Annotated in this window: 52 protein-coding genes (2 of these 52 only partly in view); 45 read left to right on the top strand and 7 right to left on the bottom strand. The window is 38.3% G+C overall.

What is annotated here, in order from left to right; genetic code table 11:
* A protein-coding gene (locus tag IGJ90_RS12535; protein WP_438768217.1) for a restriction endonuclease subunit S crosses the window boundary here: on the bottom strand, window positions 1–85 show its start. Its footprint begins 974 nt before the window's first position; 85 of the gene's 1,059 nt are visible here — the first part of the coding sequence; it begins with the start codon at window positions 83–85; the stop codon falls past the left edge of the window.
* A 156-nt stretch (window positions 86–241) separates the two neighbouring features.
* Here IGJ90_RS12535 and IGJ90_RS12530 point away from each other — a divergent pair, with 156 nt between their 5' ends.
* The 4 genes from IGJ90_RS12530 to IGJ90_RS12515 all read left to right on the top strand — a co-directional run bounded on the left by IGJ90_RS12530 (window position 242) and on the right by IGJ90_RS12515 (window position 8,104).
* Window positions 242–3,385: a type I restriction endonuclease subunit R gene (locus tag IGJ90_RS12530; RefSeq protein WP_002367369.1), complete on the top strand. Its 3,144-nt coding sequence runs from the start codon at window positions 242–244 to the stop codon at window positions 3,383–3,385.
* A complete protein-coding gene (locus tag IGJ90_RS12525; RefSeq protein WP_438768214.1) occupies window positions 3,382–6,138 on the top strand; it encodes an AbiH family protein in 2,757 nt (918 codons plus the stop codon). The genes IGJ90_RS12530 and IGJ90_RS12525 overlap by 4 nt, the downstream gene beginning before the upstream one ends.
* A gap of 76 nt (window positions 6,139–6,214) precedes the next feature.
* Window positions 6,215–7,423 carry a hypothetical protein gene (locus IGJ90_RS12520; protein ID WP_002367366.1) on the top strand — a complete coding sequence of 403 codons (1,209 nt, stop codon included), beginning with the start codon at window positions 6,215–6,217 and terminating at the stop codon, window positions 7,421–7,423.
* Window positions 7,424–7,447: 24 nt separating this feature from the next.
* Entirely contained in the window at window positions 7,448–8,104 is a 657-nt protein-coding gene (locus IGJ90_RS12515) for a glucose-6-phosphate 1-dehydrogenase family protein (protein ID WP_002367365.1), read from the top strand.
* Window positions 8,105–8,155: 51 nt separating this feature from the next.
* On the opposite strand, the gene IGJ90_RS12510 is transcribed toward IGJ90_RS12515, so the two are convergent.
* The gene (locus tag IGJ90_RS12510) at window positions 8,156–9,223 is read right to left on the bottom strand and encodes a choloylglycine hydrolase family protein (RefSeq protein WP_002367364.1); all 1,068 of its coding nucleotides are present in this window, start codon (window positions 9,221–9,223) and stop codon (window positions 8,156–8,158) included.
* Between the two features lie 176 nt (window positions 9,224–9,399).
* Here IGJ90_RS12510 and IGJ90_RS12505 point away from each other — a divergent pair, with 176 nt between their 5' ends.
* On the top strand, window positions 9,400–11,061 hold the full coding sequence (locus IGJ90_RS12505) for a SulP family inorganic anion transporter (RefSeq protein ID WP_002396652.1): 1,662 nt from the start codon (window positions 9,400–9,402) through the stop codon (window positions 11,059–11,061).
* A 163-nt stretch (window positions 11,062–11,224) separates the two neighbouring features.
* Here IGJ90_RS12505 and IGJ90_RS12500 read toward each other — a convergent pair whose 3' ends face one another.
* Window positions 11,225–11,917: a hypothetical protein gene (locus IGJ90_RS12500; RefSeq protein ID WP_002367363.1), complete on the bottom strand. Its 693-nt coding sequence runs from the start codon at window positions 11,915–11,917 to the stop codon at window positions 11,225–11,227.
* A gap of 192 nt (window positions 11,918–12,109) precedes the next feature.
* On the opposite strand from IGJ90_RS12500, the gene sylA reads away from it, so the two are divergent.
* From sylA to allE, 6 genes are all read left to right on the top strand, one after another.
* A complete protein-coding gene (gene sylA / locus IGJ90_RS12495) occupies window positions 12,110–12,562 on the top strand; it encodes a transcriptional regulator SylA (protein WP_002367362.1) in 453 nt (150 codons plus the stop codon).
* A gap of 18 nt (window positions 12,563–12,580) precedes the next feature.
* Complete coding sequence (locus tag IGJ90_RS12490; RefSeq protein ID WP_025186694.1) at window positions 12,581–13,093, top strand: GNAT family N-acetyltransferase; 513 nt, start codon at window positions 12,581–12,583, stop codon at window positions 13,091–13,093.
* Between the two features lie 593 nt (window positions 13,094–13,686).
* Complete coding sequence (allW, locus tag IGJ90_RS12485; protein WP_438768211.1) at window positions 13,687–15,183, top strand: allantoin permease; 1,497 nt, start codon at window positions 13,687–13,689, stop codon at window positions 15,181–15,183.
* Window positions 15,184–16,548, top strand: a complete 1,365-nt coding sequence (allB, locus tag IGJ90_RS12480; RefSeq protein ID WP_002367359.1) for an allantoinase AllB — start codon at window positions 15,184–15,186, stop codon at window positions 16,546–16,548. It abuts the gene before it with no gap.
* 181 nt (window positions 16,549–16,729) lie between these two features.
* Window positions 16,730–17,953, top strand: a complete 1,224-nt coding sequence (gene allC / locus IGJ90_RS12475) for an allantoate deiminase (protein ID WP_002383320.1) — start codon at window positions 16,730–16,732, stop codon at window positions 17,951–17,953.
* A gap of 21 nt (window positions 17,954–17,974) precedes the next feature.
* Entirely contained in the window at window positions 17,975–18,760 is a 786-nt protein-coding gene (allE, locus tag IGJ90_RS12470) for a (S)-ureidoglycine aminohydrolase (protein WP_002398881.1), read from the top strand.
* Between the two features lie 117 nt (window positions 18,761–18,877).
* On the opposite strand, the gene IGJ90_RS12465 is transcribed toward allE, so the two are convergent.
* Window positions 18,878–20,503: a PucR family transcriptional regulator gene (locus IGJ90_RS12465; RefSeq protein WP_002365289.1), complete on the bottom strand. Its 1,626-nt coding sequence runs from the start codon at window positions 20,501–20,503 to the stop codon at window positions 18,878–18,880.
* A 171-nt stretch (window positions 20,504–20,674) separates the two neighbouring features.
* Between IGJ90_RS12465 and IGJ90_RS12460 the strand changes: the two genes are divergently transcribed.
* Together IGJ90_RS12460 and IGJ90_RS12455 are read left to right on the top strand one after the other, a co-directional pair.
* Complete coding sequence (locus IGJ90_RS12460) at window positions 20,675–21,883, top strand: pyridoxal-phosphate-dependent aminotransferase family protein (RefSeq protein WP_002355061.1); 1,209 nt, start codon at window positions 20,675–20,677, stop codon at window positions 21,881–21,883.
* A gap of 97 nt (window positions 21,884–21,980) precedes the next feature.
* The gene (locus IGJ90_RS12455) at window positions 21,981–23,240 is read left to right on the top strand and encodes an MFS transporter (protein ID WP_002367356.1); all 1,260 of its coding nucleotides are present in this window, start codon (window positions 21,981–21,983) and stop codon (window positions 23,238–23,240) included.
* A 48-nt stretch (window positions 23,241–23,288) separates the two neighbouring features.
* Here IGJ90_RS12455 and IGJ90_RS12450 read toward each other — a convergent pair whose 3' ends face one another.
* Window positions 23,289–23,549 carry a metal-sensitive transcriptional regulator gene (locus IGJ90_RS12450; protein WP_002355063.1) on the bottom strand — a complete coding sequence of 87 codons (261 nt, stop codon included), beginning with the start codon at window positions 23,547–23,549 and terminating at the stop codon, window positions 23,289–23,291.
* Between the two features lie 168 nt (window positions 23,550–23,717).
* Here IGJ90_RS12450 and IGJ90_RS12445 point away from each other — a divergent pair, with 168 nt between their 5' ends.
* The 26 genes from IGJ90_RS12445 (at window position 23,718) to IGJ90_RS12320 (ending at window position 51,497) form a co-directional block, all read left to right on the top strand.
* Window positions 23,718–24,032, top strand: coding sequence for a rhodanese-like domain-containing protein (locus IGJ90_RS12445; RefSeq protein ID WP_002367354.1), 315 nt, complete (start codon window positions 23,718–23,720; stop codon window positions 24,030–24,032).
* Entirely contained in the window at window positions 24,033–25,682 is a 1,650-nt protein-coding gene (locus tag IGJ90_RS12440; protein ID WP_002367353.1) for an FAD-dependent oxidoreductase, read from the top strand. It abuts the gene before it with no gap.
* The gene (locus IGJ90_RS12435; RefSeq protein ID WP_002355066.1) at window positions 25,675–25,974 is read left to right on the top strand and encodes a rhodanese-like domain-containing protein; all 300 of its coding nucleotides are present in this window, start codon (window positions 25,675–25,677) and stop codon (window positions 25,972–25,974) included. The genes IGJ90_RS12440 and IGJ90_RS12435 overlap by 8 nt, the downstream gene beginning before the upstream one ends.
* Before the next feature lie 171 nt (window positions 25,975–26,145).
* A complete protein-coding gene (locus tag IGJ90_RS12430) occupies window positions 26,146–27,312 on the top strand; it encodes an efflux RND transporter periplasmic adaptor subunit (RefSeq protein WP_002361088.1) in 1,167 nt (388 codons plus the stop codon).
* Entirely contained in the window at window positions 27,305–27,979 is a 675-nt protein-coding gene (locus tag IGJ90_RS12425; RefSeq protein WP_438768208.1) for an ABC transporter ATP-binding protein, read from the top strand. The genes IGJ90_RS12430 and IGJ90_RS12425 overlap by 8 nt, the downstream gene beginning before the upstream one ends.
* Entirely contained in the window at window positions 27,976–29,184 is a 1,209-nt protein-coding gene (locus IGJ90_RS12420; RefSeq protein WP_002367350.1) for an ABC transporter permease, read from the top strand. Before IGJ90_RS12425 ends, IGJ90_RS12420 begins: the two co-directional genes overlap by 4 nt.
* A gap of 380 nt (window positions 29,185–29,564) precedes the next feature.
* Entirely contained in the window at window positions 29,565–30,230 is a 666-nt protein-coding gene (locus tag IGJ90_RS12415; protein WP_002367349.1) for a helix-turn-helix domain-containing protein, read from the top strand.
* Between the two features lie 96 nt (window positions 30,231–30,326).
* On the top strand, window positions 30,327–31,775 hold the full coding sequence (locus IGJ90_RS12410; RefSeq protein ID WP_002367348.1) for an amidase: 1,449 nt from the start codon (window positions 30,327–30,329) through the stop codon (window positions 31,773–31,775).
* 65 nt (window positions 31,776–31,840) lie between these two features.
* Complete coding sequence (locus IGJ90_RS12405) at window positions 31,841–32,368, top strand: histidine phosphatase family protein (protein ID WP_002367347.1); 528 nt, start codon at window positions 31,841–31,843, stop codon at window positions 32,366–32,368.
* A gap of 121 nt (window positions 32,369–32,489) precedes the next feature.
* Window positions 32,490–35,303 carry a sigma 54-interacting transcriptional regulator gene (locus IGJ90_RS12400; protein WP_104659688.1) on the top strand — a complete coding sequence of 938 codons (2,814 nt, stop codon included), beginning with the start codon at window positions 32,490–32,492 and terminating at the stop codon, window positions 35,301–35,303.
* Window positions 35,304–35,374: 71 nt separating this feature from the next.
* Complete coding sequence (locus IGJ90_RS12395; RefSeq protein ID WP_002367343.1) at window positions 35,375–35,776, top strand: PTS sugar transporter subunit IIA; 402 nt, start codon at window positions 35,375–35,377, stop codon at window positions 35,774–35,776.
* Between the two features lie 19 nt (window positions 35,777–35,795).
* Window positions 35,796–36,290 carry a PTS system mannose/fructose/N-acetylgalactosamine-transporter subunit IIB gene (locus IGJ90_RS12390; RefSeq protein WP_002355078.1) on the top strand — a complete coding sequence of 165 codons (495 nt, stop codon included), beginning with the start codon at window positions 35,796–35,798 and terminating at the stop codon, window positions 36,288–36,290.
* A gap of 23 nt (window positions 36,291–36,313) precedes the next feature.
* Window positions 36,314–37,063, top strand: a complete 750-nt coding sequence (locus tag IGJ90_RS12385; protein ID WP_002355079.1) for a PTS mannose/fructose/sorbose/N-acetylgalactosamine transporter subunit IIC — start codon at window positions 36,314–36,316, stop codon at window positions 37,061–37,063.
* Window positions 37,063–37,914, top strand: coding sequence for a PTS system mannose/fructose/sorbose family transporter subunit IID (locus IGJ90_RS12380; RefSeq protein ID WP_002359140.1), 852 nt, complete (start codon window positions 37,063–37,065; stop codon window positions 37,912–37,914). Before IGJ90_RS12385 ends, IGJ90_RS12380 begins: the two co-directional genes overlap by 1 nt.
* Before the next feature lie 11 nt (window positions 37,915–37,925).
* Entirely contained in the window at window positions 37,926–39,029 is a 1,104-nt protein-coding gene (locus tag IGJ90_RS12375) for a DgaE family pyridoxal phosphate-dependent ammonia lyase (protein ID WP_002367342.1), read from the top strand.
* 3 nt (window positions 39,030–39,032) lie between these two features.
* The gene (gene dagF, locus IGJ90_RS12370) at window positions 39,033–39,776 is read left to right on the top strand and encodes a 2-dehydro-3-deoxy-phosphogluconate aldolase (RefSeq protein WP_002361094.1); all 744 of its coding nucleotides are present in this window, start codon (window positions 39,033–39,035) and stop codon (window positions 39,774–39,776) included.
* Between the two features lie 346 nt (window positions 39,777–40,122).
* Window positions 40,123–42,036: an endonuclease MutS2 gene (locus IGJ90_RS12365; RefSeq protein WP_002367341.1), complete on the top strand. Its 1,914-nt coding sequence runs from the start codon at window positions 40,123–40,125 to the stop codon at window positions 42,034–42,036.
* Window positions 42,037–42,123: 87 nt separating this feature from the next.
* Entirely contained in the window at window positions 42,124–43,569 is a 1,446-nt protein-coding gene (locus IGJ90_RS12360; RefSeq protein ID WP_174121281.1) for an alkaline phosphatase, read from the top strand.
* A gap of 111 nt (window positions 43,570–43,680) precedes the next feature.
* Window positions 43,681–44,652, top strand: coding sequence for a dimethylarginine dimethylaminohydrolase family protein (locus IGJ90_RS12355; protein WP_174121280.1), 972 nt, complete (start codon window positions 43,681–43,683; stop codon window positions 44,650–44,652).
* A 426-nt stretch (window positions 44,653–45,078) separates the two neighbouring features.
* The gene (locus IGJ90_RS12350; RefSeq protein ID WP_002367339.1) at window positions 45,079–45,765 is read left to right on the top strand and encodes a WxL domain-containing protein; all 687 of its coding nucleotides are present in this window, start codon (window positions 45,079–45,081) and stop codon (window positions 45,763–45,765) included.
* 87 nt (window positions 45,766–45,852) lie between these two features.
* Window positions 45,853–46,986, top strand: a complete 1,134-nt coding sequence (locus tag IGJ90_RS12345) for a DUF916 and DUF3324 domain-containing protein (RefSeq protein ID WP_025186691.1) — start codon at window positions 45,853–45,855, stop codon at window positions 46,984–46,986.
* The gene (locus tag IGJ90_RS12340) at window positions 46,967–47,368 is read left to right on the top strand and encodes an LPXTG cell wall anchor domain-containing protein (protein WP_002367336.1); all 402 of its coding nucleotides are present in this window, start codon (window positions 46,967–46,969) and stop codon (window positions 47,366–47,368) included. Before IGJ90_RS12345 ends, IGJ90_RS12340 begins: the two co-directional genes overlap by 20 nt.
* A gap of 46 nt (window positions 47,369–47,414) precedes the next feature.
* Complete coding sequence (locus IGJ90_RS12335) at window positions 47,415–47,639, top strand: hypothetical protein (protein WP_002367334.1); 225 nt, start codon at window positions 47,415–47,417, stop codon at window positions 47,637–47,639.
* A gap of 165 nt (window positions 47,640–47,804) precedes the next feature.
* Window positions 47,805–49,814, top strand: a complete 2,010-nt coding sequence (locus IGJ90_RS12330) for a BglG family transcription antiterminator (protein WP_252654254.1) — start codon at window positions 47,805–47,807, stop codon at window positions 49,812–49,814.
* A 1-nt stretch (window position 49,815) separates the two neighbouring features.
* The gene (locus tag IGJ90_RS12325) at window positions 49,816–50,115 is read left to right on the top strand and encodes a PTS sugar transporter subunit IIB (protein WP_002367331.1); all 300 of its coding nucleotides are present in this window, start codon (window positions 49,816–49,818) and stop codon (window positions 50,113–50,115) included.
* A gap of 14 nt (window positions 50,116–50,129) precedes the next feature.
* Window positions 50,130–51,497 carry a PTS ascorbate transporter subunit IIC gene (locus tag IGJ90_RS12320; RefSeq protein ID WP_002381155.1) on the top strand — a complete coding sequence of 456 codons (1,368 nt, stop codon included), beginning with the start codon at window positions 50,130–50,132 and terminating at the stop codon, window positions 51,495–51,497.
* A 62-nt stretch (window positions 51,498–51,559) separates the two neighbouring features.
* Here IGJ90_RS12320 and IGJ90_RS12315 read toward each other — a convergent pair whose 3' ends face one another.
* On the bottom strand, window positions 51,560–52,534 hold the full coding sequence (locus tag IGJ90_RS12315) for an alpha/beta hydrolase (RefSeq protein WP_438768202.1): 975 nt from the start codon (window positions 52,532–52,534) through the stop codon (window positions 51,560–51,562).
* A 211-nt stretch (window positions 52,535–52,745) separates the two neighbouring features.
* On the opposite strand from IGJ90_RS12315, the gene rbsR reads away from it, so the two are divergent.
* The 4 genes from rbsR to rbsU all read left to right on the top strand — a co-directional run bounded on the left by rbsR (window position 52,746) and on the right by rbsU (window position 56,069).
* The gene (gene rbsR / locus IGJ90_RS12310; RefSeq protein WP_002359151.1) at window positions 52,746–53,741 is read left to right on the top strand and encodes a ribose utilization transcriptional repressor RbsR; all 996 of its coding nucleotides are present in this window, start codon (window positions 52,746–52,748) and stop codon (window positions 53,739–53,741) included.
* Window positions 53,742–53,832: 91 nt separating this feature from the next.
* Window positions 53,833–54,750, top strand: coding sequence for a ribokinase (rbsK, locus tag IGJ90_RS12305; protein ID WP_025186911.1), 918 nt, complete (start codon window positions 53,833–53,835; stop codon window positions 54,748–54,750).
* 15 nt (window positions 54,751–54,765) lie between these two features.
* Window positions 54,766–55,161, top strand: a complete 396-nt coding sequence (gene rbsD / locus IGJ90_RS12300) for a D-ribose pyranase (RefSeq protein WP_002372966.1) — start codon at window positions 54,766–54,768, stop codon at window positions 55,159–55,161.
* Window positions 55,162–55,181: 20 nt separating this feature from the next.
* A complete protein-coding gene (rbsU, locus tag IGJ90_RS12295) occupies window positions 55,182–56,069 on the top strand; it encodes a ribose/proton symporter RbsU (RefSeq protein ID WP_002355103.1) in 888 nt (295 codons plus the stop codon).
* 19 nt (window positions 56,070–56,088) lie between these two features.
* On the opposite strand, the gene IGJ90_RS12290 is transcribed toward rbsU, so the two are convergent.
* Window positions 56,089–56,973 carry a LysR family transcriptional regulator gene (locus IGJ90_RS12290; protein ID WP_002365269.1) on the bottom strand — a complete coding sequence of 295 codons (885 nt, stop codon included), beginning with the start codon at window positions 56,971–56,973 and terminating at the stop codon, window positions 56,089–56,091.
* 107 nt (window positions 56,974–57,080) lie between these two features.
* On the opposite strand from IGJ90_RS12290, the gene IGJ90_RS12285 reads away from it, so the two are divergent.
* Window positions 57,081–57,662 carry a DapH/DapD/GlmU-related protein gene (locus tag IGJ90_RS12285; RefSeq protein ID WP_002355105.1) on the top strand — a complete coding sequence of 194 codons (582 nt, stop codon included), beginning with the start codon at window positions 57,081–57,083 and terminating at the stop codon, window positions 57,660–57,662.
* Window positions 57,662–57,671: the 5' end (the start) of an SDR family oxidoreductase gene (locus IGJ90_RS12280; protein WP_002359155.1), read on the top strand. The gene runs 728 nt beyond the window's last position; 10 of the gene's 738 nt are visible here — the first part of the coding sequence; its start codon is at window positions 57,662–57,664; its stop codon lies beyond the right edge, outside the window. The genes IGJ90_RS12285 and IGJ90_RS12280 overlap by 1 nt, the downstream gene beginning before the upstream one ends.

Raw genomic sequence — 57,671 nt, 5'->3', positions numbered from 1 at the left:
TTTTTATTATATTGGGTATATTAGAATTTTCACTAACTTTATCTGCCTTTTTTGTATGAATATCTCCATAATGAATATACTTCATACCTGTAAATTCATTGGTCTCAACCTCTCTAGATAATGAATAGGATTTTAATTTTTCAACTATCCTTTCAAACTTACACAGTTCCCAATTGTAATTGAACAAATTCTCCATATAGTGATATAATTTAATTAAATAAAACAATGTGAGGGTCAGGTTATGAAGCTAAGTGTCAACGATGAAGCAACAGTGGAAAACAAGTTAATTGCGATTCTTGGGGAAGATCGTAATCAGTGGACGTATCGAGCAGATTTAAAATCGGAACAAGATTTATGGCGTAACTTACGTGAAAAAATCATTCAAAATAATTTAGCCGCAATTGGGGAACACCCTTTAACAGACCAAGAATTTGAACGCATCAAAACAGGATTATTAGAACGAACACGCACGCCTTTTGAAGCAGCGAAATGGCTAAAAGGGGAAAATGGTATTGCGAAAATTACCATCGAACGAGAAGATGCTTCTCTAGGAACAATGAGCTTGATTTTATATTCGAATCGTGATATTGGTGGGGGGATTTCTAGTTATGAAGTCGTGAATCAAATTGCAAAAAAGAATACTAATTCTGCAAAGCATGATAGTCGGTTTGATGTGACATTATTAATTAATGGATTGCCTATTGTCCAAATCGAATTGAAACAAGTGACAGCGAAAGATGGTGTATTTCAAGCATTTAATCAAATTAAAAAGTATGCCGAGGAAGGTATGTTTCGTAATAATATTTTTTCAACTTTGCAATTATTTGTTGTTTCCAATGAACAAACCACTCGCTATTTTGCGAATGCGCTACCACAATTTATGCATAAAAAATTCTTGTTTAGTTGGCGAACAAAAGACAATAAAAAAGTTGAAAATCTTTATGAGTTCTGTCGCCAAGTGCTAAATATACCAGATGCCCATCGCTTAATTGCCGATTATACGATTGTTAGTGAAGAACAAGACAACAAAGTATTAATGGTTTTACATCCTTATCAAATTCATGCGATTGAAGCCTTATATGTTGCCGCTAGTAAGCACACCTCCGGCTATATTTGGCATGCTACAGGTTCTGGAAAAACATTAACCAGTTTCGTTTCTACTAAATTATTAGCACGTAAACCAGGGATTGATCGGACGATTATGCTTTTGGACCGAAAAGATTTAGATAATCAGACAACTAGTGAGTTTACTAAATTTGCTTCGGAGTTTAACACAGGGATTTCATCAGGTGATGGTAAAGCTAATAGTCTGATTGTCGGGACAGGCAGTGCCAAAGAATTGAGTAAAACATTATTGGCCGATGCGAACTCTAACGTAGTCATTGTGACAACGCGTCAAAAGCTGGATGCTGCTTTGAAATATGCACGAAAACAAGAAGAACAGAAGGGCACGAATCGTTTTCAAAAATTAATGGGGCAACATATTGTTTTTATTGTTGATGAATGCCACCGAGCAGTTAGTGCGGAAAATATGATGGATGTTAAAAAAGTATTTCCTAGATCCACTTGGTTTGGCTTTACAGGAACACCAATTTTTGAAGAAAATAAAAAGCAAGCGCAAGGACAACTAGCCAGAACGACACACGACCAATATGGAGAAGTTCTACATACGTATACAATCAAAAATGCGTTAGAAGATAAAGCTGTTTTGGGCTTTCAAGTGGAACATGAAGATACGATTGATAGCGAGTCGTTGTATAAAAAAATCTATGATGGTTTGTCTAACGAAACCAAATATGCAGAATACACGCCAGAAGAGTTAGCGAATGAAGTAGAAGCAATGGACAACATTCAAAAAGAAAAAATGTTGGATCGTTCTATTTATGAAAATGATAAGCATATTCAAGAAGTCATTCATAAAATGTTCCGCCCCAATAATGCTTATACTAAATTTGATTTTGGGAATGGTCGCCCTCGAAAATCAGCAATTTTAACAACAAGTTCAATTGATATGGCGAAACGTTATTATCATGCCATTAAAAAAATGACAGCGAAAGAAAATTGGTTAGAAAAAGAATTTCCTAAGCATCAGATTCGTCAAGGAAGAACGATGGAAGATCCTGATTTTCCTCGAATTGCCATTACTTATTCATTAGAAGAAAACGCTGAGAATAGTAGCGCACAGCAAGACGAGTTAGCAAAAATTATGGCCGAATATAATGCGTACTATGGTACTTCATGGACCTTACAAGACATTGAGCGCTATAACGGAGACATCAACAATCGCTTAGCTCGTAAAAAAGCAGAGTTTAAAGAATTTGGCCGTCATGTTGATTTGGTTATTGTGGTTGATCGGCTGTTAACAGGTTTTGATGCACCTACGATTCAAACGTTATTTGTCGATCGTAATTTAGAATACGCCAATTTGATTCAAGCATTTTCAAGAACTAATCGCACCTATCCTGATAAAACAAAAGGCTTAGTGGTTACTTTCCGAAAACCTCACACAATGGAACAAAATGTCGCAAATGCGACTCGTCTTTATTCAGAAGCAAAAGAAGAATCTGGACTAATCTATCCAACCTATAAAGAATCAAAACAACGATTTAAAAAAGCCTTTCGTAAAATGCAAGAATTTAATCCAGAAGAGATAGATGAGAACCAACCGATTGATGTGCGAATTGATTATGTTCAATCATTTCAAGCGTTAAGTAATAGCTATGAAGCATTAGTGACCTATGATGAATACAATGATGAAATGGAAAAATCACCAGCTTTAGCTGAGCAAGTCCATTTGATTGAAGAACAGATAGGAACATACGAAACAATCAAAGGCTCTTTAGTAAAAGTAGAACCTGGGCCGGATAAAGATTTTTCAGAGATTGAATTTTACAGCGATAATCATGCCAAAATGTACGACATTGACTCTTCTTATATTGATCAATTATTAGGAAATTATTCTGCAAATAGCCAAGGCGTTCGTGAAGAAATTGAAAAGGCTTTGCAAAAATTGAATAAAACGGAATGTGTTAAAGAAGTGTATCGGGAAATTTTAAATGCAATGGATAATGAAAAAGTAGATCAAAAAGAAGATGTATTTGTTTTGAAAAGACGCTACTTCACAGGAACTAGAAATCAAGTGATTGCACAATTTGCGCAAGAATGGTTTGTTTCAGAAGATCAACTTCATTCATCCGCTATTCAATATATGATTGGCATGAACCCAATCCCAAACATGGGGGACATTATCAGCAGCAAAGACTTCGAGTCATATAAAGCGACGCACCCAGAAGCAAAACCATTTAAATACCCGCAACAAATGAAGCGTGCTTGGCGTCAAACGTTAGATGAATATTTAGTACCGTTGGAGGATGAATTACGATGATGGAGGAAAAGGTAAAAAAAGAAGTGAAGAAGCCTTCAAGAATAGTTATAATTGGTAATGGATTCGATGTGAGCGTAGGATTAAAAAGTCGTTACGATCATTTCGTTGAGTATATCCGAAATAAACATGATTTTTTAGATGATGTATCATTATATGAATATAATCAACTATTTTTAAAAAAGTATGAAGATTTTAATCTGAATTGGTCAGACTTTGAAAGTTTATATGAAGAGACAGTTAGAAAAGTAAATAGTCGAACCAAATATGAAGATTTACAAGATTCATTTGAAATTACAGGGATTAATAAAGCAATTCGTCAATTAGAACATGATTTTTCGGAATATATCATTGAAGAATACGATCGATGGATACAAAAAAATACACTCAAACAGGCAAATGAGGAAGTAAAAAAGTTCTCTAAAAAAATTAATCCATTTTTTCAAAGGCTTTTGAGAGATGAAGAAACCAGTTTTATTAATTTTAACTATACAAATACCTTAGAAGATATAAGTACAAGCATTTTCTATGATGATCAAGATGCAGATACATTGAAAAAATCTTCTTTAGAAATTCGAAAAGTCAAAAATAGAATCTTTCATATTCATGGAAATATAGAAGATAATAATATTCTGTTTGGCGGTGGATTCACAGATAGAGAAGATATTAAGAATATCCACTATTCTAAGTCGTTGTTAAATGACAAATTATTTAGAATAAAAGAAGATGAACAATTAAGTAAAATTAGAGAAACTATTTTACAAGAGATTGATGAAAAAAAAGAGCAAGGGTTTGATTTATATATTTTAGGTCATTCTTTGCAGGGAAGTGATTTTCCTTTCTTAAAAAAGATTTTGAAAAAAGCAAATCGTATATTTATCTTTTACTATCAAACGGACTATACTTCCAAAATGGAGGAATTGTTGCGAGGAGTTGGCTCATCGGTTGTAGAAAAAATAACTTTGGTTCCTTTTCCAGAAATCTTTTTTGAAGAGCCTTTGCTTATTGAAAATTATAATGAATATAAGTCTATCGAAACATTTTTAAATAATAAATTTCCAAAAGAAGAAATTTTAGCAGATTTATCATTAACCCCACAACATTTTATTTTTAGAAATATATGCGAACTGACAATAACGAATGAAAATGTTGATATTGTATTTCGCTTATTAGAAAATTTAATTGATAATAAAGTGAAATTGGAAATTAAATGTTTGTTTTTTGATAACACATTATCTAAAGTTAATGATGTAGATATTGAGGAAGATGGAGAAACATTAGCAGATAAGATATTATCAAAAAAAAGTATTTTGACAGAAGTACTATCTAAAGTAGAAAAAATTGCCTTAATTAATATGAGTATTGACAGTAAGGGCTTAAAAAATATTTTAAGTAATGGACAAAATATTGAATTTTTCAGTTTAAATCATTGTTCATTAGTAGATGATGGGAATAATGAAGTAAATATGTCATTATGTGAGAACTTACAAAGACTTGAAATCAAAGATTGTACATTTGAATCAAGATGGGATAATCAATCAGAATCGACATTTGTTTTTACTTGTTCTCGTTATGGTAAGAAATTAGAAAAGCTATTTCTTTATCAAAACACCCAGATTGTTGTAGATAATAATTTACTAGAATATTCAAAGGGTTTAACTCAACTTTACCTTGTTTTGTCTGATACAGATACTCATACCATTCAAGCTCATTTAGATAATTTGAAAATTTTACAATTAGATTGTTCAAAAACGAGTTTTCCTAGCATAAGTGTAGGGAATAAAATTGAAGAAATTACTATCACTGGCTACCCAAACGAAGCATTGGCTTTTTCCTCAATTATGAAAAGTAGCGATAAGGAAATTGGCTTTAAAAAATTAAGACTATTTCAATTAATCTCACCAGATATTATTAATCGATGTGAAGAATTGGCGATAGATGTATTGGTAGACTATTTCTCTGAAGAATTACTTTTAATTGTTGATGAAGAACGTATGTCTATTGATAAATATTATAAAAATAGAAAGTATAATATAAATGAATTCTTAGGTAAAACAAAAGATGTGAGTGAAAAAATAGTGTTGAGTTTTGGGACGAATCGTATAAGTAGAAATAACAGCCTTTTAAAGGATTTTGAAGATTGGTATCAGGATTTACACAAGTTACTTGGAGCTGAAAAAGATACAGAAGAGTTAATTATTAGTACTCTAAAAGAAAAATTAAGAGTTTCTGATGATAATAATATTATTGAAAAAGTAACAACAAAAAAAGAAACATCGGAACATAGAAATGTTTTATTTGAAGAATCAAAAGAGATAAATTTTCTTTTTGACTATTCAAATAATCAAAAAAGTGAAAATGAAGTAAATGTGTTTATTAAACAGAAAGAGAATAAGCCGATTATAAGAAAACTGTACTCTGCATTGTTAGACGACATAAATGGTAAATCTCTTTCAAAAGAGGATATTTATAAGTTATACCAAGACTATTTATTAAAACAAAAAAAGCTAATAGTAAAAGAGTTTGCTAGAGAATGGTGTGTTTCAGAAGAAGAATTGCTTAATTCATCCTTAGAATATAAAGAAGGCATGAACCCAATCCCAAACATGGGGGACATTATCAGCAGCAAAGACTTCGAGTCATATAAAGCGACGCACCCAGAAGCAAAACCATTTAAATACCCGCAACAAATGAAGCGTGCTTGGCGTCAAACGTTAGATGAATATTTAGTACCGTTGGAGGATGAATTACGATAATCCTTCCCAAAATCTTCAAACACAAACCACTAACTATCTGCTACTATAAAAGAAACAACTACCATTTGGAGGAAGTATGCGTAACAGAAAAATGTGGACAATTATCGTCAGTGGGTTATTTTTAAGTAGTATCATCGCGGGAATTTCAGGAGCGTTTTTAATCATTGAAGGAGAGCTAACGACTCTGCTCTGGGAGGTGTTGCCAGCGCAAATGAAGTGGCCAATCCTCTATTATTTTGTCTTGTGTGTGCTAGGAGCGTTGGTATTGAGTTATCTGAAGAAACGCTTCGGGCAAGTACCACAAACGGCGCACGAGGCGCTGACAGAATTGAAGGCGAAACAATCGGTCGATTATTCAGGTGTGTTTAGAAATTTATTGGCCGCCTTGGTAATTTTAATTTTCGGGGCTGGTGTCGGACCTGAAGCCGCATTGTTGGGAGCGATTATTTCGTTGTCAGTCTGGCAATCTGATAAGTTACGGTACCTTTATTTTCATTATGACGAGCAAGAACAGCAAGCATTTTGGATAAAAATTCAGCGCTTGCTGCATCCGCAACAGTTTGTTCAGCGCTACGATACGAGGCTCGCTTCTGTGGATAAAAAGAAACTGAAACAAGTGATGAACAGGTTATTTATTGTGAACGGGTTGGTGGTGTTTACCTTTTTAATGAAATTGGTGGGACACCCATCGTTTATTACGAAATTAGGAACTGGAAAAATTGAAATGGCTTCGTTATGGCTGATTTTACCCGCTTTATTAACTGCTTTTGTGATTGGTAACGCCTATCAATGGTTGCAAGCTGCTCTGGCTAAAATATGCCAACCTTTTGAAGAAAAGCAAAGCATACTGGTAAGCTTTGGTGCAGCCTGTATTTTTCTCTTTGTTATTTTAATGCCAAGATTACTATTTTCAGGACAATCTTTTATGCATTTAGTTCCTAGTTTTGGTAGTCAACAAGCTTGGTATATCTTGGTGATCGCTGCGATAATGAAACTAGTATTTCTACAAGTTTGTTTACAGACAGGTTGGATAGGTGGCGATATTTTTCCCGTCGTTTTTTCAGCTATTTTAATCGGGTTTGCGGTCGCGCAATTTTTTCCAACAATTGACTCACTTTTTGTTGTCGCAATTTTTGCTACGAGTTTAACAACCCAGATCTTAGGGACGATTCTTGTACCGGGTATTTTTGTGGGGCTCTTTTTCCCCATCACGCTTTGGCCAGTTGTAGTCCTTGTGTTATTTTTACAATGGCTATTGAAAAATAAAATCATTAAGAGTAACTAGAAGATACTAAAAAGAGGGAATAAAATGAACCTAACCCATCAAGACTTCAATCTATTCAACCGAGAAATTTTCACATTTAAACAACTCAAAGAGCAACAAACATCAGCAGAAATCGATGCCTTAAAGCAAACTTACAAGCAACATTGGGAAAAGTGGAAAGCCTTAAACCTCGCAATCACCCAAGGTTTACCAGCTGAACTCGGCATCACTAAGCCGAAAATCGAAAGCTGGACCAACGGCTGGAATTTACGCAGTCATTTCTGGGCTGCATATCGCAGTGAGCAACGCCAAGCGGAAAATGCTTGTCTGGCGTTGTTATTAAATAAAAAGCAATTTCAAGTGTATTTGATGTTTCAACATTACAAAAGTGAGGAGCGGGCAGGCTCAGTTGTCGCTTACAATCAATTGCTTAATCGTTTAGAAGCTTGGAGTCAAACCATCGACTGCGAAGGCTATTATATTTGGCCACAGGAGGAGCATGAACTAGTGGACCATTTGCCTTTAAAAGATTATTTAGCAGATGAAAAACAACGGAAAATTCTAGAAGAGCGGATAGGCAATCGTTCATTTCAGATCGGTAAGTTGTGGTTTGCGACGGAAAAGCTTGAAACGATTGAAGAAAAAAGTTGTCAGGCGCTTCAAGAATTAGCGCCGTTGTATAACGCATTATCTGAAAAATGAACGAAACAACGTCTCTGACCAAGTACCTAGTCAGAGACGTTGTTTGTGTTTTTATTGATTTAAATCTGTTAGTAGTAGCTCGTTAGAAACAGCAAAAGTAGTAACTTCTGTTAAAGCTGGATCCAAAGTGTATTTTGTAAATGAGGTAGTACTTTCTGGTTGGACATACATGGTTAGATTAGTCACATCATATCCTGACCAATAATGTGTGAAATCAGACAGAGAATTACTTTGACCTAAATGGCCAATCCCCCGAGGAATCATCACTGTTTGGAAGGCGCGATAGAGTTGCATAATCCCTTCAGAGCTATCAAATTCTTGGAGATTGTCAGAATAGTATAACGCACGAATGAAGCGTGACGGCGAAGTGAAGTCTCCTGGGATTCCTAGTAGTCCGTAAGAAGTCCCACCTTCAATTGGGTCAAGTGTTGCGCCTGATTTTAAAGTGTAAGGTTCCTTAATAGCATAGTTGCGCATCCCGATATAGTTTCGTGCATTGGTTAAATGATAATTGTATTCTGGGCTGTTTGTGACTACGCCAATCGAATCATAAATGACGAACGCTCCGTTATCTGTTGGTTGCAAAACGATACTATTATTATTTTTATCATTAATGGTCCAGTGTAAGGTAAAATGAACTTCCCCCAATGAATCAAGTTGGAATTTTTGATCTAACAGGCCGATTTTTTCAAAAGCTACTTTTACTTCGTCAACGCTTTCAAAATTACTCAAAATATAAGCGAGAACTTCTTCTGCAATATGAGGTGTTAAACCACGATCTGCTAAACTTTCAGCAGGTGCTGTTGAAGATTCCATTAAATATTGAATATCACCAGATAAGCCGGCTTCGTTGATACCATCTGTGATAGCAAGGCTGACGGTTTTACCATCGTTCGCTGGTTGATCTGTGCCTGACATTGCTAGTCCCATAAAGGCATATTTTGCCGTCCAAGGATTTAGTTGGCTATTTAGAACTGTACCTTTTGGAAATTGAGCAATTAGAGTAGGGATTTTTGGTGCAATTGGATCTTCGTTGCCAAAAAAGTCAAACGTAAAATCCATCGTACGTCCATAAAAAATATCATTTGTTTTGGAAATAATCTTGATGCCTGTACACATAATAGTTTCCCCCAATTAATGTAAGTTTGTGAAGCCTGTTTACTAGTTAAGCATATCATACTCTAGGAAACAGCGGTGGCTAAATTCCTAAAATATTAGACAATTTTGTCTAAATGAGGTGAAAAAAATTTTTTAGCGATTTCCTTCACAAAACACCTTATTATCTTTCCGAAAATATGATATCTTTAGAATGGAAATTTCATGAAAAGAGGATGCGAATGTTTAAAAAGTACACACAAATGATAAGGGATGAATTTAAAGGGTATAATCAAAAAAAATTGAAAAAAGATTTCTTGGCAGGTTTGACTGTCGCAGCCGTCGCGTTGCCGTTAGCGTTAGCGTTTGGGGTCTCTAGCGGCGCCACTGCAGCAGCTGGCATGATCACGGCGATTATCGCTGGAATTGTGATTGGAAGCCTTTCAGGTGGGTTTTATCAAATTTCAGGACCAACAGGTGCGATGGCAGCTATTTTAATGTCAATTGCGGCAGTGCATGGCATGCAAGGAATTTTGTTGGCCACCTTTTTGGCGGGAATTTTCTTGCTTTTGGCAGGGATTTTGCGTTTAGGGAGCTTGACTTCTTTTATTCCGTCACCGGTCATTACCGGGTTTACTTCAGGAATTGCTATTATTATTGCGTTGGGGCAGCTTGATAATTTCTTTGGGGTTCGTTCAGAAGGCCACAATTTAATTGAGAAAATCAGCAGTTATCGTTCATTGGGCTTTGATTTAAGTATACCAACGACGGTTATGTCGATTTTAGTGGTGCTTGGATTAGTATTCTTTCCGAAAAAGTGGAATGCGATGATACCAGCTTCATTGGTGATGATTATTTTAGCTACGTTAGCAACAGTGGTTTTTCAACTGCCAGTGGCCACTGTAGGGAAAATTCCGACAAGTATTTTTAGTGATACACGTTTGGAACTTGGTTCGCTTCAATTAAGTGCGTTTCAGGATATTTTGGTGCCTTCGATTAGCATTGCTATGTTAGGTATGATTGAAAGTTTGCTTTGTGGCGCTTCGGCTGGTCGCATGACAGGGAAACCATTAGACAGTAATCAGGAACTAGTGGCACAAGGAATTGGCAACTTAATTTTGCCATTTTTCGGTGGCGTGCCTGCGACGGCAGCGATTGCCCGGACGAGCGTAGTGATTAAATCTGGTGCGCAAACACGTTTAGCGGGTATTTTTCATGCGGTCTTTTTATTGTTATCGATGTTGCTTTTATCGCCAGTCATGTCTAAAATTCCCATGCCTGCGTTAGCTGGTGTTTTAGTGGTGACAGCGTGGCGAATGAATGAATGGTCGGTGATTAAAGAATTCTTCCAGAAACGTTTCCACACAGCCTTATGTTTATTCTTTTTAACGATGGTAGCGACCGTTATTTTTGACTTGAGTTTAGCGATTGTTTTAGGGGTCTTAGCGGGTTGCCTGTTTTTCATTGCGAAAAGTGCCGTGATTACGATTAATGTCGAGGAAGTTGATTGGTCAAGAATGGGGCTAGTACCGACCGATTGTACGGAAAATTGGGTGGTGGTTTATTTGAGTGGCCCGTTATTTTTCATGTCTTCTGAACGATTGAAACAAACGTTACTGCAATTGGAAACAAAAAGTGGTGTAGTATTTTCAATGCGAGGAGTTCCTAGCATTGATAGTACGGCGCTAGATATTTTAGAAGAATTTTGTCTCGCAGCAGAAGGTCGTGGACAACAAGTTCAATTTGCCGCTCTGCAACCAGAAGTTGAAAAAATGATTCGAACCATTCAAGGAAATCAAGAGAAAGAATACCATTTCTCAGTCGCAGAATTTTTACAAACGGTGCATGTTGCAGAACAATAATTCATTTTCAAATGAAATGTTCTATTTTCTATCGCGGGCTTAATGGGTGAAGAAATAAGAAAAATAAGTGGGGACTAAAACGAGTTTCTAGAGGAGTTCCTAAAAAATAATAAAGAGAAAACTTCTAAGTATGAAGTTTTCTCTTTATTATTTTTTTGGTTATTTATTGAATTACTTCTAACATAACGTCTTTTTGATCATCCGTAACATTGCCTGCGTAGTTAGGAGTGATTAAAGATATCGAACCATTTTTATTGTTGAATAAGTATAAAGTGCCCGATCTATTTTGTTCATCGTTTGAAGAAATATTAGTTCCTAAAATTAACTCTGTATTTACTTTAACGGTGCGAATACTGTTATCGGCCGCTGAAAATATTCTAATCTCTTTTGTAGGAATTGTATTTATAGATAGCTCATATTTATTAATGGCTTCTTTCACTTGACCATTTTCAGCCCCAAACAATTTAGTTCGGAAGGTAGCAGTTGGTGTTGAATTTAAGTTCTCTAACGTAATTGAAGTTGGCACATTCATTCCTTTAAAATTAAATACGAGTGGATTGTTTAAACTACTAAGATCGACAGCATAAGGTGTTGCTTCTAAAGAATTTGCTTCTTCAACATTTGTGGATACTTCATTTTTAGACTTTGCCGAAGCCTGAGTGGTGCTGGCACTTTCTGAAGTTTCTTTTAGTTTATTATTAGAGCTTGTTTCTGTGCTAGAACTGTAATGATTAGCACTGCTTTTCATTGATGTTGTATGATTGGTAGAATTTTCTTGTTTTTTAGGGTCATTCGCTTTTTGAGAACTACAACCTGTTAAAAAAATAACTAAAATAACACAAACTAATTTTTTCATACTATTCCTCCTATAGACGCTATAACTAATTTTATCTTACTTGTTAATATAACAAAAGGAATAATTATTTTATTTTCACGAATGCTCAAATTGTTTAAATCTGTAGTTTTTATACTTATTTTTGTTGCATTTACAACAAAAATAAGTTAAAGTAATGACAATCATAAAATATTAGCGAAAGGAAGTGTCCTAGTGACAGATATTTTAAGAGAAATTGGCATGATTGCGCGGGCCTTAGATTCAATCAGTAATATTGAATTTAAGGAATTATCTTTAACACGAGGACAATATCTTTATTTGGTCAGGGTCTGTGAAAATCCTGGGATTATCCAAGAAAAGATCGCCGAACTGATTAAAGTTGATCGAACCACAGCGGCGCGGGCGATTAAGCGTTTGGAAGAACAAGGCTTTATTTATCGTCAAGAAGATGCAAGCAACAAAAAAATTAAGCGGATTTATGCCACAGAAAAAGGGGAAAACGTTTATCCAATCATTGTGCGCGAAAATCAACACTCGAATCAAGTGGCTTTGCAAGGCTTGTCAGAAGTGGAAATTTCACAATTGGCAGAGTACTTAGTCCGGATGCGTAAAAATGTCAGCGAAGATTGGGAATTTGTCAAAAAAGGGAACACTCGAAATTATTAAGGAAAGGACGACTGATTGATGGGAGAAATAAAACAATTAACAATAGAAGATGCACCAGCGTTACAAGAAATCAGCATTGAAACTTATACAGATACTTTCGGACCATATAATACCCCAGAAAATATGCAAGCCTATTTAGTAGAAGCCTACAATTTAGAAAAATTACAAAAGGAATTGGCTAATCCCCACTCTGACTTTTATTTTATCTTTGTCGATAATCAATTAGCTGGCTACATGAAATTAAATCGTGAGACGGCACAAACGGAACCGATGGGGTCAGAAAAGCTCGAGGTTGAGCGATTGTATATTTTACCTGCATTTAAAGGAAAGAAGCTGGGGACACAATTGTTAGAACTGGCGGAAGAGAAAGCTCGTGAATTTGGTAAAAAAGCACTGTGGCTAGGTGTCTGGGAACACAATGATGCGGCGCGGGCATTTTATAAAACGATTGGCTACCGCTATTACAGTCAACATTCATTTTTTATGGGAGACGATGAACAGACGGATTTTATTTTGTTAAAGGAATTATAGCAAAAAAATTTATAAACAAAGATTTCTGATTTTATCAGAAATCTTTGTTTATTTTTTTGATTAAAATTAAGCATTTTTTTATTTTCAAAATGTTATTTTTAAAAACGTAAAAATTGAAAAAGAAGATTTTGAATCTGTGAAAAGTTGTCGATCTTGTGAGAAAACTCTTTTGTCAGTGTCTTTTTTCAGGATGGGTCTCTTCCTGAAAATCCACTTCAGTTTATCTGTTTTGTGTGTGTTTGATTAAAAAATGTTGTGTTGGGTTTCATTTAACTGTATAATTTATTTATGTCATTTTTAATAATAAGCGTATTTTAGCATTTGAAAAGAGAAGTTGTACATAATATGTGAATAAAAAGATTTGTTTCTTATTTTCTAGAGTGATAGGGCGATATAAAAAAGGTTGCTATTTTTTCGTTCAAAGTGAACAAAGAATCGTTTGTTATTTAGTTGGGGTAACTAATGATTCTTGTTATAAAAAGCGCTTACAATTCGTGTGATGAGAGTAGTACGCATGTTTGTGCAAAAGTGACAAAAAAGAGAAGGTAGGGTGTTTTAATAGAAAAAAATTTTAATAAAAAGGAGAGTTTGTCGTGGAGAAAAATGTGTCTCAAGTAACAGCTCAAGAAGAAACAGCGCTGAAAGCACGTGGCTACAATGAGGATTTGTTGCCAAGTAGCCCGAAACAACGGACAATGGGCGCGCGCAATTTTTTTACATTATGGATGGGTTCGATTCATAATATCCCGAATTATGCAGCAGTGGGCGGCTTTATTTTCTTAGGTTTATCGCCGCTGCAAGTTATGTTGGCAGTTGTGTTAAGCTCATTCATTGTAGCAACTTTCATGAATTTGAATGGCGTGCCTGGCTCTAAATATGGCATTCCTTTTGCGATGCACTTACAGTCTACTTACGGCAGTCTCGGGGCAAAACTGCCAGGGTTCTTAAGAGGATGTGTGGCCGCAATTGCTTGGTTTGGTCTGCAAACATTTACAGGATCGCTGGCTTTATTAATTATTCTCGGGAAATTTTGGCCGAACTTTTTAGAAATTGGTGGGTCATTCCAGTTTTTTGGTCTCAGGTTACCTGAATTAATGGCGTTTACTCTTTTCTGGCTCTTAAATGTGGCAATAGGTTTCGGTGGTAGCAAAATTTTGAACCGGTTTACCGCCATTTTAAGTCCGTTGATTTATGTCGTTATTATTGGATTAACGATTTGGGCCATTCGAGCTGGGGGCGGTTTAACACCAATTTTGTCCTATCAAGTTTCTGGTGCGATTCGTTCAGTCAATCCACTGGTGGCGTATCTGATTATTTTTAACTCGGTTGTGGCCGTTTGGTCAGCGCCTGGTGCGAGTGTGGCGGATTTTACTAAGAATGCGCGCTCGACACGTGCTCAGGTTGTGGGGCAAACAGCAGGTTTAGTTGTTGGTTATGGGATTTTCGCTTTTTCCAGTGTGGTTATTCTGTTAGGTGGTTCGCTGTATTTTGGGATTCAAGAATGGAATATTTTAAACATTATTGATCGTTTAGATAATGTGGCAGTGGTGGTCTTAGCCATGTCGGTTTTCTTATTAACGACTATTTCAACGAATGCAACGGGGAACATCATTCCGGCAGGTTATCAATTGGCGGCGCTATTTCCTAAAAAAATGACGTATAAAAAAGGCGTCATGATTGCCAGTGTTATCAGCTTTCTCATTATGCCTTGGAAACTGATGGAAAACGCCGATAGTATTTTTATTTTTCTGAACGCAATTGGGTCTGTTTTAGGACCAGTCGCTGGTGTGATGATTGCGAATTATTATTTTGTTCAAAAGCAACAAATTAATTTAAATGCTTTATACGTAGATAAACACAAAAAAGAGGAAGCCAATCCTTTTTACGGATTAAACAAGCCGGCGTATGTCGCTACTATTCTGGCGTTGGTTCTTTCCTTAAGTGGTCAATTTATTCCACAGGTTAAAATCATTGCTGATATTTCGTGGTTTGTGGGCTTTGCCACAGGTTTTGTGCTGTACTTAGTGTTAAAAAAATGGACTTGGGATTCAAAAAAAGTGAAAGAAACAGCTTATCAGGAGGGAAAATAAATGCAAGCAGAGTTAGTGATTAAAAACGGGTTAGTTATTTTAGAAACTGGAGAAGTCATTACGGATGTCGCCGTTCAAGGAGGAAAAATCGTAGCGATTGGGCAAGACTTGTCAGGAGAACGTGTGATTGATGCGACGGGTTTAGTCGTTAGTCCTGGGATGGTGGATGCTCATGTTCATATTACCGATCCTGGTGGTGGTTACCGCGATGAATGGGAAGGGTATGTCACAGGAACGGCCGCTTGTGCCAAAGGGGGCGTGACGACCTTTATGGAAATGCCTTTAAATCAGATTCCAGCAACTGTGGATAAGACCTCTCTTGAGATCAAATACAAGGCAGGAGAAAATAAACTAAAAGTAGATGTAGGGTCATTTGGCGGCGTGGTCCCGACCAACTTGGCTGGTGGGATTCAGGAACTTGATGAAGGAGGCGTTTCCGGCTATAAATGCTTTTTAGGAACGTGCGGCGATCGTTCGATTGAAGGAGATTTTCAAAATGTCGACGATTATTCGCTATATGAAGGAATGAAACAAGTCGCCAAGACTGGCAAAGTGCTAGCAATCCATGCAGAAAATGCACCAATTACGGATAAATTAGGCGCGTTAGCTTATCAAAATGGCGAAACGACTTTAGCGGCATATGTAGCTACACGTCCTGTGTTTACCGAAGTTGAAGCGATTCAAAAAGCCATTTTATTTGCCAAAGAAACAGGTTGTCGGATTCATATTTGTCATGTGGCTTGTCAAGAAGGTGTGGAAGAAGTTTTAAAAGCCCAAGCAGAAGGGGTAGATGTGACTTGTGAAACATGTACGCATTATTTATATTTTACCACGGATGAACTTGATGCCATTGGTCCAGTTGTCAAATGTTCACCGCCGATTCGTGACGCGGACCAACAAGCTGCCTTATGGAACCACGTGCAAACAGGCGGCATCGCGTTTGTAACCTCTGACCATTCTCCTTGTACGCCAGACTTAAAAGATACAACCAATGCTTTTGAAGCTTGGGGCGGCATTTCTGGTGTTCAAAATAACGTCGATGTGTTATTCGATGAAGCCGTCCAAAAACGTGGTTTATCCTTGAAACAATTCGCGGATATGATTGCAGCAAACCCAGCTGACCGTTATCACTTAGCACAAAAGGGCCGCATCAGCATTGGTAAGGATGCCGATTTTGTACTAATTAAACCTAATGCACCGTATATCTTAAAAGCAGAAGATTTAGAATATCGAAATAAAATTAGTCCTTACATTGGTCGTGAAATTGGGGCCCAAGTGATTCAAACAATTTTAAGAGGCGAAACAATTTACGCACAAGAAACTGGAGTAACCGAGGCGTTTAACGGCGTATTTATCAAAAATTAAACACCTATTTTAGAAATGAAAAGGGACAGAAGCGTGATTGAATTAGCGCCTCTGTCCACGAGTTAGAGGATGTTCATTGGTTGTTTTGCACAAAAAAAGGCTTAATTTTGTTTGATAAGTACAATGAAGATAACTAGGGAAACGTTTACAATCAGAGTGTGATCAGTCAGGAGGTTTTGTGATGGACTTGGAAAAAGTTTTAAAACAAAGAATCGAAGAATTGTCAGCAATTGGGAGTGATCCTGCAGGAGGGATGACACGCTTACTTTATACAGATTCGTGGTTGGCAGCACAAAAGTATGTGCAAAGCCAAACTGAGGCGTTTGGACTGGAAACACAATTTGACGAAGTCGGGAATCTGTTTTGTCGAGTGGCAGGAACGGAATTTCCTCAGGAAACGATTTTAACTGGGTCACATATCGACACAGTAGTAAATGGTGGGACCTTAGATGGTCAATATGGTGTTATTGCTTCCATGACGGCTGTTCAATATTTATTAGACAAATATGGGAAACCACGGCGTTCTTTAGAAGTGCTTTCCATGGCTGAAGAAGAAGGGAGTCGTTTTCCAACGGTTTTCTGGGGAAGCAAAAATGTCGTTGGTGAAGCCAAACGTGAAGAAGTAGTCGATATCTCTGACAACGAAGGTAAAAAGTTTGTTGATGAGATGCATCGCCAAGGCTTTGATTTTCGGCAGGAGCAAACTAGACGTGAGGACATTGAAGCATTTGTCGAAATTCATATTGAACAAGGCAATATTTTAGAGAACGAAAAGCTCCAAGTCGGTGTTGTTCATAGTATTGTAGGGCAACGTCGCTACACGGTTAACTTAAAAGGGCAAGCCAATCATGCAGGCACTACGCCAATGAGTTACCGTCATGATGCGGTATATGGCTTTGCTAAAATTTGTGCAGAAGCCATTGATCGTGCGAACGAAATTGGGGATCCGTTAGTTTTAACATTCGGCAAAGTCATTCCGAAACCCAATACAGTCAACGTGGTGCCTGGAGAAGTGGAATTTACAATTGACTGCCGTCATACCGACGCTGCTTTTTTACGACATTTTACAGGTGAATTAGAAGAACGGATGAAGACAATTGCTCAAGAATTAGGCTTAACGATTGCGATTGACCGTTGGATGGATGAAGCCCCTGTACCGATGAATCAAGCAATTGTAGAAGTTATTGAACAAAAAGCTAAAGAAGGCAAGTATCAGTATCGTATGATGCATAGTGGTGCTGGGCATGATTCGCAAATTATTGCGCCCCATTACCCGACAGCGATGATATTTGTGCCAAGTATTGGTGGGATTAGTCATAATCCAGCAGAAGCAACGGCATTTCCAGATTTGGTTGAAGGCGTCAAGCTTTTAGCAGATACCTTATATGAATTAGCGTATAAATAAGATAGAAAAGGAAGAATTGTGATGGGTTATAAAAATAATCGAGTTGGTTACCAAAAAGAATTGTTAACATCAAGAGCTGTGATAAAAAAAGACAATTACGCCATTATTCCCCATGATGGTTTGGTGCAAAATGCAGTACCTGGTTTTGAAAATGTCGATATTTCCATTTTAGGATCGCCTAAATTAGGTGCGACATTTGTGGATTACATTGCTACGTTTCGTAAAAATGGTCAACAAACAACCGGTTTTGGTGGCGACGGGATCCAAACGTTGGTTTATGTCATTGACGGTCGTTTGCGCGTTTCAGATGGTCAAGAAACCCATGAGCTTGAAGCCGGGGGCTATGCCTACTTTACGCCTGAAATGAAAATGTATTTAGCGAATGCACAGGAAGCAGACACAGAAGTTTTCTTATATAAAAAACGCTATCAGCCGTTGGCGGGCCATCAACCTTATAAAGTGGTTGGGTCAATTCATGACCAACAACCAGAAGAATATGAAGGAATGACAGACGTTTTACTTTGGAGTTTATTGCCGAAAGAGTTTGACTTTGATATGAATATGCATATCTTATCTTTTGAACCAGGTGCTAGTCATGCCTATATTGAAACGCATGTCCAAGAGCATGGTGCGTATTTAATTAGTGGCCAAGGGATGTACAATTTGGACAATGAATGGTATCCAGTGGAAAAAGGGGACTATATTTTCATGAGTGCCTATGTGCCACAAGCAGCCTATGCGGTTGGCCGTGAAGAACCGCTAATGTATGTTTATTCCAAAGATGCCAATCGTGAACCAGAATTATAAAGAAAAGCCGAATGTAAAGTAATGACCTCGGAACAATAGGATTTGAACACGCAGTGGTGAACGGTAGAGTCCTTTTTCTTGGTAGACGTTACTTTTATTCGGCTATTTTCCTGTTAATTATTTTTCTGAAAGTTCCAGCGCTACCCGTAAGAGTAAACTCGTCTCAGGCTCTTGAATAGAGGTACCTAATAATTTTTCACATTGATTCATGCGATATTTAATGGTGTTTCTGTGAAGGTAAAGAGCGTTGGCCGTTTTAGTAATTTCGCAATTGAAATCTAAAAAAACTTTCAAGGTTTTTCGTAATTCTTGTAACGTCGGTTCCGTCGGATAGGCCAACTCTTTCAATTGTTGCTGGCAAAAGTATTCAACATCTTCAGTGCCAATCTTTTCAAAAAGTCCAGCTAGGCCTTTGGGATGGAACAATTGCACAGTTGCTGGTTTTTGAGCGTGTAAAGAAGCCTCTAATGTCGAAGAAGCTTCAATATAAGAATTAGGCAAATCTTCTAGGTTTTCATAAGCATTGCCTAAAGCAAAGCGAATGGTAATAGGCAAAGCCTGTTGCAAACGTTCAGCGAGGTTTTGCAAAATCATCAAATGGTCATTTTTTTTAGATTGAAAAATCAAGATACTTTTATTTTGATTTTTTAATTTAAACAAGGCGACATCTGGCAGGATTTCCGGCAATTGTTCTTTGAGCCATTGGAAAATTAGTTGCCCTTCCGCTTGCTGATAACGAATATGGGTTTCATTTTCTGGTTTAGTCACGCCGTAGACAATCGCTAATTGATAATAATCACTGTTGATTAAACGATAATTTTTCCAAAGTTCCAACCAATTTTGATGTTTACTCAGCGCTTCTTGATGTGTATCAAGCAAGCGGTCCAAAAAGTCTGTTTTGAGATGCTCAAAAGATTCAGCAATTTTCTGGTTTTTAAATAACATAAAAGTCAAAACTAAAATGGCCTGATCAATGGCAAATTCAGAAATAGGATAAGGAATCTGTTCAGGAGATAAGACCAATAGATAATAGGGAAAATAATCGTTCACACGAATTGGAAAGCCCGCTACTTGAATGTTTTCTTGTCGCTCATCCTGTAAACGAAAGATTTTCTTTTCTTGTGCCAATTGTTGAAAGTGGTCTTTTGATAATTGTTCGATGAAAAACTCCGCCGATTTTTGATTGCCATAAAAATAATTCGAGTGGGCAATCACCTGTTGCCAAGGACTTAATAAAATAATTGGCGCATTTAAAATTTTCGCAAATTCAGCGATGAAACGCGTAGCATCAACATCTTGCATTAATAATGTTGAAAAACGCTTTTGGATGTCAAATGCCACAGACATCTGTTCGGTTTTGCTATCACGAAGATAGCCAACAATTTCATGCAACAACCCGCCTAGTGGCTGTGTGCTAGGAATTTTAATCAGGGGCAAATCAACGGCACTGGCATAGGCAACAATTTCTGGTGAAATTTCGTCAAGGAACCGCCCAACTTTGATTCCTAAAGCCGTACACTCTGCTTGTTTTAGCGAGTCAATAAAAGGTTTCAATTTTTCTTGATCATCTTTATAAATCATTGCCGTTGTTAAAATCATGACATTTTTAGGGATAAAATCAGCCACATCAGGTGTTTCCGTGATTTCTACACTTTCCAAGGGCTGTGTTAAGTTTGAGTGAGACGATAATAATTGTAAGTCAGAAAATCTTGGTAAAGCCAAGACCTCAGCTAATATTTTCATCACAACAACCTCCTTTTTTTATAGTATAGCGAAGAATAAAAAGGAGTACAAAAGATAGTTATTGAATATGTCTAAAAAACAAAGTCAAAATAGTGCAAATTGAACAATGAATTTCTGGGTTTTTCCAAAGATAATAAAAGAGAAGAATTAAAAATGAAGTGAGGGATTACTATGTATCAACAACCAAATTTTGTACGGCGAACAATCATGACGCCGGGACCAGTCGAAGCCCATCCATCGGTACTTCGTCAAATGGGTCAACCAATTTTAGGGCAATTTGATCCAGAATTTCTACAGATTATGGACGAAGTTCGGGAAATGATTAAAGTACCTTTTGCCACAAAGAATCAACAAGCCTTTGCCATTGATGGCACGTCACGTTCAGGCTTAGAAGCGGGGTTATTTGCATTGATTGAGCCAGGTGACAAAGTGCTTGTGCCTGCGTATGGCCGGTTTGCTTATTTATTAGGTGAAATTTGCGAACGCGCCCGGGCCGAAGTCATTTATTTAGAAAAGGACTGGCTCGCACCGTTTGAACAAACAACGGTGATTGAAGCGATTAAAGAACATCAACCAAAAATTGTTGCGATGGTCCACGGCGAAACGGCGAATGCACAAATGCAACCACTGGATCAAATTGGCGCCTTTTGTCGGGAAAATGAAATTTTCTTTGTAGTAGATATGGTGGCGACTTACGGCGGTGTTGAAACAAAGGTCGATGATTGGAAGATTGATATTGCGGTAGCAGGCACTCAAAAATGTGTCAGCGTACCTTCAGGCCTTTCTTTAATTACCTACAACCAACGTGTAGCCGATTATCTGGCGGGCCGTTACCAAAAAGAGTTAGGGCTTGGCGCGGATGCGCGGAATGAACGGTTCATTCAAAGTAACTACTTGGATTTATCGCAATTAGAAAAATATTGGGGACCAGAGCGCTTAAATCACCATACAGAAGCGACTACAATGATTTATGGGCTACATGAAGGGTTGCGCTTGTTACTTCAAGAAGGCATGGAAAATGTCTACGCACGCCATCGGAAAAACGATCGTATTTTAGTTGAAAGTCTGCAAAAAATGGGCTTAGAAATTTTCGGGAAGTTAGACACAAAAACACCAACAGTCATTCCTGTGGTCATTCCAGAAGGAATTGATGGTGAAAAAGTGCGGAGCTTATTACTGGATCATTTTAAAGTTGAAATTGCCTCTTCCTTCGGTGATTTAAAAGGAAAAATTTGGCGGGTCGGTAATATGGGTTACAGCAGTCGGGAAGACAATGTGTTGCATTTCTTAAGTGCCTTTGAGACTGTATTGAAACACCAAGGTTATCAATTTGAAGGCGGTAGCGGTAGTACTCATGCATTGGCTGAGTATTTAAACTAAAAAAGAAGGTAGGACAAAGGTCACTACGTAAAAAAGCGTAGTGCTTTTGTTCCTTGTGAAACGTTAACCAAAAAAATGATTGGTGGAGGAAAAGAAAATGACAGACAAGACAAAAAGTTCGTTGGCTTATTGGAAAAAAATCGTTATTTTACTATGTATGGGCTGGGTAACAATCTGGATTTATCGTTCCGCGCTTTCTCCCGTTTATCCACAAATTCGCGCGTCTCTAAATGGTAACGCTTCCGATACGGCCCTAGGGTCCATTTCTAGCTTTTATTTTCTCGGTTACGTAGTCATGCAGATTCCTGCAGGCTTCTTGGTAGACAAAATTGGGAAAAAACGTGTATTAATTCCAGGCTTTATCTTGTTTGCGCTGGCAGCATTACTGATTGCCCAAGCCCAAACGATTGGAACAATTTACTTAGGTAGCTTATTGGCAGGCTTAGGATGTGGTTCTTTCTATGGCTCGGCTTACTCGTTGACGTCGCAAAACATTCCTCAAGCCAAAAAAAGTTTTGCAACAGCTATTGTCAACAGTGGTTCAGCAGTTGGTTCAGGTTTAGGGATGATTTTATCTAGTTATTTAGTTGCCCAAAAAGGATTACCTTGGCAAGTGATGATGTACATTTCCGCCTTTATGATTATTTGTATGTTAGTGGCTTTTCAAGTGATTATTCGCAATCATAAAGAAGACATGGCCTTGATTCAGCCAACCGTTGTTGATGAAAAAGATAACGAAGTGGTAAAAGAAAAAGTGCCCTTTAAAAAACTGTTTGCGCCACATATGCTATTTGCGTATATTTTATATTTTGGCACTTGTTATGCATATTATATGATTGTGACTTGGTTACCTAATTTTTTAAGTACCGAACGTGGTTTCCAAGGAGCAGCAATAGGGTTGTCCTCTTCGCTGGTCGCATTTGCCTCTATTCCAGGAGCGTTATTTTTTAGTCGGTTGGCGGATAAGTACATGCATAAAAAAGTTCAATTCATCGTTGTTTTAGAATTTTTAGCAACAGCCATGCTCTTGTTAACTGTACAAGTAAGTAATGCGACGTTGTTATTAATTGCTTTAATTATGTATGGGTTCTTAGGAAAATTAGCTGTAGAACCGATTATTATTTCTTGGCTAGGTGAAAATGCACCAAAAATTGGAATTGGCACTACTTTGGGCGTGTTTAACTTTTTCGGCATGATGTCATCTGTGATCGCCCCAGCTTTGACTGGGAAAATTTCTGACACAACTGGTTCGAAAGTCATGGGCTTTTATATCGCCGTCGTGATTTTACTAATTGGCACGATTCTTTTTATGCTTGTCAATTTAAAAAAACGCGGGGCAGATTTCTCTAATAAATAAAAATAAAACAACGCAAACTTATCTTTCGCTGAATAAGTTTGCGTTGTTTTACTTTTTGACAATCATATTAATCGCTTGTGCTAATCGCTCTTCTTGTTCTTTAGGATCTTTTTCAGGATTTTCAAAGCAATGCTTTAAATTCTCCGCAACTATCATCCCCATTACGCGATCAATACTAGAACGGACCGCACTCAACTGAGTGATAACATCGATACATTCTTTTTCTTCATCAATCATTTTTTGAATCCCGCGAATTTGACCTTCTGTGCGGCGTAAACGATTCAGCACTTTCTTTTTTTCTTCAGTCATTTTGCCCCTCCTTAAGAGTAGTGATTGGTTTAAAATATACCTACACGAGGTATTTTTGTCAACTATCTTTTCTTTGAATCTAAAAATGGCAGAAATCTCTTCAGTTGACAAGTCTAACTTTTTCATGTTAAATATACCCCATAAGGTATATAAGAGAAGGAGAAAAAGATGTTATTTCAATTGTTTAAAAAAACGCCAAGTATTTCAACAAAGGAATTGCAGTCACGTTTATCTAAAGAGATAACGTTATTAGATGTCCGAACACCTAGCGAATACCGCACAGGGCATATTCCACAAGCGACTAATGTCCCACTTAACAAAATTCCCGCCTACAACAAATCCGCTAACGAAGTCTATGTGATTTGCCAGTCCGGCATGCGCAGCAAAAATGCGGCCAAAATTTTAGCGAGAAAAAACTATCACGTGATTAACGTTCGTGGCGGGATGTCCCAATGGTCTGGTCAAATTAAAGGAGGAAAATAAATGAAAATTGTAATTATCGGAGGCGTGGCTGGTGGTATGTCCGCAGCGACACGTTTACGTCGCTTAATGGAAGATGCTGAAATTGTTGTCATGGAAAAAGGCCCTTTTGTTTCATTTGCAAACTGTGGTTTGCCTTACTACGTTTCTGGCGAAATCGCAGAAAGAGAGCAACTGCTTGTTCAAACACCCGAAGCGTTAAAGGCACGGTTTAATTTAGATGTTCGTCCTCACCATGAAGTCGTGGCGATTGATCCAATAGAAAAAGTGATCACAGTGAAACATGAAACAGAAATTTTAACAGAACACTATGACAAATTAATTTTATCACCAGGGGCGAAACCTTTTGTGCCACCAATTACAGGATTGGCAGAAGCCAAAAATGTTTTTTCATTAAGAAATGTTCCTGATTTAGATCAAATTATGACAGCCTTGACACCAGAAACAAAACGAGCCGTCGTGATTGGCGCAGGCTTCATTGGCTTGGAAATGGCAGAAAACTTGCAAAAACGCGGATTAGAAGTCACTCTCGTGGAAAAAGCACCCCATGTTTTACCACCATTAGACGAAGAAATGGCCGCTTTTGTCAAAGCTGAATTAAGCAAAAACAATGTTCAAGTAATTACGGGACAATCTGCGGTTGCTTTTGAAGAAGAAGGGCAAGTGATTCGCTTAGAAGACGGTCAAACATTAGCTTCTGATTTAACCATTTTGTCGGTGGGGGTCCAACCAGAAAATACCTTAGCAGTTGAAGCAGGTGTAGCAACTGGTTTACGTGGCGGTATTGTTGTTGATGAACGCTATCAAACGAATCAACCCGATATTTATGCGGTTGGGGATGCTATTGTAGTGAAACAACAAATCACTCAAGAAGATGCGCTGATTTCTTTAGCTTCTCCTGCCAATCGCCAAGGACGTCAAGTAGCGGATGTGATTGCTGGGTTAGAGAGAAAAAATCAAGGGAGCATTGGGACCGCCATTGTGCGAGTCTTTGATTTAACCGCTGCTTCAACTGGTTTAAGCGAACGGGCTGCTAAAGCTGCTGGACTAACAACAGCTGTTGTGCATATCAGTGGAAAAGACCATGCGGGGTATTATCCTGGCGCAACAGATCTTCAGTTAAAATTAGTTTTCCATCATACGACAGGGGAAATTTATGGCGCACAAGGAATTGGGGCCAAGGGCGTAGATAAGCGGATTGATATTCTTGCGACCGCTATTAAAGGACAGTTAACTATTTTTGATTTGCCTGAATTAGAGTTTACCTATGCGCCGCCGTTTGGTTCAGCGAAAGATCCTGTGAACATGTTAGGCTATGCAGCGATGAACCTTGCAGAAGGATTGAGTGAAAACGTTCAATGGTATGAGTTATCCAACGAATTAGCTAATGGAGCTGTTTTATTAGATGTCCGTAATCCCGCCGAACGAGCCAATGGTCAATTTAAAAATGCTGTGTCTATTCCTTTAAATGAGTTAAGAGAACGTTTGGAGGAATTAGACAAGTCAACGGAGTACATTGTTAGTTGTCACAGTGGTTTGCGTAGTTATATTGCAGAACGAATGCTAAAACAAGCGGGCATCTCAGCCAAAAATTTAGATGGTGCTTTTGCGCTATATAGAATGGTAAAACCGGAGGAACTAGAAAATGTATAACACGATTGGCATGCCTGAATTTTATCAGGAAGCAAAACGAAAAAAATTACCGATTATTGATGTACGAGAAGAAATGGAATACCAACTGGGGCATGTCCCTCAGGCCATCAACTTACCTTTAAGTACTTTAACCGAAAATTATCAGCAATTAGATAAAAACCAACCCTATTATCTGATTTGTCAAATGGGATCGCGCTCCGCACAAGCGTGTGCGTTTCTCAGTCAACAAGGGTATCAAGTAACCAATGTTCTAGGTGGTACATCTGGCTGGTTGGGTCAATTAGAACAATAAAATAACAAAAAACGTTTATCCTTTTACACAGGATAAACGTTTTTTTGTTAGATAAAGATGTGTCAAAACTGTAAGAGGAATGATAGGAAGATGAAGGGACCAGTTTTTTTATTCATTATATACTAAATAAAATGACAAACTCGTCAACAGAAATCAAGGAGGAACAAATAAATGAAAAAGTCAGGCCAGAAGAAGCGAAATAAAAAAGTGTGGTTCGGTATTGGTGCCGCAGTGGTCGTCGTCGGATTTATCGGAGCAAAAACAGTTTTTTCTTCAAAAGAAGTTGAACCTGAATACACAACGTATACCATTACAGAAATGGCCTCATTAAAATTAGATGGTCAAGTGAGTTTTCTAGATACTCGGGATATTTTCTTTGATCCTTCTTTAGGAAAAATTGCCGAAATAAATGTTGAAAATGGTAAAGAAGTCAAGAAAGATAGTCCATTGTTAACGTACAATAACTCAGACATCCAAGCCACAGAAACAGAACAAGCGAATGCCGTTAATCGGAACAATCTTCAAGTTCAACAAGCACAAGAGAACGTTAACTTAGCCACTCAAAAATACAATGAAGCGTTAAACAAAGTTGCTGCAGCCAAGCAAAAATTAAACACCGCAAAAGAGGCTGAAGAGAAAGAAACACTAAATGCGGAAATTCAGCAATTGAATGAAGCCGTTAGTGCTGCGAATAGTGAAGTCGCCCAAGCTAACCAAGCCCTTCAATTAGCCAACAGTGATGCCGTCGGAGCAGCAAACACGCTTGAACAAACACGTGGCAAAGTTAACACAGTCGTTACAGCACCAATTGATGGCCAAGTCACTGTCGATGCTAGTGCCATGAGTAGTACCGACAAACCAGTCATTAAAATTGCAACACAAAAGAAAAATATTCAAGGAAAAGTAACCGAATATGATTACGATAAATTACAGACAGGGGAAGAAGTAACAGTGACGACCGTTGGTTCAGGCAAATCAGCGCCAGGCAAAATTGTTTCCATTGCGCAAACCCCAATAGCTAAAAATGAAGGCAATCCAGTAGTGAGTTATCAATTTACAGTAGAAGGTGATTTTCCTTGGGCAGAAGGCTTGTCTACTAGTATCGCTGTGCCACAAAAGCAAATGATTATACCGACAGCAGCAATCCAAAAAGAAGGCGAAAAAGAATTTGTCTATGTTTACAAAGCGGGCAAAGCGAAAAAAACACCGATTGAAACAGAAACAAATTTAGGTCGTAAAGTTGTCAAAAGTGGCTTGAATTGGAAAGACCAAGTGATTGCCAATCCCAATAAAGAATTAAAAGATAATCAAGATGTTCAGGTAGCTGCCAATGATTAAGCTATCCCATATTCATAAATATTATTATTCCGAAGAAGAAACACTGCATGTGTTAGTTGATATTAACCTCCAAGTAGACGCTGGAGAATTTTTAGCGATTATGGGTCCTTCTGGTTCTGGGAAATCGACTTTGATTAATTTGCTAGGCTTTATTGATAAAAAGTTTGAAGGAACGTATTTATTTGAAGACCGTGAAATTGGCGACTTTTCTGATAAGGAACTATCCCGAATTAGAAATGAAGCAGTCGGCTTTGTCTTTCAGAATTTTAGTTTAATTGAAACACTAACAGTTGAAGAAAACATTGAATTACCTCTTTTATATAGTGGGTTAACCCCAAAAGAAGCCAAAGATCGTGTCCACGAAGTTCTGACAAAAGTCGGCTTGCCAGATAAAGGCAAGAAGCATCCAAAACAGCTTTCGGGCGGACAACAACAACGTGTGGCTATTGCGCGTGCGATTGTCAATCGGCCAAGTTTTATTATTGCAGATGAACCAACTGGGGCTTTAGATAGTAAAACATCGGAAGAAATTTTAACGCTCTTTCAGCAATTAAACAATGAAGGTGTCACCATTATTTTAGTGACACATGATGAAGAAACAATTGAATACTGCAATCGTTTGATTAAAGTTCGTGATGGAAAGATTTTAGAGGAGGTGCTGACATGAAACGTTCAATTATTTGGAAAACCGCCTTCCGTTCCATTTTGAAAAATAAGCGACGCAGCTTGTTAACGATGCTAGGGATTGTCATCGGGATCGCTTCGGTGATTACCATCGTGGCTATCGGTAACGGCTTTAAAGAAGACATGGTCGATAAATTATCTGCTGAAAAACAAAAAGAAAATGTGAAAAAGATTTCTTTTTCGGCCTACAACACTTCGGATATGTTTAGTGACCAAGCGATGTTTACCGACAATGATTTAGGGGTCGTGCGCATGGTTCCTGGCGTAGAAAAAATTGATTTTGATCAAAGAGAAGTTGATGGCGCCCAAAAAGGTACACTGAATTTTCAAGCAGGACCGAAAAATCTTTCTGTAACCTATGAACTTGCCAACAAAACCACCAAAGAATTGTTGGCGGGACGCCAACTGAATGATGGAGACAATGCAAAACTGGATAAAACAGTGGTGGTGGATGAACTGGTTGCCAAAGAACTCTACCAAGACCCAACTGCAGCAGTTAATCGAACTTTTCCGTATAAAGATCAACTTTTTACCATTGTTGGCGTGACAACCAATACCAGCGGTGCCATTGGTCCAGGTAATGATGACTCATTGCTTTATTTTCCCAAAAAGACCTATGAACATTATTTCGGCAAGCTAAAAGATACATCTACGTTGAAGCTAACAGTAGCACCTGGCTATCAACCAGATCAAGTATTGAAAGAAACAATAAAAACTCTCTCTCAACAAGGAACCATGAAAAACAGCGGGACGTATCAAGAATATAATGTTAAAGATACCATCAAAGAAATGGGCTCTTTATTAAATAATTTAACCTTGTTTATTTCCGCAATTGCGGCCATTTCACTGGTAATTGCTGGGGTCGGCGTTATGAATATGATGTACATTTCGGTTTCAGAACGGATTAAGGAAATTGGTATCCGACGTGCATTGGGCGGGACAGCCAGTGATATTAAAAAGCAATTCTTAACAGAAGGAATTGCCTTGACCTTAATCGGCGGAATTACTGGTTATCTTTTAGGAATGATTATTGCCTACTTAGCATCAATGGCACTACCGTTTTCTGTTCGTCCAGATTTAATGACCGTTTCATTAGCCATTGGGATTTCTGTCTTTATCGGGGTTGTATTTAGCTATTTCCCTGCCTCGGCAGCTTCGAAAAAAGACTTGATCGATATTATGAAATAAATACAAACAGCAAAAAAACAGCCACTTTTGGCTGTTTTTTTTAGTGAAAGTAGAAAAAAATCCAAAGATTTCAAGAGAAAATAGCTGACAAACGTCAAAAGGTTGATATTAGCTACCAACCTTTTGACGTTTGTCAGCTAAATAAAAAAGAAAAAAATTGAAAAAATAGCACGTTGAGGATTAAATAACAAATATTTTTTAAATAAGACTATTAGAAAGCCTTTATAAATCAGGGATTATAGGAATGACTGTTAATGACTGATTTGCTTGTAAATTTCTAAATTTTAATTCGAAAAATTTCCAGTATACTAAATATATCAAAACAAAACACGAAAATTGAGAAAATTTTGAACTAAAAAAGAATTAAGGAGGAATCAAGAATGAAAATAATGGTCATCACAAAAAATGTCTTAGCAGAAACTGCTTTTCAAAACCGCTTACAGCATTTAGATCACCAAGTTTTTTGTACGACGTGTCTGATTGGTGAAATTAAGGAAAGTCATTTGTTTTATCGAAAATTTGATGCAATCATTCTCAGCGAAACGATTCCTCGCAAAGAACAATATTTATATCTAAAGGAATTAGCCAGAGTTAAAACGCCGTTGTTTCTTCGCTCGGAAGACATTCCTACCTCGGAAGAATTGAGCATTAGCTATCAATATGGCATTCTCAATTGGTTACGATTGGATGCGACTTTGGATACATTAAGAGAAAATCTCCTTTTGGCAGAATTAAATAAACCCATCCAACGAGAAGATGAAAAGTTAGATGTAGAGGGGATAAAGCTAACAGCCGCAGAACGTGCACTACTGGCTGTCTTGTATAGTACGCCAAAAGAACACTTACCAATGGAGCGCCTGTGTAAATTAATATATGACACAGAAGAAACAGCCAATAATCGAAAAAAAATGACCAAACAGCTGACAAAATTAAATAAAAAAATTCAAGTAGGGGGCTTTAAAAAACAAGGTATCCAAAATACACGGTATAAAGGCTACAAACTGCATCCGCAGTTGCTTCCTTACATTGGCGAATTATTTACTTAAAATAGAGAAGCACTTGACGAATGAAAATCACCATCACAGGATGACCTCTAAAAACCATGCTATACTAATACGGAATAATATAGGAGGTGGGTCTGTATGAAAGACGGACTATATTGGGTACAACAATTAAAAGAACAGAAAGTAAGTCGCACAGAACTCTTAAAGGATATTGAGAAAAAAGTCCAAAAGTTAAATCCAAAGATCAATGGCTTTGTAACTTTTGATAGCCAAGAAGCAGAAGCAACTTATCAAAAAAATAAACAGCAGGACACACTATTTGCTGGTTTGCCATTTCCATTGAAAATGTTAGGCCAAGAAAAAGCGGGGTGGTCAGCAACGGCCGGCTCGCAACTTTTTAAAAATAGTACTGCAACAACGACCTCTAACTTTGTCAAACAAGCAGAAACGATTGGTTTGATGCCTTTAGGACAAACCAACGCTCCAGAGTTTGGCTTTAAAAATATTACGGACCCTGCGCTTTACGGGCCAGCCCGCAATCCTTGGAACCTGGAACATTCGCCAGGCGGTTCCAGTGGCGGCGCTGCCGCAGTTGTCGCTAGCGGGATTGTTCCTATCGCCGGCGCTAGCGATGGCGGTGGCTCCATCCGAATTCCCGCCTCTTTTAGTGGCTTAATTGGCTTAAAACCTAGCCGTGGCTCCATGCCTGTCGGCCCAGAAGGCTGGCGAGGCTGGCAAGGTGCCTCGATTGACTTTGCGTTGACTATTTCTATGAGAGACACCAAAGCGTTATTTTATGGCCTACGTGGTAGCCACAGTGGCGCCCCCTACCAAGCGCCCTTGGCAGAATGGCAAACACACACTAAAAAACAACGGCTAAAAATTGCTCTGTGTACCGCTTCGCCTATCGGCTCAATGATTTCGCCAGAAGCAACACAAGCGGCGAAACAAGCGGCTGATTTTCTGGCAGCCGCTGGCCATGAAATCATTGAGATTCCTTATCCAGTCGATGGTGCAGCGCTGATTCGCTCCTATTATCAAATGAACGGCGCAGAAACTACAGCGATGATGAATAGCATTCAACAGGGGCTCGGGCGCCCAATTCGTAAAGAAGAAATCGAACCTTTTTCATGGACCATGCATCAATTTGGCCAAAAGATTCCAGCAGCCACCTATGTTCATTCATTACAGTTGTGGGATCAAGCAGCAGTAACGATGGAAGAACTTTTTCAAAAATTTGATCTGTTTTTATCACCAACAACGGCTTTTTCAGCACCAAAAATTAACGAAGATTTGCAAAGTGAGCACATTCGTCAACGAATGGCGCAAGCAGCAGAATTAACAGAAGCAGAATTAGCTGAATTAATCTATGATTATTTTGATAAAAGTTTACAGCTAACACCGTATACTCAACTAGCGAACTTGACAGGACAACCAGCTATCAGCTTGCCCACACATGTGACGGCAACGGGGTTACCCTTAGGCATTCAATTGCTGGCTGCTCGTGGACGTGAAGATCTCTTATTCCAAGTAGGCGAACAGTTTGAGCAAGAAGGCAAATTTAAATTACCAGAAAGTTACCGCTAAATAGGGTGTTATTGTGACCAAATTTCAGATAAAATAGACACAAGACAAAAAACTGAGGTGGAAAAATGCTGTACGTAGTGAGACATGGTGAAACAGATTATAATGTGGCCCGTAGAATTTGTGGTCATGCGGAAGCGCAATTGACCGAAAAAGGCTATCAACAAGCGGAATTGGTAGCTGAAAAAATTGCCAAACAAGGAATTCAAATCGACCGTTTACTGGCGTCCCCTTTAAAACGGGCGCAAGAAACAGCACGTAAAATTGCGGAACGAAATCAATTGACGATTGAAACAGAACCTCATTTAATTGAGATGAATTTTGGCATTTATGATGGTGAACCGATTGAAACAACGGCTTTCCAAGAAAATCGTTCTGAGATTTCCTTGCCGTTTCCAGAAGGGGAATCAGTCCTAGATGTCGCGGGTCGAATTTATCCCTTGATTGAGGAAGCCTTGGCTTCAGAGGAAACTTACTTATTTGTTTGCCACAATGCGGTTATGCGAGTCATTGATAACTACTTCAATGGTAAAAAAATCCAAGATTTCTTGGACTTTCATTGTGAAAATACACAACTTGTACAATACGGAGAATAAAAATCAAGTCTTTAATCTTTTGGTTAAAGACTTGATTTTTTTTATGGTAAATAAGAAACCGCTTCCGTTTTAATGTATAATAAATTAACTTTTGGATCAAAAAAGAAATGGGGAAAAGACTATGAGAATTGATAATATTCATCAAGCGTTAAAACAGTTTCACGTACAAAATCCAAGTAGCAAAGCAACCTTGTTGCCCGCAACGGCTTCGCAATTAAGTCAGACCTCTGGATATACCCGAACCGCTGTTAGTGAAGAGCTTTCAGAATTAGTGAGAAAAGACCAAGTCGTTAAAGTTAAATCAAGACCGGTGTTATTTTTTGATAAAGACTACTTAGAGGAACAGTTTCCTTTTTTTAAAAGTAGCACGTGCTATGATTCCCTCGCTTCGCTGCAAGAGGATATTTATCAACAGACAGAACAGATACATAAGAAAAAGCAGCTACTGAAAATGAATCCATTTGCGAACGTAATTGGTTTTGATGGGAGCTTAGCAGACGCCATCAAGAAGTTGAAAGCCGCTATTTTATATCCGCCTAACGGCTTGAATATTTTACTTACTGGAGAATCTGGGGTGGGGAAAACCTTAATTGCAGAACAATTACACCAATTTTATCAAGTTAAAATGAACCAGGAAGTCCCGTTTATTTATTTTAATTGTGCAGAATATTTCAACAATCCAGAATTATTAACTTCGCATCTGTTTGGCTATAAAAAAGGCAGTTTCACTGGTGCCGTCAATGACCAAAAAGGTTTAGTGGAGTTGGCAGATGGCGGTTTTTTATTTTTAGATGAAGTCCATCGATTAACGAGCGAAGGCCAAGAAAAATTGTTTACAGTTTTGGATAAAGGGTATTTTACACGGATGGGCGAAGCCGAAAAACAAAGAAATGTATCGATAAAATTTATTTTTGCAACAACCGAAGCCGTCAATCAACATTTTTTGAAAACGTTTTTAAGAAGGATCCCTGTGACATTAGCCATTCCAGCTTTAGCCGAGCGCTCTTTGAAAGAAAAAATTCAATTGATTTTGTCCTTTTTCTTAGAAGAAAGTCAACGGATTCAAAAGAATATCCATATTCGTTATGAGGCGTTGAAACAATTAACGTTTACTCATTTTGAAGCCAACGTTGGCGAATTGAAAGCGGCGATTCAATTTATGAGCGCACAAGCCTATTTAGAAGTGTTCGATCAATTAACGGAAACTATTTGCATTGAAGCAAACGAGGGAACAGTCAAAGAGCAACCTGATGTAGAAAGTCTGCTGGCTTTTAATGAGTGGATACCTAACGATGGCCTCACGATTCAATACAACCATTTTTATTTAAGCAGTCAAGAGTTACTCAAATCGGAAAGTCTGAAAAATGATCGTTTTTATAATTTTCTATTGAAAGAATATGCGGATTTGAAAAAATTAACTCTTTCGACAGAGGATGCGCTAGCAATCATGCAAAACAAAGTAGAGCAACTTTATGATATGGATATTTTTGCTCAAGAACCGCTAGCCATAGAGGCCATTGACGAAACATTGCAGCCAAAAATTCAAGAAGCCATTGTCTTTTTTGAACAATTAATCCAAGAAAAATTGACAGAGGATTTCCAGAATATTTTAATTGTCCACCTTTATTCTGCTGTTTTTTATTCTGCACAAATGAATGAAACGTTTTATTCAGATACCAAAAATATCTATTCTGGCAAAGTAACCCAGTATCAAGCTGCTAAGACCATGGTGGACTTTCTACAAACATTGTTTGGGATTTCTTTTGCTGATACGGAAATTCTCTTTTTCGATCTATTTATTCGTAAAGTCACAGCTAAAAAAAGAGCGCACTCAGTTGAAGAAAACTGTGGCGTTATCGTCGTTGCACATGGTGCCGCGACGGCCAGCAGCATGGTTGAGTACACCAACCTTCTGTTCTCAACAACGGTCATGCGTGCAGTTGATATGCCGATTAATCAATCAGTGGAAGAAACATTAGAAAAAGTCCGTGCAATTGTAAAGCAAAATCAGTATAAAAAAATTATTTTAATGGTGGACATCGGTTCCCTGGTTTACTTTGGTAATGCTATCAGTCAAACGTTTCAAATGGAAGTGCTGCTAATTAGCAATATCAATCTCTTAACATTGCTAGAAGTGGCCCGAGAAGTCATTTATGAATCGACGGCGTTTGAGTATCTATTACCAGTCTTAAAAGAAAAAAATCATCGCGCCTTGATTTGCAGTAAAGGTCGCTTCAACGAGGCAAAAGTTCTCATTATTTCCTGTCTAACTGGCATGGGGACTGCTATTAAAATTGAACAGTTGTTACTAAAAACTTTTCCTAATGAATTACTAACGAATGTACGCATCATTACTTTAGAGAAAAGAGAAGTGGAAGACATTGATCGCTTGCATTCTTTTGTTCGGAAAGAAGAGAAAATCGTTGGCATCATTGGCACCGTAAAGACAGAAGTGCCAGATATTCCGTTTATTTCTTTACAAGATTTACTATCGAAGCGGGGCATTCAGCTAGTTTTCGAATTATTAGGCCATCATTTAGAAGAAAAACAAAACCAAGAGTTACTAAAGAAAGTTTCAGCTAAATATATTCAAGGATTATCAATCGAAGCTATTACAGACTTACTAACGGTTTTGAATCCTACAACCATTTCAATCGAATTAGCTAAGATTTATTCAGACATTTGCTTGCAAACCAAAATAAAAAGTGACGAAAAGATTTTACTTCGTTTTATCATTCATTGTGCCTGTATGTTAGAACGGCAATTATTGAATCCAGAATATGACCCGACAGCTTATGAAGTGTCATACCGAGAGTTGCCAGAAGCAGTATCTGTCATAAAAATGGCGTTTCGACCGATTGAAGTGTCCTATAATTTGTTGATTCCACCTTTGGAAGTGCGTTATATTTATGAATTGCTCTTTGAAAAGGCTTAATTCAAACGGAAATGAAAGTTGGCACACTTATTGCTTTTAATAAAATGATTAATTAGCAAAGGAGTTTGTTTATGGAAAATGAACCAATTTTACTTTTAACACACAATGGTTGGGGCTTGGAATTAGTCAAAAGCGTCCAGATGATTGTTGGAGAAGTTACAAATGTACATGAAGTTGCATTACAAGCAGAGGATTCACTGGGGGATTATTTAGAACGAGTCACAGAAAAAATTGAACAATTAACGTGGCACAACCAGTTGCTAATTTTAACAGATGTTAAAGGCGGCACACCTAGTAATGTTGCATTGCGTTTATCAAAAGATTATGATCTCTTGATTGTGTCCGGATTATGCACATCGTTATTATTAGAATCCGTCATGAAACAAAGTGGTCCTGGGTTTCGTTTACAAGATGCAGAGATGATTCAACAAGCAGCAGTAGACAGTTGTCAAATTTTAGAAATTCCAAAATAAGAAAGTACAGGTGAACAGAATGTCAAAAATCGTATTAACAAGAGTCGATAGCCGTTTAATCCATGGACAAGTAGTGACTAAATGGTTACAACAATCAGGTGCAAATGAAATTTTGGTAGTGAGTGATGAACTAGAGCAAGATGAATTTTTACAAAGTATTTATTTAATGGCGGCGCCTCCAGGGGTATCTGTAGTAATTAAAGGGATTGAAAGTGCCAAAGAATATTGGGAATCGCAAGAAAAGGAAGAGAAAAAGGTGTTATTTTTAGTGCCAGATTTAACGACCTTAAAAGCGATGGTGGACCAAGAAATTATTAAAGAGGAGATTCAAGTTGGTGGCTTAGGTGGCGGACCAAATCGGAAAAATGTTTTAAAAAATATCAATTTATCTGAAGAAGATGTTGCAATTTTGACTGAACTTTTAACGAAGGGCATTCATGTTTTCTTCCAAGCGATTCCCGAAGAAAATCCCCTACCAATTCAAAAATTAATTGAAAAATATCAATCACTATAATCAGAGAAAAAGGAGAGAATCATATGGGCGTTTTAGGTGTTTCAATTATTATGGGACTTTATTATTGGTTTGCACGTTTGCGTTTTGGGTACACATTTTCAGGCATGCTGTCTCAGCCATTAGGTGCAGCGTTGGTGGCTGGTTTAGCAACAGGAAAACTTAGTGAAGCAATGGTTGTGGGGGCGGGGATTCAACTTGTTTATCTAGGAGTTACCTCTACACCGGGCGGCAATGTGCCTAGTGATCCGGCTTTAGCTTCAGCAATTGCGATTCCAATTGCTTTAGGTGTGGGAATGAATGCCGAGGCGGCTGTTGCACTAGCTGTTCCTTTTGGTGTGTTAGGCGTCTTTATGGATCAATTACGGCGGACCATCAATGCGACTTGGGTGCATATGGCTGATAAATATGCAGAAGAGTTAAATTATGGGGGGATTTACCGAGCTGCGTTTGTTTATCCAGCTTTAGCGGGATTTTTAATTCGCTTTCCGTTGGTTTTTGCGGCGAACTTTTTTGGTCAATCTGTGGTGAATAAAGTCTTAGAAGTTATCCCAGCATGGTTGATGCACGGCTTTGAAGTAATGGGTGGTATTTTACCAGCGTTAGGATTCGCCTTAACAATTATGGTAATTGGCAAGAAAAATTTGATTCCTTATTTTTTAATTGGTTTTGTTGCAGTAGTATATTTTGGCGCAGAAGTTATGGCCGTCGCTATTTTAGGAATCTGTATTGCCTTTTTAGTTAGAAATAAGGCATTGAGTGAGGAGGCAGCATAATGGAACAAATGACACAAGCAAATGAACAACAATTGGAACAGAAAAAAATTACTAAAAAAGAATTATCCAAAGCCTTTTGGATTTATCAACTAGGCTGTGAGTTATCCAATTCTTATGAACGTCTCCAAAGTTTAGTTTTTTGTGCATCGATGATTCCTGCAATTAAAAAACTTTACGCAGACGATGAAGAACAACAAAGAGAAGCTCTGAAACGTCATTTGAATTTTTTTAATACTGAAGGAACAGTAGGGGCTTCAATTCAAGGGATTGCAATTGCTATGGAGGAAGAAAAATCCAATGGTGCAGCGATCTCTGATACGGCGATCACATCGATTAAAACTGGGTTGATGGGTCCGCTGGCTGGGATTGGCGATTCGATTATTTGGGCAGCATTAATGCCGTTAATCATTTCCATTTTTATTCCAATGGCTAAAGGAGGTAACGTGATTGGAAGTATCGGTCCGTTGGTTCTGTACACAGCCATTACGTTATACATCAGTTGGACATTAGTGAATAAGTCCTATACATTAGGGCGTAATTCAATCTTAAGTTTGTTAAAAGACGGCAAAATTAAGCAAGTCATTTATTCAGCGAATGTTTTAGGAATGATGATGATGGGCGCTTTAAGTGCGAGTTATGTTAAAATTGCTAGCCCGATGACGTTTAAAGTTACTGGCGGTGCCACGATTGTTTTACAAGATATTCTAGATCAAATTATGAAAGGGTTACTTCCTTTAGCAGCAGTCATGGCTATTTATTTCTTCATGGTAAAAAAAGGCCCACGTTACGGTATCATTATCGGCACGATTGTCTTAGTTAGTTTGGTCACTTCATTCTTTGGTTTGTTATAAAGGAGAAAATAATGAATAGTTACGAAAAATTCCACTTAAAAGAAGTCATTAATGCTTCTGGGAAAATGACCATTCTAGGTGTCTCCAAAGTTTCGGAGGCAGTCCTCGCGGCTCAACGATTCGGCGGCGAACATTTCTTTGAAATGAGTGAACTTAGTGTGCAAACAGGGGCCTTTTTAGCCAACTTGTTGAAGGTAGAAGATGCCCAAATCGTTTCCTCGGCTTCGGCGGGGATTGCTCAATCAGTGGCTGCCTTGATTGGAAAAGGCAGCTTGTACCACGCGTACCATCCCTATACAGAAAAAATCGAACAACGGGAGATTATTTTACCTAAAGGGCACAACGTGGACTACGGCACGCCTGTAGAGGTCATGGTAGCGCAAGGCGGCGGCCAAGTAGTGGAAGCTGGCTACGCCAACATGTGCAGTCCAGAACACGTGGAAATGATGATTTCCGAAAAAACAGCGGCCATTCTATACATCAAAAGCCATCATACCGTGCAAAAAAGTATGCTGACGGTGGCCGAAGCGGCCAAAGTGGCGCAACGCCACAAGGTGCCGCTAATTGTTGACGCGGCAGCAGAAGAAGATCTTTTCAAATACACTGAAGCAGGCGCTGATTTGGTGATTTACAGCGGCGCCAAAGCCATTGAAGGGCCAAGTGCCGGTTTAGTGGTCGGGAAAAAAGAATACATTGATTGGGTGCGCCTACAAGGCAAAGGCATTGGTCGAGCAATGAAAATTGGCAAAGACAATATCTTGGGCTTTACGCAAGCAGTGGAAGAATATTTGACACATGGCAGTGAGTCAGGGGCTTCGATGCAAGAACGCTTAAAACCGTTTGTTGAAGCCATCAACAACCTGTCAGATTTAACCGCTAAAATTGTCCAAGATGGCGCTGGCCGAGACATTTATCGCACCAGTGTCAAAGTGAACGGCAGAAAAACCGCTAAGGAAGTCATTCAAGCATTAAAAGCAGAAAGTCCAGCCATTTATACGCGAGAATATCAAGCCAACAATGGCATCATTGAATTTGACATTCGTTCTGTCAATCAAGAAGAAATGAACAAAATCGTGCAACGATTACAAGAAATTATGGACACAAAGGAGAAATAAGCCATGTCATTAAAACCTAATTATTTAGAAGAACGCATTTGTTTAAACGTCTTAGCCAATTCAGTAGAAAATGCCCAAGCCTGTTATGAAGCAGCAGAAGGGCATGTTGTGCTAGGCGTCCTTTCAAAAAACTATGAAACCGATGAAGCAGCCATTGACGATATGAAAAAATACCAAGCAGCAACCAACAACGCTTTATCTGTCGGCTTAGGGGCTGGCGATCCTAATCAAAGTCAAATGGTGGCTCGCTTATCAGAAGTTCTACAACCGCAACACGTGAATCAAGTCTTCACAGGTGTTGGCGCTTCGCGGGCCTTACTTCGTCAAGACGAAACAGTGATTAATGGCTTGGTTTCACCCACAGGCAAAGTTGGCTATGTTAACATTGCGACAGGTCCGTTAAGCTCGGGTGCGCCAGCGGCAGAAGTACCTATCGAAACTGCCATCAAATTGTTGAAAGACATGGGAGGCAGTTCTATTAAATATTTCCCAATGAAAGGCTTGGCTCACAAAGAAGAATACCAAGCAGTAGCAGCAGCTTGTGCCAAGTATGACTTTTATTTAGAACCAACAGGGGGCATTGATTTAGAAAACTTTGAAGAAATTGTTCAAATTGCGGTGGATGCCGGCGTTAAAAAAATCATTCCTCATGTCTACAGCTCAATTATCGATCAAGAAACAGGGGACACTAGAACAGAAGACGTGAAAACGTTACTAACCATGATGAAAAACACATTGAATAAGTAAAGGGCCAATCTTTATTTGACTTTCTTCGCCAGATTTGCTACTCTCAAGTGGAGAATAAATAAAAACCAACAAATGAATGTGGGGTATTTTGGTGAGTGTCGTAGGTATCTAATTGATAAGTTGAATAACCAGTGAACCAAGCAAGGTTTATTTGGTGTGCTTAGAAAGTGATACCTGTCAGTCATCTCATTTACTAAATACCTCCTTTAGAAGAGGTTTCTTTAGTAACCTTTATCCAATGATAAAGAGGACAGCGGTAGAACGCTGTCCTCTTTTTTTTATAGAAACTGGTTTTTATTTAAAGGCGCCAGGTATTCTTTTCGTGATAGAAAGGAAGAAAAAACAAATGAATCATGAAACCATTCAAAAATTACAATTTACAACAATTCTTAAAGAAGTTCAAACACGTGCGATTGGCGAGTATAGTAAAGAACGGTTGGCGAAAATGGTCCCTGCAACACGTTTAGAAACAGTGCAGTCCCGCTTAACGGAAACAACCGAGGCCCGCTTAATTATTGATAGCGGACAACACGTCCCTTTCATGGGCTTGAGCCAAATTACCCGCTTGCTTCAACAAGTGAAAAAAGGCTTAGTCCTTACACCAAACGAATTGATTGAGGTCGCTGACTTTTTAAGAAGTAGTCAGCGAATCCAGAAGTTTTTTGAAAAAAATCAATACCAAACACCACGCCTATTTAGTTACAGTCAGCACTTAGCTGATTTCAGAGAAACCGAAGAACAAATTTATACGAAAATCCATAACCAAAAAGTTGCCACCGATGCTTCTCGACAACTTCGGAAAATCCGGCGTCAAATCAATGAATGCCAACAAGAAATTGAAACAAAAGTCACCAAATTTTTACGCAATAAAAATAATCAACTGTATATTCAAGAAAATATGATGGTGAAAAAAGGGGAACATTACACGGTACCAATCAAAGCTAGCTATAAAAATAAGGTTTCAGGCACAATCATTGAGCAATCCAATAAAGGACAAACGGTCTTTATTGAACCTGTAGCAATTAGTAAATTAAATGAACAATTGACACTCTTAAAAGCGGAAGAAACAGCGGAAGAATATCAAATTTTGGCAGAACTAACAGGGTTAATCAATGAGCAAGAACGACTAGTCGATCAAGCCGTCGATACAATGACCACCTTAGATATTATTTTTGCACGAGGAAAGTATAGTCGCGAAATTGGTGGGATCACGCCAAAAGTAAACAAAGAAGAACGCTTGCGCATTGTTCAAGGAAAACACCCTCTTTTATTAGAACACGCAGTACCATTGACGTTTTCTTTAGGAGCAGAGTATCGAGGACTTGTCATTACAGGTGCCAATGCTGGTGGTAAAACGGTTGTCTTGAAAACAGTTGGCTTATTGACTGTCATGACACAATTTGGGTTGCAAATTCCAGCACAAGCGGGCACAGAGATTCCAGTATTAGATGAAATTTTTGTCGATATTGGTGATCAGCAAAATCTGGAAAATGCGTTAAGCACTTTTTCTGGGCACATGAAAAATATTGCGGAAATGTTGCGTAATGTTAAGCGACACACGCTTGTTTTATTAGATGAAATTGGCAGTGGTACCGAGCCGAACGAAGGAGCTGGCTTAGCGATTGCTATCATGGAAACGATGTATCAAAAGGGGGCCTTGGTAGTTGCAACGACTCATTATGGTGAAATTAAACGTTTTGCCCAAGAGCATGACGATTTTGTGCCCGCCGCAATGGCCTTCGATCGTGAAACATTAACGCCCAAATATCAATTGAAAATTGGTGAAGTTGGCGATAGTCAGGCGCTTTGGATTGCACGTAAAATGAAGATGGAGCCACAGCTCATTGAAAAGGCGGCTCATTATATTCAGCGGAAAGAATACCCTACTAATCGAAGTCTATTTAAACCCCTGAAAGCAAAAGAAACGACCTTTGCCACGTTTGTAGAAGAAACAGACCGTTATCAAAAAGGTGATCGTGTCCTATTGACAGAAACACAACAAATTGGGTTGGTTTTTACAGATGAGGGTGAACAAGAAATCCAAGTATTTGTGAATGATAAAATTGAAAATGTACCACGAAGACGGTTGAAATTACAAGCGAAAGCACAAGATCTATATCCGCAAGACTATGATTTAGAAAGTTTATTTACAGATTTCCATGAACGAAAGAAACTCAAAGATATTGAACGCGGCTCAAAAAAAGCGCAGAAACAATTACGCAAAGAGGCCGAAAAAAGAGCAGCAAGACGCGACAAATAAGGAACTTAACAGAAGCAACACAACAACTTAACACTTTGTTTACTTGTTATTTATCAGAAATCAACTAAGACTTGTTATAGTCAATGTATGGGTAGATATGAAGGAGGAAACAAGGAAATGAAGAAAAGAGCTTTGCTAGGGGTTACCTTATTAACATTCACAACATTAGCGGGTTGTACAAGTTTATCTGAACAGAAAAGCGGCGAAAAACAAACAGAGGTTGCTGAAGCGAAGGCAACTGAATCCGAAAAAGCACCAGTAAAAAATGTTATTTTTATGATTGGAGATGGCATGGGGAATCCGTATACAACGGGCTATCGCTATTTCAAAGCCAATCACTCAGACAAGCGTGTTCCCCAAACAGCTTTTGATACCTATTTAGTCGGACAGCAAGCCACTTATCCAGAAGATGAAGAAGAGAATGTCACCGATTCAGCATCCGCAGCGACAGCGATGGCTGCTGGAGTAAAAACCTATAATAATGCTATAGCACTCGATAATGACAAGTCCAAAACAGAAACAGTGCTGGAACGTGCGAAAAAAGTGGGGAAATCAACGGGGCTTGTAGCAACATCTGAAATAACACATGCAACCCCTGCTGCATATGGCGCACATAATGTTTCACGCAAAAATATGGCAGAAATCGCCGATGACTATTTTGATGATCAAATCGACGGACAACACAAAGTCGATGTGTTACTTGGCGGCGGCTCCGAATTATTTGCGCGGAAAGATCGTGATTTAGTCAAAGAATTTTCCCAAGCGGGTTATGGTCATGTCACAGACAAAAAGTCGTTAAATGAGAACCAAGACGACAAAATTTTAGGCTTGTTTGCACCAGGCGGGCTACCTAAAATGATTGACCGAACGGACGAAGTTCCTTCATTAGCTGATATGACAGAAGCGGCTCTTCAACGTTTAGATAAAAATGAAAAAGGCTTCTTTTTAATGGTTGAAGGTAGCCAAATTGATTGGGCCGGGCATAGCAATGATATTGTTGGCGCGATGAGCGAAATGCAAGATTTCGAAGCGGCGTTTGAAAAGGCTATCGATTTTGCCAAAAAAGATGGTGAAACATTGGTGGTTACAACTGCAGATCATTCAACAGGTGGCTTGTCTTTAGGCAAAGGAGATCAATACAACTGGTTGACGGAGCCTTTACATGCGGCAAAACGCACGCCTGATTTCATGGCAGAAGAAATTATTAAAAATGGTAATGTGGAAAAAACAGTGACTGAGTATATTGATTTTCAATTAAGTGAGGCTGAATTGAAAGCAGTGAAAACAGCGGCGGAGTCAAAAGATGTTGAAAAAATTGCTCAGGCATTAAGAAAGATTTTTGATGAACGTTCGAATACTGGTTGGACTACTGGCGGACACACAGGAGAAGATGTAAATGTCTATGCTTATGGCCCACAAGCAGAAGCTTTTTCAGGACAAATTGATAATACAGACCAAGCGAAGATTATTTTTGGCTTAGTAGATGGCACCGGGCAAAAAGCTGAGATTAAAGATAAAGGTATTGGCAAATAACAAAATGAAGAAAAAGCAGAACGTATAGAAGTTCTGCTTTTTCTTCATTGAAGGCATAAAAATTTTATCTCTGTTATAATGAAGGTAACCAGATAAAAGTGAGGTCAAATAATGAAAAAAATGCATGTTGAAAGTGAATTTGCACCATTGCGTTCAGTTGTTTTAGCACAATCGCAATTTTGTTTACCAGATAAATTTGATGAAGCGGATACGACTTTTTTAACAGAGGAAAATGCCCGTTTAACACAAAATAATGAAGGGCGCGATTTAGCAGACTTTGCACCAGAACAACAAGTGCGTTGGGAAAAAGAAAAAGAAGTCATGCAAGGAGTATTAGAATCTTATGGCGTAGAAGTATTTCGTCCACGTTTATTGACAACCTATGAAAAAGAACATGGCAAGGAATTGGGCGTAGGATATAGTAACTTCTTTTCACGAGACCCTTTTTTTACAATTGGCAATCTCTTAATAGAAGGAAACTTAAGATTTCAACACCGTCGACAAGAAATTTTACCAATTCGTCCGATTATTCAGCAGTGGACACAAGAAGCAGAAGGCTATTATTTTGCTGCGCCACAACCTGACACTTCTGAAGGCATTTTAAGTGAAGCAGGTCCCTTTATTGAAGGCGGCGATGTTTTAGTTCTAGGAAAAACAATTTTTGTGGGCTACTCTGGCTTGGCAAGTAACCTAGCAGGAATTCAGTGGTTAGCCAATATGATTGGTCATTTTGGCTATGAAGTGGTGCCGGTTCGGTTACATCCGCATATTCTCCACTTAGATTGTGCGTTAAGCTTGTTGAGAGAAGGCTTGATGATTGTTTGTGAAGAGGCCTTTTTGGATGGACTTCCTGCGCAATTAGCAAACTGGGAAAAAATTCACGTTACTTTGCAAGAAGCAGCGTATTTAGTGACGAATGGTCTACCGCTTAACGAAGAAACGTATATAACGGACCAATCGTTTACAACCTTAATTCCTCAAATAGAAGCAAAAGGTATCAAAGTTGAGGCAATTGATTACCATGTTTCTAGAATGTTAGGTGGTTCTTTCCGTTGTACAACGCAAGCGTTGATTAGAGAATAGTCAGCGAGTGATTATCAATTTTCGTAAGAAAAAATGTACGTTTTGTCTATGAAAACGATATAATTTTAGTTTTCACTATTTTTTTTTAAAATATTGAGGAAATTTTGATTTAATAAATGCGAGAAAACGTCAAAATGTTAGTGTTCATTACTAATGTTTTGACGTTTTCTCGCTGTTTTTTTATAAAATTACCACTTTATAAATGGAGAAAAACAATATCTCTTTTGAAAATTACGTTTTCAAAGACGCGAAAAGTCGTTGAAACCTTGCTGTTATAGTAAATTCATTTTTTTTGCATGAGGTGTTTAAAATTTGAAATCACAAGCAGTCTTTTTTTCGCTATACTTAGTTTACGTTCTACTGAGATAGAAAAGTTTTTCACTTTTTTATTCATTAATTAACCAAGATACTAAAGGAGAGAGTAAAATGAAGAAAAAAACATTGGTAACTTTATTTGCAGGAACAGCTATTTTAGGGGCAAGCATCGCTCCTGCAGCAGCGCATGCAACAACGACTGGTACAACACCAGCAAACGTAGAAATGACAAGCGGTTCATTACCTGAAGGCCCTGGTGATGGTGATGGAGATACGCAAGAACCAGAACCAGGCTCGAATACAAATTTTGATTTGTTATATGTTCCAACTGAATTCAAATTTGCTGCCACAGAAGTTAACTCTGACTTATCAGCGATTTCATTAGATGCAACAGGCACACAAACAAAACGCTATGGAGTTGGGGATGTTCGTGGAACACAAGCCGGCTGGACAGTTACTGCAGGCATTACTGAAATGAAAAATGGCACTGCTGCTTTAGAAGGCTCAATTACCTTTGCACAAACAGGAGCAGTAGCGAAATACGATGAAACAGCAAAAACATATTCGCGTGATGTGGCTGCCTTTGCAACAGACCCAGGAAGTCCTGAATTTGCTGGAACAACTATTCCAGTAGGTGGAGCAGCTGTACCAATTGCTTCAGCAGCAGTTGGTAAAGGTCAAGGTACATGGGATTCTGAATTATCAAATGTAAAATTAAACATTACAACACCTAGTTCACAAATTATAACTGGTGCGTACACAGGTAACGTAACTTGGACATTAGTGGCTGCGCCATAAACAATTACTAACGAGAATACTGCATTACTAGAAAAGGAGCTGCGCACTGGTGCACGGCTCCTTTTCGATACATAGGAGGAACAAATAATGAAGACAATGCGCTGGCTAATCGTCACAGTTTTTATTTGTGTGATGGCATTAAGCATCCCTTTTGTTGCACAGGCAGAAGAAGCAGATGACAACATGAATACAAAATTTACAGTTAAACCTAATATTCCCGAGAATCAAGCGAAAAATACGCAATCCTACTACGATCTCATCGTGAAACCAGGACAGAAACAAGAAGTCGAACTATCATTAATTAATAAAACAGATGAAGAATTGACGATTGATTTAAATTTGGCGAATGCTGTGACGAATGACAATGGTTTAATTGTGTACAATGATTTTGATAAAAAACCAGATGAAAGTTTGAAAGTACCATTGACAACATTAATTAAATTACCTGAGGAACATGTAAAAGTTCCCGCTAAGAAAACCGTAACAGCCAAAATGACTGTCGAAATTCCAGCAAATGGTTTTCAAGGATTAGTCTTAGGTGGTGTTTACGCTTCGCTTGCAGAAGATGAAAAGGAAGAAAAAGGAAATTCAACGGGATTAACCAGTCGATATGGGTTTAACGTAGCGATTGCTTTGCGAACGTCAGAAGATACGCCAATGTATCTAGCAGAGACTCTTCAATTAGTTAAATTAGTTCCGACCATTGCTTTAGGAAATAAGTCGGTCCAAGCGATTATTCAGAATCCGACATCCGCTATTTTTCCTGAAGTACGTTTAGAAGGAAAAGTAACGAAAAAAGGTGAAACGAAAGAGTATGCTAAACGGATTTTACCAAGTGTTCGTTTTGCACCGAATTCAACGATGAACTTCCACTTAGATTTTGGAAAAGAAGATGTACGTCCAGGAACCTATATTTTTGAAGGAGAAGCGGTCTTGAAAGAAGATGAACAACAAGTGTGGCCGTTTAAGCAAGAATTTACCATCAGTAGTCAAGAAGCTAAAAAATTAAACAAAGAAGCAGTAGTGAAATTGGTCCTACCGACTTGGTGGAATCAAGCTTTCTATGGATTGTTAGCTGCAACAATTGTGAGTGTAATTCTGGCTATTTGGCGTTTTACGCAACAGAAAGCGACACTGAAACAGCAAGCCTATTTACAACAAGAAAAACAGGCAGCCTTGAAAAATAGACAAGGAGTGCGCGATGATGACAGCAAGAAGTAAAGGGTCACTTCTGCTGACATTAGGAATGCTTTTAACCATCGCCATCGTGAGTCTGACCGCTTCTTCTGAGAGCTTTGCAGAAGAAGCGGGACAAACGAATATCGGTGTGACGTTTTATGGTGGGAAGGCACCACTAGAAACAGAAGATATCACTAAGTCAACAGAACAGCCAATTACTAACAAAGATAAAAAAGCGGCGCAACACCAAGAAGAGGTGACTAAGAAAAACACTGCCGAAACAAATCCCGCTGATGCCCAGATGTCCTTACCAAGGACAGGTGAACGAAATAGCAGGTGGCTTTACAGTCTTGGTATTGTCTGTCTGCTCATAGTAATAATAACTTTGTATTATTTGAATAAAAAAAGGAAAAAGGAAAAATAGATTGCCGTTTCTATAAATAAAATCAATTTGAAAAGGAGGCGTATTGATGGGGATTACGATGTGGATTTGGATTTGTGTCGGCTTGGCCGTCCTTTGTTTTGCTTTATTTTTACTATTCTTAGTAAGTAGCATGAATTTTGTTCATCAAGCAAAGCCTAAGCAGTCTTTAGTAAAACAATCAATGTTTAGTTGGCTGCTTCTGGTGATGTGTGGCGGCTGGGTAGCGATAGCCATCTTACTGAATATCGCATTACAAACACAATTAACATAATGACAACCCGTTGTAAGTTTTTAAGAAACTTGCAACGGGTTTTTGTTAACTTTAAAATAAAGAACGGTACAATTTATCAAAAAAGTACAATAAACATTTGTACCCAACTTAGATAGAAATTAAAGCGCTATCATTATATGATAATTACAGGAGGAGGACACAGCTGTGAATTATAAAATAAGTTATCTCCTTGACGAGTATGCAGGGCAAAAAATTACGCTCTCTTTGGCTCAACAAATAACCGATCTTTCACAACGAGAATTAGTGACGCAACTTTCGACAATAGGCGGAGAAGTTCAACAGAATACCGTCAGCATTCCAAACCTTTCCGCAAATGAATGGGGAAAACAACTTTTTCAACAACGTCAAGTGATCTATAGCGAAACAGAAAGACAAGCACTTATTTTTTTGCTCACTTATTCAGAAATCGAAGAACTATCGGTGTATCATTACCAAAATTTTTTAGACGTTTCGAAAGGTACTATTTTAGCGGACATCAAAAAAGTACGACACCAACTAGCAACTGAAAACATTGCTTTATCCTACGAACGAAAACGAGGATTTTACCTAGAAGGAGATGAATTTCGGATTCGTCGTTTCGGGAAAAATTGGCTTGCCCGCCTCTTACAACAAAAGTCGGGCACCTTCGCTTTATTTTGCTGGCTCAGTCAGCATCAAATGAGCCAATACGCAAAAATGCGTGACGGCATTCAATTAGCCGTCCAGGAAGCGCAGCTTCAACTGGTACCCAGCAGATTGGATGAAATTAGTTACTTTCTTGCTTTCTCTCAAAAAAGATTAGGCAAATATAAAACAGTCGTCTGGCCTGAGAACCAGTTAATTCAGTCCTTACGCGCTTATCCCGTCAGTCGTCGTATTTTAAGTGATTTAGTTGGGCCAGTGGCGAATGTAGAAACTGAGAGTCTTTTTTTCACGATTTGTTTAATGACAGCTTTGCAAGGAGAATTGCGAGATACGAAGTTAGAGTTTTTATTAGATATTTCTGGTGAAATTATTCGGAAAATGGAATTATTGGCCGTCGTTCAATTTGAGCAGCCTCGTGAATTGCTCATGAATGTGTATTATCATCTGGTTCCTGCCTATTTTCGGATTAACTATGGCTTTTACTTGCCGAATGTTTTAATCAAGGATATTCGACAATCATATCGGTCGCTTTATCATCTTTGTGAACAAGCGTTAGCTCCTTTAGAAAAATTAACGAAACGGTCAATCCCGTCAGAGGAAATTGGTTTTTTTACCATATTATTTGGTGGAGAAATTTTCGGCCAAAAAAATGAACAGCGGCAAGAAAAGCTAAAAGCGCTAATTGTTTGTCCCAGTGGTATCAGTTCTTCGTTGATTTTGCAATCGGAATTGCGTCGGCTATTTCCAATGATTGAATTTAAAGAAACGAATGCGGTGAGGGAAATAGAGAATGTGTCTGAAAAAAGCTATGACATCATTTTTTCAACGGTCCCTATTGAAACAGCCAAAAAGGTTTATCTTACCAAGCCCATTATGAGCTCTTTGGAGAAAAATCAATTGATGCACCAAGTTCAATCAGATTGGCTATTGCCAGGTATTTCCATGCCAGATGTTAAAGATATTTTAGATGCCTTAAAACCTTACATTTCCTTAAAAAAAGGAGTCACAGAAGCGCAGTTATATCGTGTCTTGCATCGTAAAATGAACAAAATTTTAGAAAAAGAGGAGGATCTGCGTCCAATGTTATCGGAATTATTAACAACAGAAACAGTCCAAGTCCTGCCTGAAGTTGCAGACTGGCGAGCGGGAATTACAGAAGCTGCCAAGCCGTTATTAAAAAATGGCAGTATTACGGAAAAGTACATTGATGCAATGATTCAAAAAGTCGAATCGTTTGGGCCATTTATCCATATCTGTCCAGACGTAGCATTGCCTCATGCGCGATCAGAAGATGGCGTTAATCAGTTAGGCATGTCATTACTAAAAATCCAAAAAAGTGTCGATTTATTAGAAGATCCTAAGCATGAAATTCACCTTTTTATTTGTTTAGCTGCTTCAGATAACGAAACACATTTACGGGCCTTATCTAGTCTGACAAAAATTCTATCAAAAAAAGAATCATTACGTCGCTTAGTGGCGGCTGAAACCGTCCCAGAAATACTATCAATTATCCAAGAAGGAGAGAAATAAGATGAAGATTTTTACAGTTTGTCAAAGTGGTTTAGGAACAAGTTTTATGGTGCAAATGAATATCCAACAAATTTTAGAGGAAGTCGGTGTTGATACAGATAATTTTCAAATTGATCACACAGATGTCGGGAGTGCCAGTGGCGATATGGCTGATTACTTCTTTGTCGAAAAAACATTGCAAGATGCTTTAGGGTCAATTCCTGCTGAAAAAATCATTCCTTTAAATGCGATTATTGATTACGATGAAACGAAGGAGAAAGTCTTGAAAGTTTTAGATGACAATGGCATTGCACATCAATAAGAAGGAGGAAAAACATGGAAACTTTATTGAATTTATTTGTTTCAATTGTTAGCCAGCCAGCGATTCTGGTTTCATTAATTGCTTTGTTGGGATTAGTTTTACAGAAAAAGAAATTTTCTGATGTTGTTCAAGGAACGTTGAAAACATTCGTCGGCTTCTTAGTTTTAATTGGTGGCGCAGGGCTGTTAGCGAACTCATTAACGCCCTTTGCGGAGATGTTCCAAACCGCATTAAATACACAAGGCGTGGTACCTAGTAATGAAGCAGTTGTAGCGATTGCCTTGCAACAATATGGGACACCAACTGCTCTGATTATGTTGGTAGGCATGGTTGTTAATATTCTGTTGGCGCGTTTTACACGTTTTAAATATATCTTTTTGACAGGTCAAGCGATGATGTACGTTTCGTGTTTGACAGCCGTTATTTTAGTGGGGGCCGGTTTTAGCGTTAGTTTGCCAATGATTCTTTTAGGTGGTTTATTTGAAGGAACTTTATTAACAGTGACACCTGCTCTTTGTCAGCCCTTTATGAAACAAATTACTGGAAATGATAAAGTAGCAATGGGGCATACAGGGAATATTGGTTATGCGGCAAGTGGCTTTATTGGAAAAGTCTTTGGGAATAAAGAAAAGTCAACGGAAGATATTAAAATTCCTAAAAGTTTTGGTTTTTTAAGAGACTCAACCATCTCAATTATGATTTTGATGTCGATTGTCTATGTGATTTTGGCTTTGCTGGCTGGGACAGGTTATGTCGAGCATGAGTTAAGCAATGGCGAAAATGCGATTATCTTTTCATTAATTCAAGCAGGAACCTTTACGGCTGGTTTCGTTGTGGTTTTACAGGGTGTGCGGATGGTTTTAGGAGAAATTGTGCCAGCTTTCCAAGGAATTGCTAAAAAATTAGTGCCTAATTCTAAACCAGCACTTGATGTTCCCATTATCTTTCCTTATGCGCCAAATGCTGTCTTGATTGGGTTCTTTGTGAGCTTTATTGTGGGAACTATTTCAATGTTAGCGATGGTTGGTCTGAATACCACTGTGATTATACCAGGCGTTGTCGGGCACTTTTTCTGTGGTGCCGCGGCAGGTGTTTTTGGAAATTCCACAGGGGGACGTCGGGGAGCGATTTTAGGGGCTGCGTTTAATGGCTTATTAATTAGTTGGTTACCGTTATTCATTTTACCAGTCTTGGGTGATCTACAGTTAGCATCCTCAACGTTTGCGGATACAGATTATTTAATCCCAGGCCTATTTTTAGGCAAATTAGGTGAGGCAGGTCCGAGTCTTTTAGTAGGAGGAATCATTGGTTTTGTAGTGGTTGTCCTTTTGGCTAGCGCTGTTTTGACTATGCGGGAGAAAAAAGTCGCCGAAGAAAACTAAGTGTTTTGTTCTAAAAAGGCAAGTGGGACAGAAGTCGTTTTGACTTCTGTCCCATTTGCCTTTTACCATTGTTCTTGGATAAACTGTGCAATTTGTTTCCGCGCTTGTCGTCCTTCTGGCAAGTATTGTTTCATTGCGAAAACGTGTTGCATGCCAGGCACCAATCGGCAAGTATCTTGTGGTCGTGGCCCTAATTGTTTTAAAAATTGGTGATAGGAAGGGCAAAAAACTTCATGTGTGCCGCCCACGAAAAAAAGTGGCGGAAATTTTTGATAATCAAAGGACAAGCAATTTAAAGAAAGCGTGGCGTGATTGGCCGTGTCGTCAATCTCTTGGGCAATTAATTGTAAATAGTTCATGCCAATCATTTTGTCCTTTTTTTGATAACTTTTGGCAACGGGAATGTCTAAATGTCCATCTAACCAAGGAGAAATTAAAACAGCAGCTTTGGGTAAGCGTTCAGGGAAATCGATGGCTAAATTCTGCAATACGTTTAAAACCAATGTACCACCAGCAGAATCACCTAATAAAATAACATCTTCGGGATCATAATGCTGTAAAATTTCTTGATAAGCAGCATAGCAATGATTATAAATATCAGCAAAAGACTTATTTGGTGCTAATGGATACACAGGGATAAAATAATCTGTTGCAAAAGGGAGATCTTCAATTAGTTTATAACTAAAGTCTAATTGGCTATAGGCAAGATTCAATGTAAAGCCCCCACCATGCAGGTACAGTACAGCTTTCTTGGTAGGCGCAATAACGGAGTTTGACATGCGATACATCGTAGGAAATTGAGTCATTTCTTGAAGAGGAAAAAGATGACGTAAATGTTTTGGCAAAGTTACTTGTTCATTTAATGATCGTTGCCAATGATAAAAAGCCTTGGTGACTTTCGGATTTCGTTCAAGGCGAGCAATTTGGGAAAGACGTAAAGAATCTTCAAAAAGACAGGCTTTTAAGGATTTTTGACGAGAACGTGTGTGGAACAAATATGCGCTAGCTAACAACAAACCAATCGATTTCTTTTTCAATTAAGGCCCTCCATTCAGCAAAAAGTAAATCATTTTTTCTACAGTATAACATTTTAAAAGTAGAACAACGAAATTTGTTGAAGGGATGAAAGGACGGTTTAAATGAATGTACGTATTTATTTGTGGTTGCGTAAAGTAAATGATTGTAGTAAATTAAATGAGATTAAGAGGTCCGGTGAATGGGCGCGTTCACGGCAAGGAGAGAAGTAGGATGACAAATAAAAAGGTTACAATTAAAGATGTTGCCAATGATTCAGGGGTCTCCATTACTACCGTTTCACAAATTTTAAACGGGAATGGGGCACGGTTTAGTGGGAAAACGGTCGAAAAAGTATTGGCTGCAAAAGAGCGATTAAACTATCAGCCCGACTATTTTGCGCAACGTATGGTGATGAAAAAAAGTAAGACGATTGGCGTAATCGTACCTGATATTACTAATCCATTTTTTGCGCAATTGATTCGAGGAATTGAAAGTGTTTTATACAAAGAAAATTTTATACTGATGTTATGCAATGCGGACCAAGATGTTACAAGAGAACATGAATATTTAACAGAGTTGATTCGTCGCAGTGTCGATGGTTTTGTGATTGCAAGTTCTGAAATTTCCAATCAAACGATTAATGAAACGCTACGTGCGAAAAAGATTCCGTTTATTGTACTTGACCAAAAAAAAGCAGAAGGCTTTAGCGACGCTGTTTTGACAGACGATTATAGAGGTGGGCAACTAGCAGCAAAGCATTTACAAGAGCAACGACATGAACAGGTCGTCGTGGTAATGCCACCACATGCGCCAGTCAATATTCAGCAACGGTTAAAAGGTTTTTGTTCTGTTTATACGGAAAAGGTCCAGTTGATCGAAACAGAATTATCAAAAACCGGCGGCTACCAAGCTGTCCCTGAAATTTTAAAAACAGAGAGCACCGGAATTTTTGCTATCAATGATGAAATTGCTTTTGGTTTATATCGAGGATTAGCAGAAGCGGGCAAAAAAATTCCTGAGGATTATAGTATTATTGGTTATGACAATGTTGATATGTGCGAGTATGTTTCGCCGCCGCTAACAACAATTGCTCAACCTGTTTTTCAATTGGGGCAAACTACGGCGACTTTATTATTGGAAAGAATCCATCAGCCTGCAAAAGATTGGGAGGAGCAAACCTTGCCGGTTCAACTGATTGAACGATTTTCGACAGCACCCTTGAAATAGCTTTCAAGGTGTGCTATATTTTTGTTGTGGAATTAAAACGTTTTACTAAAACGTTTTAATTAGAATGAAAAAATAAATTTTATTGAGGTGGATGAAAATGAACGCGGTTACAATTATCGGAAGTATCAATTTAGACACAACATTAAGAGTCAAAGAAATGCCAAAACCAGGCGAAACAATTCACGCCATTGAACATTTTACAGCGGGTGGTGGTAAAGGAGCAAACCAAGCAGTCGCAGCGAAACGTTCAGGCGCAGAAACATATTTTATTGGTGCTGTGGGAAATGATGGCGCTGGAGCTATGATGACTGATTTAATGAGTCAAGATGAAATTAATTTAACTGGAGTCACCACTTTAGAGAAAACAGCTACTGGCCAAGCCTTTATTATGGTAGATAACGCTGGTGAAAATAGCATTATGATTTACGCTGGAGCCAATAACGCCTTTACGCCAAAACAAGTACAGGAACATCAAGAAATTATTGAAAAAAGTGATTTTGTGATTGCCCAATTTGAAAGTGCGATTGATAGTACGATTGCAGCGTTTAAAATTGCTAAAAAAGCAGGCGTCAAAACGATTTTAAATCCCGCACCTGCGTTAGAACAAGTTCCTGAAGAATTACTAAACGTGACAGATATGATTGTACCAAATGAAACAGAAACTGAAATTTTAACAGGCATTAAAATCACAGATGAAGCGAGTATGCGTAAAGCCGCAGAAGCACTTCATCAATTAGGGATTGAAGTAGTAATTATTACAGTAGGTAGTAAAGGCGCCTTTTATGACGTCAATGGACGAAGTGGTATTGTGCCTGCTTTTAAAGTGAAAGCGGTTGATACAACGGCTGCTGGCGATACTTTTATTGGTGCATTAAGTAGTATATTAGAGAAAGACTTTAGCAATTTGGAAGAAGCTATTCGTTATGGAAACAAGGCGTCCTCGTTGACTGTTCAACGTTTTGGAGCCCAACCTTCGATTCCTTATCAACACGAATTGGCAGACAAATAAAAAGGAGCGAGCGACATGAAAAAAACAAAAGTTATTAATTCAGATATTTCCCGCGTCATCGCACAAATGGGTCATTTTGATAAATTAAGTATTGGTGATGCAGGCATGCCAGTGCCTCGGACTACAGAAAAAATTGATTTAGCAGTTACTAATGGTGTCCCTAGTTTTATGGAAGTTTTAAACAATGTTCTTGAGGAATTGGCAGTTCAACGAATTTATTTAGCAGAAGAAATTAAAACAGAAAATCCTGACATGTTGGCAGCAATTAAAACTCGTTTACCAGAAACTCCCATCAGTTTTATTCCTCATACAGAAATGAAACAAGAATTAAACAACTGCCATGCCTTTATTCGGACAGGGGAAATGACTCCTTACGCAAATATTTTATTAGAAAGTAACGTTGTCTTTTAAACGAGAGAGGGGAAATAAAGATGAATGCGACTGCATTATTAATCGGTTTAGGACCGCTTTTAGGTTGGGGGCTTTTCCCAACAATCGCTTCCAAAATTGGTGGTCGTCCAGTGAATCAAATTCTTGGTACCAGTTTAGGAACATTAATTTTTGCCGCTATTTTTTCAATGATTAATGGTTTGGCTTTTCCAGCGGGCATGGATTTATTCTTTTCAATTTTATCTGGTGTCGGTTGGGCCTGTGCGCAAATCATTACGTTTAAATGCTTCACGATGATTGGTTCATCACGTGCCATGCCAGTAACGACCGCGTTCCAACTTTTAGGTGCTTCTCTCTGGGGTGTCTTTTTCTTAGGAAACTGGCCAGGTGCGACAGCCAAATTGTTAGGCGCATTTGCCTTAGTGTTAATCATGATTGGTGCCAAAATGACGGTCTGGTCGGAAACGGAGTCCGCTGAGAGTGCTGGGATTATGAAAAAAGCAGTTCTTCTATTAGCCGTTGGTGAAATCGGCTATTGGGCGTACTCTGCAGCACCCCAAGCGACGGCAATTGATGGCATGCATGCCTTTTTACCACAAGCAATAGGCATGGTAATTGTGGCAGTTATTTATTCAGCAGTTGTCACTATTAAGGGTGGGGAAACATCCCCATTTATAGAAGCTGTTTCTTACAAACAAATTTTTTCAGGCTTTTTCTTCGCCTTTGCAGCGTTAACTTATTTAATTTCAGCGCAGCCAGATATGAACGGCTTGGCAACTGGCTTTATTCTATCCCAAACATCAGTTGTGCTTGCAACGTTGACAGGTATTTGGTTCTTAGGTCAAAAGAAAACAGCCAAGGAAATGACCGTAACGATTATCGGCTTAGTTTTGATTTTGGCAGCAGCTACGATCACAGTGATGATTTAAAAAAGTATTCAACGACCTATTATTCAGGGCGTTGAATACTTTTTTTTATTTGTTCTAAAAATAATGCAGCAGCTGTGGAAAGAACCGTATTTTTGCGCCAAATTAAACTAATTTTGGCTGTTAAAGCAGGATATAGCGGGATAAAACGTAAATTTGTTTGCTTTGTTTCTAGAATACCATCAATGCTTAGGGCGCTACCTAGCCCAGCTTCTACCATCAGTGAAGCGTTGTAAAGTAAGTTGTAGGTCCCAACGATTCGGAACTGATCTAGACTTGCTTCGAGCCAATCAGAGAGTTGGCTCGGAACTTGTGCTTGTCGAGAAATAAATAAAGGTTCTTCTTTTAAATCGGCTGCAGTAATAACATTTTTAGTGGCTAAGGGATGGTCCTTTACAGTAATTAAGCCCCATGTATCTACAATTGGTAATGTTAAATAGCTATATTTTTGTTTAGGTGCAGGCTCAATAATTAAACCAAAATCTAATAATCCTTTGTCTAGCCGTTCTATTACATCATCTGCATTCCCACTGTATAAATGAAGGTGAATATCAGCTGAGTGCTGGCTTGTTATTTGTTGTAGTGCATTCGCTAAAAAAGACATAGCTTTTGTTTCGCCGCCACCAATCGTGATTTCGCCATTAATGAATTCATTTTGCGACAAGTTGGTGACTGTTTTATTCGCTAAGCTTAAAATATCTTGCCCTTGTTTAGCTAAATATTCTCCTTCAGGTGTTAATTGTATTTGTCGATTTCCTCGTATAAATAATGTCACGCCTAATTCTTCCTCTAATTCTTTTAATTGCTTAGATAATGTTGGTTGTGATACATGCAATTGTTTGGCTGCGCCACTAATCGTTTTTTCTTGGACCACTGCTAAGAAATAGTGAATCACTCGTAATTCCATTACTTTCCCTCCTATAACTAAAACGCATACTTATCTATTTATTATAAGTATTAGACAGAGGAGTTGTCACGTATTACGATAAATTTAGCAAAAGGAGGCGATTAGGAATGCTTACAAAAAATCTCCAAGAACTAATTGCAACAGGTAGCATTGATAAAGATGAACCACTATTTCAACTTATTCATCAGATTCAAGAGGAAAATAGTCGCTATTTAATAGAATTAAATCAACAAGCCTATACACATAATGAAGTAAGGAATCTTCTTGCCACGATTATCCAAGACAAAATTGACGAAACCGTTACGATTTTATTGCCTTTTTATACAGATTTTGGACGCAATATACATTTTGGTAAAAATATTTTTATTAATCGGGCAGCTATGTTTGTTGATTTAGGGGGCATTATAATTGAAGACAATGTTTTAATTGGTCCGCGCGTTAATCTCTTAAGTGTCAATCATCCGGAACTGCCAATGAAACGGCGAGGCGTATTGCTAGCACCAATTACCATTAAAAAATTTGCGTGGTTAGGCGCGGGTGTCACTGTTTTACCAGGTATTACGATTGGTGAAAATGCTATCGTAGCAGCTAATGCGACTGTAACTAAAGATGTGCCAGCTAACGCTATTGTTGCAGGAACACCAGCTAAAATTATTCGTTGGATTCAGGAAGATAAGGAGGAAATATAATGAAATCAT

Source organism: Enterococcus sp. AZ129, assembly GCF_051714505.1.
Classification (GTDB): domain Bacteria; phylum Bacillota; class Bacilli; order Lactobacillales; family Enterococcaceae; genus Enterococcus; species Enterococcus faecalis.
Note: the sequence above shows the minus strand (reverse complement) of the source record. Positions and strands in the feature narration are given on the sequence as shown.

Coding starts and splice junctions, on each gene's coding strand:
- IGJ90_RS12530 (WP_002367369.1), top strand. CDS start 242: ATGAAGCTAAGTGTCAACGATGAAGCAACAGTGGAAAACAAGTTAATT.
- IGJ90_RS12525 (WP_438768214.1), top strand. CDS start 3,382: ATGATGGAGGAAAAGGTAAAAAAAGAAGTGAAGAAGCCTTCAAGAATA.
- IGJ90_RS12520 (WP_002367366.1), top strand. CDS start 6,215: ATGCGTAACAGAAAAATGTGGACAATTATCGTCAGTGGGTTATTTTTA.
- IGJ90_RS12515 (WP_002367365.1), top strand. CDS start 7,448: ATGAACCTAACCCATCAAGACTTCAATCTATTCAACCGAGAAATTTTC.
- IGJ90_RS12510 (WP_002367364.1), bottom strand. CDS start 9,223: ATGTGTACAGGCATCAAGATTATTTCCAAAACAAATGATATTTTTTAT.
- IGJ90_RS12505 (WP_002396652.1), top strand. CDS start 9,400: ATGATATCTTTAGAATGGAAATTTCATGAAAAGAGGATGCGAATGTTT.
- IGJ90_RS12500 (WP_002367363.1), bottom strand. CDS start 11,917: ATGAAAAAATTAGTTTGTGTTATTTTAGTTATTTTTTTAACAGGTTGT.
- IGJ90_RS12490 (WP_025186694.1), top strand. CDS start 12,581: ATGGGAGAAATAAAACAATTAACAATAGAAGATGCACCAGCGTTACAA.
- allB (WP_002367359.1), top strand. CDS start 15,184: ATGCAAGCAGAGTTAGTGATTAAAAACGGGTTAGTTATTTTAGAAACT.
- allC (WP_002383320.1), top strand. CDS start 16,730: ATGGACTTGGAAAAAGTTTTAAAACAAAGAATCGAAGAATTGTCAGCA.
- allE (WP_002398881.1), top strand. CDS start 17,975: ATGGGTTATAAAAATAATCGAGTTGGTTACCAAAAAGAATTGTTAACA.
- IGJ90_RS12465 (WP_002365289.1), bottom strand. CDS start 20,503: ATGAAAATATTAGCTGAGGTCTTGGCTTTACCAAGATTTTCTGACTTA.
- IGJ90_RS12460 (WP_002355061.1), top strand. CDS start 20,675: ATGTATCAACAACCAAATTTTGTACGGCGAACAATCATGACGCCGGGA.
- IGJ90_RS12455 (WP_002367356.1), top strand. CDS start 21,981: ATGACAGACAAGACAAAAAGTTCGTTGGCTTATTGGAAAAAAATCGTT.
- IGJ90_RS12450 (WP_002355063.1), bottom strand. CDS start 23,549: ATGACTGAAGAAAAAAAGAAAGTGCTGAATCGTTTACGCCGCACAGAA.
- IGJ90_RS12445 (WP_002367354.1), top strand. CDS start 23,718: ATGTTATTTCAATTGTTTAAAAAAACGCCAAGTATTTCAACAAAGGAA.
- IGJ90_RS12440 (WP_002367353.1), top strand. CDS start 24,033: ATGAAAATTGTAATTATCGGAGGCGTGGCTGGTGGTATGTCCGCAGCG.
- IGJ90_RS12435 (WP_002355066.1), top strand. CDS start 25,675: ATGTATAACACGATTGGCATGCCTGAATTTTATCAGGAAGCAAAACGA.
- IGJ90_RS12430 (WP_002361088.1), top strand. CDS start 26,146: ATGAAAAAGTCAGGCCAGAAGAAGCGAAATAAAAAAGTGTGGTTCGGT.
- IGJ90_RS12425 (WP_438768208.1), top strand. CDS start 27,305: ATGATTAAGCTATCCCATATTCATAAATATTATTATTCCGAAGAAGAA.
- IGJ90_RS12420 (WP_002367350.1), top strand. CDS start 27,976: ATGAAACGTTCAATTATTTGGAAAACCGCCTTCCGTTCCATTTTGAAA.
- IGJ90_RS12415 (WP_002367349.1), top strand. CDS start 29,565: ATGAAAATAATGGTCATCACAAAAAATGTCTTAGCAGAAACTGCTTTT.
- IGJ90_RS12410 (WP_002367348.1), top strand. CDS start 30,327: ATGAAAGACGGACTATATTGGGTACAACAATTAAAAGAACAGAAAGTA.
- IGJ90_RS12405 (WP_002367347.1), top strand. CDS start 31,841: ATGCTGTACGTAGTGAGACATGGTGAAACAGATTATAATGTGGCCCGT.
- IGJ90_RS12400 (WP_104659688.1), top strand. CDS start 32,490: ATGAGAATTGATAATATTCATCAAGCGTTAAAACAGTTTCACGTACAA.
- IGJ90_RS12395 (WP_002367343.1), top strand. CDS start 35,375: ATGGAAAATGAACCAATTTTACTTTTAACACACAATGGTTGGGGCTTG.
- IGJ90_RS12390 (WP_002355078.1), top strand. CDS start 35,796: ATGTCAAAAATCGTATTAACAAGAGTCGATAGCCGTTTAATCCATGGA.
- IGJ90_RS12385 (WP_002355079.1), top strand. CDS start 36,314: ATGGGCGTTTTAGGTGTTTCAATTATTATGGGACTTTATTATTGGTTT.
- IGJ90_RS12380 (WP_002359140.1), top strand. CDS start 37,063: ATGGAACAAATGACACAAGCAAATGAACAACAATTGGAACAGAAAAAA.
- IGJ90_RS12375 (WP_002367342.1), top strand. CDS start 37,926: ATGAATAGTTACGAAAAATTCCACTTAAAAGAAGTCATTAATGCTTCT.
- dagF (WP_002361094.1), top strand. CDS start 39,033: ATGTCATTAAAACCTAATTATTTAGAAGAACGCATTTGTTTAAACGTC.
- IGJ90_RS12365 (WP_002367341.1), top strand. CDS start 40,123: ATGAATCATGAAACCATTCAAAAATTACAATTTACAACAATTCTTAAA.
- IGJ90_RS12360 (WP_174121281.1), top strand. CDS start 42,124: ATGGGTAGATATGAAGGAGGAAACAAGGAAATGAAGAAAAGAGCTTTG.
- IGJ90_RS12355 (WP_174121280.1), top strand. CDS start 43,681: ATGAAAAAAATGCATGTTGAAAGTGAATTTGCACCATTGCGTTCAGTT.
- IGJ90_RS12350 (WP_002367339.1), top strand. CDS start 45,079: ATGAAGAAAAAAACATTGGTAACTTTATTTGCAGGAACAGCTATTTTA.
- IGJ90_RS12345 (WP_025186691.1), top strand. CDS start 45,853: ATGAAGACAATGCGCTGGCTAATCGTCACAGTTTTTATTTGTGTGATG.
- IGJ90_RS12340 (WP_002367336.1), top strand. CDS start 46,967: ATGATGACAGCAAGAAGTAAAGGGTCACTTCTGCTGACATTAGGAATG.
- IGJ90_RS12335 (WP_002367334.1), top strand. CDS start 47,415: ATGGGGATTACGATGTGGATTTGGATTTGTGTCGGCTTGGCCGTCCTT.
- IGJ90_RS12325 (WP_002367331.1), top strand. CDS start 49,816: ATGAAGATTTTTACAGTTTGTCAAAGTGGTTTAGGAACAAGTTTTATG.
- IGJ90_RS12320 (WP_002381155.1), top strand. CDS start 50,130: ATGGAAACTTTATTGAATTTATTTGTTTCAATTGTTAGCCAGCCAGCG.
- rbsR (WP_002359151.1), top strand. CDS start 52,746: ATGACAAATAAAAAGGTTACAATTAAAGATGTTGCCAATGATTCAGGG.
- rbsK (WP_025186911.1), top strand. CDS start 53,833: ATGAAAATGAACGCGGTTACAATTATCGGAAGTATCAATTTAGACACA.
- rbsD (WP_002372966.1), top strand. CDS start 54,766: ATGAAAAAAACAAAAGTTATTAATTCAGATATTTCCCGCGTCATCGCA.
- rbsU (WP_002355103.1), top strand. CDS start 55,182: ATGAATGCGACTGCATTATTAATCGGTTTAGGACCGCTTTTAGGTTGG.
- IGJ90_RS12290 (WP_002365269.1), bottom strand. CDS start 56,973: ATGGAATTACGAGTGATTCACTATTTCTTAGCAGTGGTCCAAGAAAAA.
- IGJ90_RS12285 (WP_002355105.1), top strand. CDS start 57,081: ATGCTTACAAAAAATCTCCAAGAACTAATTGCAACAGGTAGCATTGAT.